At 67.4% G+C, this 54934-nt stretch carries 54 protein-coding genes and 1 tRNA gene (1 of these 55 cut by a window edge); 22 read left to right on the forward strand and 33 right to left on the reverse strand.

Annotation, left to right across the window (positions count from 1 at the left end; all coding sequences use genetic code 11):
• Positions 1–55 precede the first annotated feature (55 nt).
• On the reverse strand, positions 56–388 hold the full coding sequence (locus ACFPOB_RS01400; RefSeq protein ID WP_377795313.1) for a hypothetical protein: 333 nt from the start codon (positions 386–388) through the stop codon (positions 56–58).
• A gap of 293 nt (positions 389–681) precedes the next feature.
• Between ACFPOB_RS01400 and ACFPOB_RS01405 the strand changes: the two genes are divergently transcribed.
• Together ACFPOB_RS01405 and ACFPOB_RS01410 are read left to right on the forward strand one after the other, a co-directional pair.
• On the forward strand, positions 682–1653 hold the full coding sequence (locus ACFPOB_RS01405; RefSeq protein WP_377795314.1) for an AEC family transporter: 972 nt from the start codon (positions 682–684) through the stop codon (positions 1651–1653).
• A gap of 34 nt (positions 1654–1687) precedes the next feature.
• Complete coding sequence (locus ACFPOB_RS01410; protein WP_377795316.1) at positions 1688–2791, forward strand: CaiB/BaiF CoA transferase family protein; 1104 nt, start codon at positions 1688–1690, stop codon at positions 2789–2791.
• A 3-nt stretch (positions 2792–2794) separates the two neighbouring features.
• Here the strand turns inward: ACFPOB_RS01410 and ACFPOB_RS01415 are convergent, their stop codons facing one another.
• On the reverse strand, positions 2795–3967 hold the full coding sequence (locus ACFPOB_RS01415) for a UbiH/UbiF family hydroxylase (RefSeq protein WP_377795318.1): 1173 nt from the start codon (positions 3965–3967) through the stop codon (positions 2795–2797).
• Positions 3968–4145: 178 nt separating this feature from the next.
• Between ACFPOB_RS01415 and ACFPOB_RS01420 the strand changes: the two genes are divergently transcribed.
• The 3 genes from ACFPOB_RS01420 to ACFPOB_RS01430 all read left to right on the forward strand — a co-directional run bounded on the left by ACFPOB_RS01420 (position 4146) and on the right by ACFPOB_RS01430 (position 6608).
• On the forward strand, positions 4146–5117 hold the full coding sequence (locus tag ACFPOB_RS01420) for a quinone oxidoreductase family protein (protein WP_377795320.1): 972 nt from the start codon (positions 4146–4148) through the stop codon (positions 5115–5117).
• An 88-nt stretch (positions 5118–5205) separates the two neighbouring features.
• A complete protein-coding gene (locus ACFPOB_RS01425; protein ID WP_377795322.1) occupies positions 5206–6297 on the forward strand; it encodes a hypothetical protein in 1092 nt (363 codons plus the stop codon).
• A 98-nt stretch (positions 6298–6395) separates the two neighbouring features.
• On the forward strand, positions 6396–6608 hold the full coding sequence (locus ACFPOB_RS01430; protein ID WP_377795323.1) for a hypothetical protein: 213 nt from the start codon (positions 6396–6398) through the stop codon (positions 6606–6608).
• An 11-nt stretch (positions 6609–6619) separates the two neighbouring features.
• Here ACFPOB_RS01430 and rimO read toward each other — a convergent pair whose 3' ends face one another.
• Positions 6620–7939, reverse strand: a complete 1320-nt coding sequence (gene rimO / locus ACFPOB_RS01435; protein ID WP_377795325.1) for a 30S ribosomal protein S12 methylthiotransferase RimO — start codon at positions 7937–7939, stop codon at positions 6620–6622.
• A 268-nt stretch (positions 7940–8207) separates the two neighbouring features.
• Between rimO and ACFPOB_RS01440 the strand changes: the two genes are divergently transcribed.
• Positions 8208–8735: a hypothetical protein gene (locus tag ACFPOB_RS01440; RefSeq protein WP_377795326.1), complete on the forward strand. Its 528-nt coding sequence runs from the start codon at positions 8208–8210 to the stop codon at positions 8733–8735.
• A 33-nt stretch (positions 8736–8768) separates the two neighbouring features.
• On the opposite strand, the gene ACFPOB_RS01445 is transcribed toward ACFPOB_RS01440, so the two are convergent.
• From ACFPOB_RS01445 to ACFPOB_RS01535, 19 genes are all read right to left on the reverse strand, one after another.
• Positions 8769–9632, reverse strand: a complete 864-nt coding sequence (locus ACFPOB_RS01445; protein ID WP_377795328.1) for a sulfurtransferase — start codon at positions 9630–9632, stop codon at positions 8769–8771.
• Positions 9629–10066, reverse strand: a complete 438-nt coding sequence (locus ACFPOB_RS01450; RefSeq protein ID WP_377795329.1) for an OsmC family protein — start codon at positions 10064–10066, stop codon at positions 9629–9631. The genes ACFPOB_RS01445 and ACFPOB_RS01450 overlap by 4 nt, the downstream gene beginning before the upstream one ends.
• A gap of 74 nt (positions 10067–10140) precedes the next feature.
• Positions 10141–11187: a sulfate/molybdate ABC transporter ATP-binding protein gene (locus ACFPOB_RS01455; RefSeq protein WP_377795331.1), complete on the reverse strand. Its 1047-nt coding sequence runs from the start codon at positions 11185–11187 to the stop codon at positions 10141–10143.
• A gap of 12 nt (positions 11188–11199) precedes the next feature.
• A complete protein-coding gene (gene cysW, locus ACFPOB_RS01460) occupies positions 11200–12093 on the reverse strand; it encodes a sulfate ABC transporter permease subunit CysW (RefSeq protein ID WP_377795333.1) in 894 nt (297 codons plus the stop codon).
• Positions 12086–12931: a sulfate ABC transporter permease subunit CysT gene (cysT, locus tag ACFPOB_RS01465; RefSeq protein ID WP_377795335.1), complete on the reverse strand. Its 846-nt coding sequence runs from the start codon at positions 12929–12931 to the stop codon at positions 12086–12088. The genes cysW and cysT overlap by 8 nt, the downstream gene beginning before the upstream one ends.
• A 2-nt stretch (positions 12932–12933) precedes the next feature.
• The gene (locus ACFPOB_RS01470) at positions 12934–13971 is read right to left on the reverse strand and encodes a sulfate ABC transporter substrate-binding protein (protein ID WP_377795337.1); all 1038 of its coding nucleotides are present in this window, start codon (positions 13969–13971) and stop codon (positions 12934–12936) included.
• A gap of 173 nt (positions 13972–14144) precedes the next feature.
• A complete protein-coding gene (gene cysG / locus ACFPOB_RS01475; protein ID WP_377795339.1) occupies positions 14145–15602 on the reverse strand; it encodes a siroheme synthase CysG in 1458 nt (485 codons plus the stop codon).
• Positions 15599–15766 carry a hypothetical protein gene (locus ACFPOB_RS01480; protein WP_377795340.1) on the reverse strand — a complete coding sequence of 56 codons (168 nt, stop codon included), beginning with the start codon at positions 15764–15766 and terminating at the stop codon, positions 15599–15601. The genes cysG and ACFPOB_RS01480 overlap by 4 nt, the downstream gene beginning before the upstream one ends.
• Before the next feature lie 76 nt (positions 15767–15842).
• Positions 15843–16358 (reverse strand): DUF934 domain-containing protein, encoded by a 516-nt coding sequence (locus ACFPOB_RS01485; RefSeq protein WP_377795342.1) that lies wholly within the window; start codon positions 16356–16358, stop codon positions 15843–15845.
• Positions 16348–18015, reverse strand: coding sequence for a nitrite/sulfite reductase (locus ACFPOB_RS01490; RefSeq protein WP_377795344.1), 1668 nt, complete (start codon positions 18013–18015; stop codon positions 16348–16350). Before ACFPOB_RS01490 ends, ACFPOB_RS01485 begins: the two co-directional genes overlap by 11 nt.
• A 3-nt stretch (positions 18016–18018) precedes the next feature.
• A complete protein-coding gene (locus ACFPOB_RS01495; protein ID WP_377795346.1) occupies positions 18019–18372 on the reverse strand; it encodes a DUF2849 domain-containing protein in 354 nt (117 codons plus the stop codon).
• 173 nt (positions 18373–18545) lie between these two features.
• Complete coding sequence (locus ACFPOB_RS01500; RefSeq protein WP_377795348.1) at positions 18546–19001, reverse strand: hypothetical protein; 456 nt, start codon at positions 18999–19001, stop codon at positions 18546–18548.
• 79 nt (positions 19002–19080) lie between these two features.
• Positions 19081–19776 (reverse strand): winged helix-turn-helix domain-containing protein, encoded by a 696-nt coding sequence (locus tag ACFPOB_RS01505; RefSeq protein WP_377795350.1) that lies wholly within the window; start codon positions 19774–19776, stop codon positions 19081–19083.
• Entirely contained in the window at positions 19773–22496 is a 2724-nt protein-coding gene (locus ACFPOB_RS01510) for a DUF4118 domain-containing protein (protein ID WP_377795352.1), read from the reverse strand. Before ACFPOB_RS01510 ends, ACFPOB_RS01505 begins: the two co-directional genes overlap by 4 nt.
• A gap of 5 nt (positions 22497–22501) precedes the next feature.
• Positions 22502–23083, reverse strand: a complete 582-nt coding sequence (gene kdpC / locus ACFPOB_RS01515; RefSeq protein ID WP_377795354.1) for a potassium-transporting ATPase subunit KdpC — start codon at positions 23081–23083, stop codon at positions 22502–22504.
• Between the two features lie 23 nt (positions 23084–23106).
• Positions 23107–25143, reverse strand: a complete 2037-nt coding sequence (gene kdpB / locus ACFPOB_RS01520) for a potassium-transporting ATPase subunit KdpB (protein WP_377795356.1) — start codon at positions 25141–25143, stop codon at positions 23107–23109.
• Positions 25144–25164: 21 nt separating this feature from the next.
• Positions 25165–26874 carry a potassium-transporting ATPase subunit KdpA gene (gene kdpA, locus ACFPOB_RS01525; protein WP_377795358.1) on the reverse strand — a complete coding sequence of 570 codons (1710 nt, stop codon included), beginning with the start codon at positions 26872–26874 and terminating at the stop codon, positions 25165–25167.
• Positions 26875–26900: 26 nt separating this feature from the next.
• Positions 26901–27017: a K(+)-transporting ATPase subunit F gene (gene kdpF / locus ACFPOB_RS01530; RefSeq protein ID WP_377795360.1), complete on the reverse strand. Its 117-nt coding sequence runs from the start codon at positions 27015–27017 to the stop codon at positions 26901–26903.
• 264 nt (positions 27018–27281) lie between these two features.
• Positions 27282–27443 carry a hypothetical protein gene (locus ACFPOB_RS01535; RefSeq protein ID WP_175506622.1) on the reverse strand — a complete coding sequence of 54 codons (162 nt, stop codon included), beginning with the start codon at positions 27441–27443 and terminating at the stop codon, positions 27282–27284.
• A gap of 145 nt (positions 27444–27588) precedes the next feature.
• On the opposite strand from ACFPOB_RS01535, the gene ACFPOB_RS01540 reads away from it, so the two are divergent.
• Entirely contained in the window at positions 27589–28032 is a 444-nt protein-coding gene (locus ACFPOB_RS01540) for a GFA family protein (RefSeq protein ID WP_377795362.1), read from the forward strand.
• A 1-nt stretch (position 28033) separates the two neighbouring features.
• On the opposite strand, the gene ACFPOB_RS01545 is transcribed toward ACFPOB_RS01540, so the two are convergent.
• From ACFPOB_RS01545 to ACFPOB_RS01560, 4 genes are all read right to left on the reverse strand, one after another.
• Entirely contained in the window at positions 28034–28462 is a 429-nt protein-coding gene (locus ACFPOB_RS01545) for an acyl-CoA thioesterase (RefSeq protein ID WP_092153978.1), read from the reverse strand.
• Positions 28463–28533: 71 nt separating this feature from the next.
• The gene (locus ACFPOB_RS01550) at positions 28534–28830 is read right to left on the reverse strand and encodes a GNAT family N-acetyltransferase (protein WP_377795364.1); all 297 of its coding nucleotides are present in this window, start codon (positions 28828–28830) and stop codon (positions 28534–28536) included.
• Between the two features lie 144 nt (positions 28831–28974).
• Complete coding sequence (locus ACFPOB_RS01555; RefSeq protein ID WP_377795366.1) at positions 28975–29193, reverse strand: DUF2934 domain-containing protein; 219 nt, start codon at positions 29191–29193, stop codon at positions 28975–28977.
• 148 nt (positions 29194–29341) lie between these two features.
• Complete coding sequence (locus tag ACFPOB_RS01560; RefSeq protein ID WP_377795368.1) at positions 29342–29701, reverse strand: carboxymuconolactone decarboxylase family protein; 360 nt, start codon at positions 29699–29701, stop codon at positions 29342–29344.
• Positions 29702–29904: 203 nt separating this feature from the next.
• Here ACFPOB_RS01560 and ACFPOB_RS01565 point away from each other — a divergent pair, with 203 nt between their 5' ends.
• The gene (locus tag ACFPOB_RS01565; RefSeq protein WP_377795369.1) at positions 29905–31524 is read left to right on the forward strand and encodes a GMC family oxidoreductase; all 1620 of its coding nucleotides are present in this window, start codon (positions 29905–29907) and stop codon (positions 31522–31524) included.
• 128 nt (positions 31525–31652) lie between these two features.
• On the opposite strand, the gene ACFPOB_RS01570 is transcribed toward ACFPOB_RS01565, so the two are convergent.
• Positions 31653–31742, reverse strand: a tRNA-Ser gene (locus ACFPOB_RS01570).
• 398 nt (positions 31743–32140) lie between these two features.
• Between ACFPOB_RS01570 and ACFPOB_RS01575 the strand changes: the two genes are divergently transcribed.
• The 9 genes from ACFPOB_RS01575 (at position 32141) to ACFPOB_RS01615 (ending at position 41558) form a co-directional block, all read left to right on the forward strand.
• Positions 32141–33256: a septal ring lytic transglycosylase RlpA family protein gene (locus ACFPOB_RS01575; RefSeq protein ID WP_377795371.1), complete on the forward strand. Its 1116-nt coding sequence runs from the start codon at positions 32141–32143 to the stop codon at positions 33254–33256.
• A gap of 73 nt (positions 33257–33329) precedes the next feature.
• On the forward strand, positions 33330–34517 hold the full coding sequence (locus ACFPOB_RS01580) for a D-alanyl-D-alanine carboxypeptidase family protein (RefSeq protein WP_377795373.1): 1188 nt from the start codon (positions 33330–33332) through the stop codon (positions 34515–34517).
• Between the two features lie 2 nt (positions 34518–34519).
• Complete coding sequence (gene tmk, locus ACFPOB_RS01585; protein ID WP_377795376.1) at positions 34520–35197, forward strand: dTMP kinase; 678 nt, start codon at positions 34520–34522, stop codon at positions 35195–35197.
• Complete coding sequence (locus ACFPOB_RS01590) at positions 35194–36264, forward strand: DNA polymerase III subunit delta' (protein ID WP_377795378.1); 1071 nt, start codon at positions 35194–35196, stop codon at positions 36262–36264. Before tmk ends, ACFPOB_RS01590 begins: the two co-directional genes overlap by 4 nt.
• Positions 36265–36287: 23 nt before the next feature.
• Entirely contained in the window at positions 36288–37847 is a 1560-nt protein-coding gene (gene metG / locus ACFPOB_RS01595) for a methionine--tRNA ligase (protein ID WP_377795380.1), read from the forward strand.
• Positions 37847–38647: a TatD family hydrolase gene (locus tag ACFPOB_RS01600; protein WP_377795381.1), complete on the forward strand. Its 801-nt coding sequence runs from the start codon at positions 37847–37849 to the stop codon at positions 38645–38647. Before metG ends, ACFPOB_RS01600 begins: the two co-directional genes overlap by 1 nt.
• Before the next feature lie 15 nt (positions 38648–38662).
• On the forward strand, positions 38663–39487 hold the full coding sequence (locus tag ACFPOB_RS01605; RefSeq protein WP_377795383.1) for an MBL fold metallo-hydrolase: 825 nt from the start codon (positions 38663–38665) through the stop codon (positions 39485–39487).
• A 277-nt stretch (positions 39488–39764) separates the two neighbouring features.
• Positions 39765–40298: a hypothetical protein gene (locus ACFPOB_RS01610; protein ID WP_377795385.1), complete on the forward strand. Its 534-nt coding sequence runs from the start codon at positions 39765–39767 to the stop codon at positions 40296–40298.
• A 279-nt stretch (positions 40299–40577) separates the two neighbouring features.
• Positions 40578–41558 (forward strand): Bug family tripartite tricarboxylate transporter substrate binding protein, encoded by a 981-nt coding sequence (locus ACFPOB_RS01615; RefSeq protein ID WP_377795386.1) that lies wholly within the window; start codon positions 40578–40580, stop codon positions 41556–41558.
• A gap of 6 nt (positions 41559–41564) precedes the next feature.
• Here the strand turns inward: ACFPOB_RS01615 and ACFPOB_RS01620 are convergent, their stop codons facing one another.
• Together ACFPOB_RS01620 and arfB are read right to left on the reverse strand one after the other, a co-directional pair.
• Complete coding sequence (locus ACFPOB_RS01620; RefSeq protein ID WP_377795388.1) at positions 41565–41912, reverse strand: regulatory protein RecX; 348 nt, start codon at positions 41910–41912, stop codon at positions 41565–41567.
• A 205-nt stretch (positions 41913–42117) separates the two neighbouring features.
• On the reverse strand, positions 42118–42537 hold the full coding sequence (gene arfB, locus ACFPOB_RS01625; RefSeq protein ID WP_377795389.1) for an alternative ribosome rescue aminoacyl-tRNA hydrolase ArfB: 420 nt from the start codon (positions 42535–42537) through the stop codon (positions 42118–42120).
• A 37-nt stretch (positions 42538–42574) separates the two neighbouring features.
• Here arfB and mazG point away from each other — a divergent pair, with 37 nt between their 5' ends.
• Entirely contained in the window at positions 42575–43411 is an 837-nt protein-coding gene (mazG, locus tag ACFPOB_RS01630; protein ID WP_377795391.1) for a nucleoside triphosphate pyrophosphohydrolase, read from the forward strand.
• A 57-nt stretch (positions 43412–43468) separates the two neighbouring features.
• On the opposite strand, the gene ACFPOB_RS01635 is transcribed toward mazG, so the two are convergent.
• A complete protein-coding gene (locus ACFPOB_RS01635; protein ID WP_377795393.1) occupies positions 43469–44311 on the reverse strand; it encodes an invasion associated locus B family protein in 843 nt (280 codons plus the stop codon).
• Positions 44312–44549: 238 nt separating this feature from the next.
• Between ACFPOB_RS01635 and ACFPOB_RS01640 the strand changes: the two genes are divergently transcribed.
• Entirely contained in the window at positions 44550–46400 is a 1851-nt protein-coding gene (locus ACFPOB_RS01640) for an ABC transporter substrate-binding protein (RefSeq protein ID WP_377795395.1), read from the forward strand.
• A 14-nt stretch (positions 46401–46414) separates the two neighbouring features.
• Positions 46415–47443 carry an AMP-binding protein gene (locus tag ACFPOB_RS01645; RefSeq protein WP_377795397.1) on the forward strand — a complete coding sequence of 343 codons (1029 nt, stop codon included), beginning with the start codon at positions 46415–46417 and terminating at the stop codon, positions 47441–47443.
• 128 nt (positions 47444–47571) lie between these two features.
• Here the strand turns inward: ACFPOB_RS01645 and mfd are convergent, their stop codons facing one another.
• Positions 47572–51120: a transcription-repair coupling factor gene (mfd, locus tag ACFPOB_RS01650; RefSeq protein ID WP_377795399.1), complete on the reverse strand. Its 3549-nt coding sequence runs from the start codon at positions 51118–51120 to the stop codon at positions 47572–47574.
• A 105-nt stretch (positions 51121–51225) separates the two neighbouring features.
• Positions 51226–51522 carry an FAD assembly factor SdhE gene (locus ACFPOB_RS01655; RefSeq protein ID WP_377795400.1) on the reverse strand — a complete coding sequence of 99 codons (297 nt, stop codon included), beginning with the start codon at positions 51520–51522 and terminating at the stop codon, positions 51226–51228.
• Between the two features lie 192 nt (positions 51523–51714).
• Between ACFPOB_RS01655 and recG the strand changes: the two genes are divergently transcribed.
• Positions 51715–53814, forward strand: coding sequence for an ATP-dependent DNA helicase RecG (recG, locus tag ACFPOB_RS01660; RefSeq protein WP_377795401.1), 2100 nt, complete (start codon positions 51715–51717; stop codon positions 53812–53814).
• Between the two features lie 23 nt (positions 53815–53837).
• On the opposite strand, the gene ACFPOB_RS01665 is transcribed toward recG, so the two are convergent.
• Positions 53838–54248, reverse strand: coding sequence for a RidA family protein (locus ACFPOB_RS01665; RefSeq protein WP_377796036.1), 411 nt, complete (start codon positions 54246–54248; stop codon positions 53838–53840).
• A gap of 132 nt (positions 54249–54380) precedes the next feature.
• Between ACFPOB_RS01665 and ACFPOB_RS01670 the strand changes: the two genes are divergently transcribed.
• Positions 54381–54934, forward strand: partial view of a LysR family transcriptional regulator gene (locus tag ACFPOB_RS01670; RefSeq protein ID WP_377795402.1) — the 5' portion only. 337 nt of this gene lie beyond the right edge of the window; 554 of the gene's 891 nt are visible here — the first part of the coding sequence; it begins with the start codon at positions 54381–54383; the stop codon falls past the right edge of the window.

A 54934-nucleotide genomic window follows, 5' to 3' on the forward strand; every position in this document is an offset into this window, starting at 1 on the left:
GAGTGGCTGGGGTCCACATCGCTCGCTCCAAGATGGCCTGAACAACCCCTTGGAATCACGAGTGCCCCAGTCGCTCAACCCTTTCGGGACGGGCTCTGACGATCAGCACCAAGATCGGCAGCGAGATCGGCACGATCGCCCAGTTTGCGAGGAGAGCGGGCTGCGCCTGCGGGAACACGGCTCTGATCCAGGCGGTGAGGTAGAAGCCGAGCGAGCCGATCGATGTGAAGAAGTCGATGTTCGGAATCTGGCCGAGCTGGATGCGCTGGGCGGCGTCGAGATAGATGTCGGTGTCCCAATAATTCGGCCCCAGGGGCAGGCGCATGGGAAGCGCCAGCCCGAGGATCACCATGACCAGGAACGCCGCGATCCAGAAGGTCGGGGACATTATCGAATTCCGCCAGAGTGTCCCTGACACCGGACCTCCTGCCGCCGCTTGAGAGCTGCTCATCATCGCCTGTTCCGTGAGCTTTTGACCAAGCATGGCATTAATGTGTTACCCGATCGCTTCCATGTTCGACGATTCCTGCAATTTACGGTTGTGTCGAGCATTCAGGCCATCAGTTGCGGGAGATATCCCTCGGTTGGCACCCGGATGTGCGAGCTCTCTGGGTTCTCAGGCCCCTGGGCGCATCCTATAAGGCGACGCCGTCGCTATCGTCGGCCGCCCGAGATCGCCGCATGGCCGACATCGCCAGCCTGTTCAACCTGGTTGCGCCCTTCTTCGGGCTGATCCTGCTCGGCTTCTTGATCGGCCGCTACAAGCGCCTGCCGGGCGAGGGCCTTGCCTGGATGCAGTTCTTCCTGATCTATGTCGCGCTGCCTTGCCTGTTCTACCGGCTGATCGCCGACAAGCCGCTGAGTGAGCTGACGAACTGGCGCTTCGTCGCGGTGACGACGCTCGCGACCTTCTGCGCCTTCGTGCTCTCCTTCGCGCTCGGCTGGCGCCATACCCATGGCGACATGCCGCAGGCGGTGATGCAGGGCGTCGCCGGCTCCTATTCGAACATCGGCTATATGGGCCCGCCGTTGATCATGGCGGCGCTCGGCCCCGCTGCCAGCGCCCCGGTCGTGCTGATCTTCGTCTTCGACAACCTGCTGCTGTTCTCGCTGATCCCGTTCCTGATGGCGCTGGCCGGCGTCGACAAGCGCAGCTTCTCCGCGACCGCCGCCGAGGTGGTGCGGCGGGTCGTCACCCATCCCTTCAACGTCGCGACGGTGGCCGGCGTGCTCGCGGCCTTCTTCAAGCTTGAATTGCCGACCGCGCTCGACAAGATGACGCTCTGGCTCTCGCAGGCAGCGGCGCCCTGCGCGCTCTTCCTGCTCGGTGTCACCGTGGCGCTGCAGCCGATCCGGCAAATGCCCAGCGAGCTACCCTGGCTCGTCGCGATCAAGCTGCTGCTGCACCCGCTCTTGGTCTGGCTGCTGCTCTCCGGCCTCGGCGACTTCTCGGCGCCCTGGGTCTATGCCGCCGTGATCATGGCGGCGCTGCCGCCGGCGCTGAACATCTTTGTGATCTCGACACAGTATCGCGTCGGCATCGAGCGCGCCTCGGCCTGCATCCTCGTCGGCACCATCCTCTCGACCGTGACGCTGACGGGCTTCCTGTGGCTGGTGAAGACGGGCAGGATGCCGGCTGACCTCTTTCCCTGACGGCCCGCACGGGCCAAGCTTGCCCGGCCCATCGATGCAGCCGCTCTCCGACCTCCTCGTCCTCGACTTCTCGACTCTTTTGCCCGGGCCGCTGGCGAGCCTATTCCTCGCCGAGGCCGGTGCGCGCGTGATCCGGATCGAGCGGCCCGACGGCGAGGACATGCGCCGCTTTCCGCCGCGCTTCGGCGAGACCTCCGCGCCCTTCGCCGCGCTCAACCGTGGCAAGCAGAGCCTCGCCATCGACCTCAAGGCGCCGGACGCGCTCGAACGGCTTACGCCGTTGATCATGCAGGCCGACATCGTCATCGAGCAGTTCCGGCCGGGCGTGATGTCCCGTCTCGGCTTCGGCTACGAGGCGCTGAAAGCGCTCAATCCACGGCTGATCTACTGTTCGATCAGCGGCTACGGTCAGGACGGCGCGCGCGCCTCCGAAGCCGGACACGACATCAACTACCAGGCGGTCGGCGGGCTGCTCGGCCAATCGCTCGCGCAGGGCAGGCCGGCGCCGCTGCCGCCGACCCTGGTCGCCGACATTGCCGGCGGCGCCATGCCAGCGGTGATCAACATCCTGCTGGCGCTGCGCGAGCGCGACCGCTCAGGCCGGGGCTGCCATCTCGACATCGCCATGACCGACGCGATGCTCGCTTTCGCCTGGTATGCGCTGGCGCAGGGACAGGCCTCGGGCCGCTATCCCAAAGGCGGGGAGGGGCTGCTGACCGGCGCCAGCCCACGCTACGGCCTCTATGCGACGGCCGATGGCTGGTTCCTCGCCGTCGGCGCGCTCGAGCAGAAATTCTGGGTAAGCTTCTGTGACGGCATTGATCTCGCCGAAGAGCTCCGCGACGACCGGCGCGATCCCGCGGCGACGCAGGCCGCCATCACCGCGATCATCGGTTCCCGGCCGGCCACTCATTGGCGGGCGACCATCGAGCCGCTCGACTGCTGCTGCACCGTGGTCCGCACGCTCGACGAGGCGCTGGCCGATCCGCAGCTGACGGCGCGCGGCCTGCTCGACCGGCAGGTCGAGGAGCCCGGTGGAAAGCGCATGGTGTCGACGCCATTGCCACTCGCGCCTGTCTTCCGCGACGCCGCGCCGGCGCTGCGGCGTAGCCCGCCGGTCGGCGACTACGAGATTTGAGGTTCAGCCCGCCGCAGTGCCGCCGGCCAGCCCCTGGCGCATGACCAGGCGGCGCAAGGGCGCGATCCGCGACAGCGCCAGCAGCCCGGCGCCACGCATCAGGTCGGCTGGCAGCAGGTCGGTCAGCAGGGTCCGGTTGAGCGCATCGACAGCGCCGGTGCGCAGGCGCACATCGGTCTGGCGCGAGCGATCATAGGCTGACAGCGCCGCAAGCTCGCCGGGATCGTCAGCGCCGGCGACGGCATCGCGCAGGGCCGCGACGTCGCGCAGGCCGAGATTGAGCCCCTGCGCCCCGATCGGCGGGAAGACATGCGCGGCTTCGCCGATCAGCGCCATGCGCCCACCCGCGAACCGATCGACCGACAGGCCGCTCATCGGCACGCGCCCGCGCGGGCCTGCAACCGTGAGCGCGCCGAGGATCGAATGGGTCCGGCGTTCGACCGCCCGGGCGAACGCAGCATCGTCGAGCCCGGCAATGCGCTCGGCTTCTGCCGGTTCAAGGAGCCACACCAGCGAGGAGCGCCGGCCGGACATCGGCACCAGCGTGCAAGGGCCGGAGCGGGTATGGAATTCCGTTGAGGCGTCCCGATGCTCGCGGCGGTGGCCCAGGATCGCGGTCAGCGCCACCTGCGGATAGCGCCAGTCGCGCGTCGTGATGCCGGCAGCCTCACGGACCCGCGACTTGCGGCCATCTGCACCAACGACGAGGCGGGCCGCGACAGGCGCGAAACCATCACCGGCCAGACGGACGCTGTCGGTGCCCGCCGTGATCTCCGTCACCGCCTGCGGGATCATGCGGATACGCGGTTCAGCCGCAGCCTTGGCCGCCATCGCCTCGACCAGCGCGGCGTTCTCGATGTTCCAGCCGAAGGCCGGCAGGCCGAGCTCGGCCGCCTTGAACTCGACCGGCGGCTGCCTGAACAGGCTGCCGGTGTCATCGACCATACGCATGACCGCAAGTGGCGCCACGACTGCGTCCAGCGTGTCCGCCAGGCCAAGCGCTTCGAGCAATCGCCAGGAGCCGTCGAGCAAAGCGACCGTGCGGCCGTCGCGCGGCGCGCTGGCCTGCCCGAACAGCACGACCTGCCGCCCGGCGGCGGCGAGCGCGAGCGCTGCCGCGAGCCCGACCGCGCCTGCCCCGACGATGGCGATGTCGCAATGCTGCTGGTCCGTCATGGTCTTTGGGTAGCCGATGCCGGCGCCGCTGGCGAGCGCGCCCTTGCCGCAGGACGGCGGCGCCTATGCAAATTCGCCAGCACCCTCGGCGCTGAATGCCGGTCCCGCATGCGGCGCGGCCGTTGCGCCGATGCGGGGCAAGTCCCTATCGTCGGCCCATCGACATCAGGAGATCGCCATGGCGAAAGCAATCCGCGTACACAAGACCGGTGGGCCCGAGGTTCTGCAGCTGGAGGACGTCGCCCTGCCGGCGCCGGGGCCGGGCGAGATCCTGATCCGCAACCGCGCCATCGGGCTCAACTTCATCGACACCTATTTCCGCACCGGCCTCTACCCGGCGCCGCTGCCGTTCACGCTCGGCAATGAATCGGCCGGCGACGTGGTCGCGGTCGGCCCCGGCGTGACGGAATTCAAGCCGGGCGACCGGATCGCCGTCGTCGCGGCCCACGGCGCCTATGCCGAGGAACGTATCGTTCCGGCCTCGGCGGTGGTCGCCTTGCCGGAGAACGTCTCCTACGAAGCCGGCGCCAGCATGCTGCTGAAGGGGCTGACGGCCGAATACCTGCTCCATCGCACCTATCCGGTGAAGGCCGGCGACACGATCCTGGTCCATGCTGCGGCCGGCGGCACCGGCTCGATCCTGTGCCAATGGGGCAAGGCGCTCGGCGCGACCGTGATCGGCACCGTCGGCAGCAAGGAGAAGGCCGAGCTCGCCATGGCGAACAAGGCCGACCATGTCATCCTCTACCGCGACGAGGACGTTCCGGCGCGGGTCAAGGAGATCACCGGCGGCAAGCTGTGCAATGTTGTCTATGACGGCGTCGGCAAGGACACCTTCATGGGCTCGCTCGACTCGCTGAGGCCTTTCGGCCTGCTGGCGAGCTTCGGCAACGCCTCGGGCGCGGTCGAGGCCTTCAATCTCGGTATCCTCGCCGCGAAGGGCTCGCTCTACGTCACCCGCCCGACGATGAACACGCACACCGCCAACCGTGAGACACTGGTCGCGATGGCGAAGAACCTGTTCGAGGCCGTCGGCTCCGGCAAGGTCGCCGTCGCGATCAACGCGCGTTTCGCATTGAAGGATGCAGCCGAGGCGCACCGCGCGCTCGAAAGCCGCGGCACGACTGGCTCGACGGTGATCGTGCCGTAAACAACGGCGCAATTTCCGCCTGAATCGAACGTTATGCGGATTGCGGTCCGGCCAGGCTGCCGGACCGCTTCCATTTCAGGTGTCCCGCTTGCGCATTGCCACGGTCATCGTCTCGTCGAGCATCATCGTCGCACTCGCAGCAGGCGGCGCCATGATCGCACCGCCGGCCCTGCAGAGCTGGCAGGTTCAGCAAGCACAGGACGATCCGGCCGAGCTGTCGCGGCTTCGCCTTGCCGGCATCGCGACGCAGGATCGCATCGCCGATGAGATCGACAGGGCGGTGGCGGCCGGCGATCTTCCCCTCGCCGAGAGTTTCCTCGCGCTAGCGGCCGAGCGCGGGATCGCCGTCGCACCAGAACGCATCGCGCGGATCGAAGTGTTGCGCGAGACTGCGCTAACGCGGGCTGTCTCCGACTTTGGCCACGGCTTCATTGCCGGTGAACGCGAGAGCGATGCGGCCTTCGCCGGCGCACTCGTCGGGGACATCAGCGGCTTCGGCGATCTGCGCGATCTCGCCCGGGAAGGCCGCAAATACATCGACGGCGAGCGGACCGACGAGACAGTGTTGGCGCTCGCCGCGGTCGGCCTGGCGATCACCGCTGCGACTTGGGTCAGTCTTGGCGGTGGCCTTCCAGCCCGCGGCGGCGTCAGCGCCATCAAGGCCGCGAGCAAAGCGAAGCTGCTTTCCCCGATGCTCAATGCAAATCTCGGCCGCATGGCGGCCGGCGCAGTCGATCGCCCGGCCCTGACCGCTAGCCTCGGCGCAGCAGCCCGCCTGGACCTTGCGGCAGCAAAAACGGCGGCAGGTGGCATCGTCCGGCCCGCAGCGCTGGCGCGCTTCACCGCGCTCGGCCAGGACGCCGGCGCGCTCTATGCGCGGACCGGCCAGCGCGGCTTGCGCCAAGTGCTCGCCGTCGCCGAGGACGCCGGCGATGTCGGCCGGGCCGCGAAGCTCGCGGCGGCCAAGCCGTCGACCGTGCGCGCAACGCTCAGATTACTAGGGCGCTCGGCGTTGGTGCTCGGCGCGCTCAGCCTGCAGGCAGCCGGCTGGATGCTGGCGCTGCTCGGCTACGCACTGGCCATCGCCATGGCGGCGCAGCGCTTCGGCTGGTGGCTGGGACGGCTCGGTCGAAAGCGTCGCGCCATCTCTCGCATGGAGGCGTCCGCGCCAACTCCCTGAGGTAGAGGGAGCAAGAAAACGAAAATTCCGAAACCCGCAAGCGAAAGCGTGCCTGGAGCCAGCAAAGCGGGACCAACACGATCATTGGTCCCTACGTCATGTCCCCGCTTCTTCGCCGCCTCGGTTTCGTACTTGCTTTCGCCACCGTGACGATGGCGCTCCAGACCCAGCTCTCCGCCTGCCCGGGCGTACAGCTCGCGACCGAGATCAGCGATGCGCAGATCGTCTTCGAGAAATCGGCGCGGTCGCGCATCAGCCGCGCCGTCGAACTCCGCCGCTTGCCGCGGCCCGTGGCTGCCACCCTGGCCTGATATTGGCCGGGCTAAACCGCAATCCCGTGCAGGTCATAAGCGTCGGCGCGCTCGATCTTCACCGTGACGATATCGCCAGGCCGGAGCGGCCGCCGGCTCGAGACATAGACATTGCCGTCGATCTCCGGCGCATCCCATTTCGAGCGACCCTTGGCGACGGTCGGGCCGGCCTCGTCGATGATCACCGGAATGCGCTTGCCGACGCGGCCCTTGACGATGCGGGCCGAGACCTCGGCCTGCGTCTTCATGAAGCGGTGCCAGCGCGCTTCCTTCTCGTCCTCCGCGACCAGCGGCAGGCCTAGATCATTGGCGGTCGCGCCCTTGACCGGCTCGTATTTGAAGCAGCCGACGCGCTCCAGCTTCGCTTCCTTCAGCCAGCCGAGCAGGAAGTCGACATCGTCCTCGGTCTCGCCGGGGAAGCCGACGATGAAGGTCGAACGGATGGCGAGGTCGGGGCAGATCTCGCGCCATTTCCGGATGCGCTCCAGCGTCTTCTCGTGATGGGCCGGCCGGCGCATCGCCTTCAGCACGGAGGGCGAGGCATGCTGGAACGGGATGTCGAGATAGGGCAGCACGTTGCCCTCCGCCATCAACGGGATGACCTCGTCGACATGCGGGTAGGGGTAGACATAGTGCATCCGCACCCAGACACCCATTTGCCCAAGCTCGCGCGCCAGCTCGAAGAAGCGGGTGCGGACCTCGCGGTCCTTCCACATCGACGGCGCATACTTGATGTCGAGCCCGTAGGCGCTGGTGTCCTGCGAGATCACCAGCAGTTCCTTGACGCCGGCCTTGACCAGCTTCTCGGCCTCGCGCAGCACGTCGCCGATCGGCCGCGAGACCAGGTCTCCGCGCAGCTTGGGGATGATGCAGAAGCTGCAGCGATTGTTGCAACCCTCTGAAATCTTGAGATAGGCGTAGTGCCGCGGCGTCAGCTTGATGCCCTGGTCAGGCACCAGATCGATGAAGGGATCGTGCTTGGGCGGCACGGCCTGATGCACGGCCGAGACCACGCTCTCATAGGCCTGCGGGCCGGTGATCGCGAGCAGGTTCGGGAAGGCGTCGCGGATCTGCTCGGGCTCGGCGCCCATGCAGCCGGTGACGATGACCTTGCCGTTCTCGGCCATGGCCGAGCCGATCGCCTCGAGCGATTCCTGCTTGGCGCTGTCGAGGAAACCGCAGGTGTTGACGATGACGACATCGGCGCCCGCATGGCTCTTGCTGAGCTCATAGCCCTCGGAGCGCAGCGAGGTGATGATGCGCTCGGAATCGACGAGCGCCTTTGGGCACCCGAGGGAGACGAACGAGATTTTCGGCGCGACGGCGTTCATCGGCGGCGGAACTCTGACAGGGAAAGATGAGGGCGCGGCAAGGCCGGCACGATTGGCGCCTCTTTGATCCTTTTTGGACGAATTTGCAAATGCACAGCTCTCATGCCGGCAGCGCCGCACGCTGGCCAAGGCATGCGAAAAGCGCGGAAACCGCAACAAGCCAGCACTATCCCACCGGCGATGAGGCCGAGCAGGCCGCGCCGATGGAAGCCTAGTGCCCAAGCGCTACGGCACGAGCCGCCGCGCAACCCCTTTCAGGAGGCCGGCTATGGCTACTTTTTCTCGTCGCGTTTCGTGCGCGCTGTCGCTCGCGCTCTGCCTGTCCACATCGCTGGCGCCCGCTTTTGCCGGCGAAGGCGGTGGGGGCGGAGGCGGCGGCGGTGGCGATGATCGCTGGGCCGTGTTCCACAACCAGCCGAATCTGGGCCAAGCTGCGAGCGGCTATGGTCACATCGGCCGGGTCGATCGCGCCGCCGGGCCTCGTGCCGGCGGTGGCGCCATGGGGCATCAGGACGGCGTCGCTTCGGCCGACGCCGTCCTGCCCGACGGCACGCGCATCCGCTCGATCGGCCTCGCCAGCGGCGACCGCTTCGTGACGACGATCACTCCGGATGGCGTAGTCCGTTCAGGCTTTCGCCCGGCCGGACAGCGGGCCGGCCAGCCCCGCGCTGCCAGCCGTACCACCTACAATCCGCGCACCGGCATCACCTCGACCTGGACCACCCAGGCCGACGGCACCCACGTCGGTGTCCATGTCGACCGTCAGGGCAATCGCTCGGTCTCGACCAGCCGATAAGCGAGTGCTCCACCAGCCAGCTGGGGCTGCCGCTCAGGCGGCTCCCGCCGCGACCGGCCGTTCCGGGTCCTGCGTCCAGTCGGTCATCGAGCCGTCATAAAGCGAGACCTCCTCGCGCCCGAGCAACTCCGACATCACGAACCAATTGAACGAGGCGGTGTGGCCGGTATTGCAATAGGAGATCACCGGACCGTTCGGCACCGAGCCGAACAGGGCAGCGAGCTCTTCGACCGGCCGGAAGCGCCCAGTCGCAGGATCGAAGGCAGCCACGTAGTCGCGGGACACGGCGCCAGGAATGTGCCCGGCGCGGGTGGCCTCGGCGGCCTTCTCCTTGCCCTCGAAATAGCTGGCCGAGCGGGCGTCCACGAGCGTCGCGAGCTTGCTGCGCGAGGCGACGAGCGTGGCGTCGGCGGTGCTGCGCAATTTCTGCTGCACCACGACCGGATAGGGAGCCGCTGAATGCGGCTTCGACGGCCCTGTCTCGATCGGCAGGCCCGGAGAGGTCCGCCAGCCCTTGAAACCACCGTCGAGGATCGCCTGCTGGCCGTGGCCGATCAGCTTCAATGTCCAGTAGACGCGGGTCGCTGCGGCAAGGTCGCTGGCGGCGAGCCCGGCCGGGACGATCACGACCTTGCTCGGCGGCGTGATGCCGAGCCGCCCCGCCAGCTCGGCGAGATGGTCGAGCGGCGGCAGCATGCCCGGCGCATTGCCGATCTTGGCGCGCCAGCCATCGGCGGCGTAGTCGCTGTGGACGGCGCCGGGGATATGACCGGCCTCGAAGGCCTGGCGCCCACCTTCGGCGGCAGCGCGAATGTCGATGATGACGAGATCGGGGGAGCCCAGCGCACCGGCCAGGGCTTCGGGAGATACCAGCCCCGAGGTCGGGATATCTGTCATTCCGCGGCCTCCTGTTGCAGTTCGTCGACGACCACCAGTGAGGTGCTCATTTCGGCGGTGGCGCCCAGCATGATCGAAGCGGAGCAATACTTTTCCTTCGACAATGTGACGGCGCGCTCGGCCTTGGCCTGCGACAGGCCGCGACCGCTGACGCGATAGGCGATGTGGATCTTGGTGAAGACCTTGGGGTCCTCGCTGGCGCGCTCGGCCTCGACCTCGACCTCGCAGCCCGTCACCGCCTCGCGGCCCTTCTTCAGGATCTGCACGACATCGAAGCCGGTGCAGCCGGCGAGCCCGATCAGCAGCATCTCCATTGGCCTAATGCCGATATTGCGCCCGCCATATTCCGGCGCGCCGTCCATGATCACGGCGTGGCCGCTGCCGGCCTCGCCCATGAAGGCCATGCCCTCCACCCATTTCGCCCGCGCCTTCATGGCCGTCTCCTGTCGTCAGAACGTGTTCAGGTGACAGGCATAACCCGCCCGCTGCGCGAAAGGCGAGGGGGGCATCAGGCCGCGGCGAAGAGGTTGCCATGCGTGATGCGTAAGCGAATCCGCTCGCCGATCGCCGGCGCGACCTGGCTGGCGAGATCGACGTCGAGCCGCTTCGGCAGGCCGTCGACGGCGACCTCGGCGCGGCGCAGCGGCCCGTTGCGGCGCAGATGCTCGACCACTCCGGGCAAAGCCAACGGTGCGTCGTCGACGATGCGCAGATGCTGCGGGCGGACATAGAGCGAAGCCGGCCCGCTCTGGTTCTGGCGCAGGCCGCCGAGCACCGGCCGATCCAGGAAGAAGGCCTGACTGCCGACGACCTTGACCGGCAGATGGTTGGCGTCGCCGAGGAACTGGCAGACGAAGGGTGTCGCCGGATGGTCGTAGACATCATCAGGCGAGCCGACCTGTTCGAGCCGGCCGTCATGCAGGATCGCGACCCGGTCGGCGAGCTCCAGCGCCTCTTCCTGATCGTGCGTGACGAAGACGGTGGTGTGGCCGGTATGCCGGTGCAACTCACGCAGCCAGGCGCGCAGGTCCTTGCGGACCTTGGCGTCGAGCGCGCCGAAGGGCTCGTCGAGCAGGAGAACGCGCGGTTCGATCGCCAGCGCTCGTGCGAGCGCAATGCGCTGGCGCTGGCCACCGGAGAGCTGGCTCGGATAGCGCTTCTCGAGGCCGGGCAGCTGGATGAGATCCAGGAGATCCGAGACGCGCTTTTTGATCTCGGCCGAACTCGGCCGTTCGGCGCGCGGACGCGACTTCAGGCCGAAGGCGATGTTCTCGGCGACGCTCATCGTCTTGAACAGCGCATAGTGCTGGAAGACGAAGCCGATCCGGCGCTCGCGCAGCGACAGTTCGCGGGTATCGGTCTCGCCAAATAGCACGCGGCCGCGCTCGGCCTGCTCCAGCCCGGCGATGACGCGCAGCAGCGTCGTTTTGCCCGAGCCAGACGGGCCGAGCAGGGCGACGAGCTCGCCCGGCTGGATATCGAGCGAGACGCCGCGCAGAGCGGGGAAATTCTGGAAGCGCTTCTCGACGCTTTCGATGGTGACGGCGACCGACATGGGCTCTTCCACTCAATGACGGCGGCTGGCGGCGATCGCGTCGGCGAAGCGCCATTCCAGGACGGTTTTCAGGACGAGCGTGACGAGGGCCAGGCCCGCCAGCAGCGAGGCGACGGCGAAGGCGGCGGCGCCCATATACTCGTTGTAGAGGATCTCGACATGCAGCGGCATGGTGTTGGTCAGGCCGCGGATCTTGCCGGAGACGACGGCGACGGCGCCGAACTCGCCCATGGCGCGGGCATTGCAGAGCAGCACGCCGTAGAACAAGCTCCATTTCACGTTCGGCAGCGTCACGGCGAAGAAGGTGCGCCAGGGCGAGGCGCCAAGCGTCAGCGCCGTCTCCTCGTCGGCGGAGCCGAGCGACTGCATATGCGGGATCAGTTCGCGTGCCACGAAGGGGAAAGTCACGAAGATCGTCGCCAGCAGGATGCCAGGCACGGCGAAGACGATCTTGAGGTCGTTGGCCGCGAGCCAAGGGCCGAAATAGCCCTGCGCCCCGAACAGCAGCACGAAGACCAGGCCCGAGATCACCGGCGAGACCGAGAAGGGCAGGTCGATGAAGCTGATCAGCAGGCTCTTGCCGCGAAACTCGAACTTGGCGATCGCCCAGGCGGCGGCGATGCCGACGATCACGTTGAACGGCACCGCGATCGCCGCGATGAACAGGGTCAAGCGGATCGCCGCCAATGCGTCGGGTTCGAGGATCGCCTCGCGATAGGCCTGCCAGCCACGCGCGCCGGCTTCGACGAAGACCGAGATCAGCGGCAGGAACAGGAACAGGCAGAGGAAAGTCAGCGAGACGCCGACCAGCGCGAACTGGACCAGACGGGATTCGCCCTTGATGCGCCGCGCGGCGCGGGCAGGCGCGAGGTCCTCGATCTGATAGGGCAGGCTGGCATCAGACATCGCCGAACCTCCGGCGCGCGCTGGCCTGGATCAGGTTGACCAGCAGGATCAGCGCGAAAGAAAGCAGCAGCATGATCGTCGCGACCACGGCCGCGCCGGCATAGTCGAACTGCTCCAGCCGGATCACGATCAGCAGCGGCGCGATTTCCGAGACCATCGGCACATTGCCGGCGATGAAGATGACCGAGCCGTATTCGCCGACGGCGCGGGCGAAGGCGAGGACGAAGCCGGTCAATAGGGCCGGCAGCACCGGCGGCAGCAGCACCGTGAAGACGGTGCGCCAGCGGCTGGCCCCGAGCAGCGCCGCAGCCTCCTCGATATCGGCCGGCAGTTCCTCCAGCACGGGCTGGATCGTGCGCACCACAAAGGGCAAGCCGATGAAGATCAGCGCCACCATCACGCCCAGCGGCGTATAGGCAACCTTGATGTCGTAGGGTGCGAGCAGGCCGCCGATCCAGCCATTGGGCGCATAGATCGCAGCCAGCGCGATGCCGGCGACCGCGGTCGGCAGCGCGAAGGGCAGGTCGACAGCCGCATCGATCAGTCGCCTGCCAGGAAAATCATAGCGGACGAGCACCCAGGCGAGGATCAGTCCGAACACCGCGTTGACCGCCGCCGCGAACAGCGCACCAAGGAAGGAGAGCTTCAGCGCCGCGAGCGTGCGCGGCGAGGTCGCCACCGCCCAGATATCGGCCGGGCCGGCGCTCGCCGCCTTGATGAAAAGCCCCGCGAGCGGGATCAGCACGATCAGTGACAGCGCCGTCACGGTGATGCCCAGCGCCAGGCCGAAGCCGGGCAGGATGCTGGGCTCGCGCCAGCGTGATACCGCCGCAGTCATGCTCAGCGGGCCGGCTTGTAGAGCTGGTCGAAGGTGCCGCCGTCACCGAAATGAGTGGGCTGCGCCTTGGCCCAGCCGCCGAAGCTCTCATCGATGGTGACGAGCTCGACCTTCGGGAAGCGGGCGATGTCCTTCGGATCGGCAGCTTCCGGATTGCGCGGCCGGTAATAATGCTTGGCGATGATCGCCTGGCCCTTCGGGGTGTAGAGGAAGTCGAGATAGGCCTGCGCTTCGGCCCGGGTGCCCTTGGCGTCGACATTGCCGTCGACCACCGCGACCGGCGGCTCGGCCAGGATCGAGAGCGAGGGCACGATGATGTCGAACTTGTCCTCGCCGAACTCCTTTCGCGCCAGGAAGGCCTCGTTCTCCCAGGACAGGAAGACATCGCCGATGCCACGCTGCGTGAAGGTCGTGGTCGCGCCGCGCGCGCCGGTATCGAGCACCGGGACATTGGCCAGCAGCTTGCCGATATAGTCGCGGACCTTGGCCTGGTCCTTGTTGAACGCCTTCTCGGCATAGGCCCAGGCGGCGAGATAGTTCCAGCGGGCGCCGCCCGAGGTTTTCGGGTTCGGCGTGATGATCTGCACGCCCGGCTTCACCAGGTCGCCCCAGTCCTTGATCGCCTTGGGATTGCCCTTGCGGACCAAGAAGACGATGGTCGAGGTATAGGGCGAGGAGTTCTGCGGCAGGCGCTTCTGCCAGTCGAGCGGCAGCTTCTTCGAGCGCTGGGCGACCGCGTCGATGTCGCCGGCGAGCGCCAGCGTCAGCACATCGGCGTTGAGACCGTCGATGACGGTGCGCGCCTGGGCGCCAGAGCCGCCATGCGACTGCCGGATCGTGCTGATCTTCTTGGCGTTTTTGCCGTTCCAGTCGGCGATGAAGGCTGCGTTGATCTCGCGGTAGAGCTCGCGCGTCGGATCATAGGAGACGTTGAGCAGCTCGGTCTGCGCGCGCGCGCCGCTGATCACGCCGAAGCACAGGGCGAAGGCTCCGAGCGTCAGACCGGCTTGCAGCAGGCGGTGAAGTCTCCGTCGCGTCATCTCAGTGCTCCGTGTTGAACAGTTCGGAAAACCGCCGGAACGGCTCGAAACTGTTCTAAAAAACAAACAGAACGTACTGAATTGGCGGTCATCGCTCAACTAGCGAGGGCAGTAGAGCCCTTCCAAACTTTTCGCGCCAGAGAGAAAACGCATCTCCGGCGGTTTGGTTCGCTCTAGCCTCGAGCCGATTTTACACCGGCCACGGCCAGCAGCGCAGCCCCCATGGCATGGCCGATCAGGACGAGAACGGGGCCGTGGCTCGGCAGTTCGCCGAGACGCTCCGGAAGTTCCGCAATCGTGCTGGCGATGCGCGTCTCGGCCGGGGTGGTGGCGCCGAGCATGGCGATCGCCGGCGTCGCCGGATCGAGCCCGGCGGCGAGTGCCTTCTCGCGGAACAGGGGCAGGGTGGCCCGCGCCATGTAGAGCGCCGTGGTCGCGGCCGGATCGGCGAGCGCCTTCCAGTCGAGATCCTGCGGCAGCTTGCCATCGCGGGCATGTCCGGTGACGAATTGCAGGCGGCGGGCATGGTCGCGATGAGTGAGCGAGAGGCCGAGCGAAGCCGCGGCGCCCTGCGCCGCCGAGATGCCGGGCACGATCGCGACCGGGATCCCGGCGCGCTGGCAGGCCTCGATCTCCTCGCCGGCGCGGCCGAAAATGCCGGGGTCGCCGCCCTTCAGCCGAACCACATGCTTGCCCTGACCGGCGAGCGAGACCAGCATCGCATTGATATCGTTCTGCTTGACTGCCGGACCATAGCCCTGCTTGCCGACCAGCATGCGCTTGGCCTCGCGCCGGGCGAGCTCGAGCACGCCGGCCGAGACCAGGTCGTCGTAGAGGATGATGTCGGCGCTCTGCAGCGCCCGGATCGCCTTCAGCGTCAGAAGCTCCGGATCGCCGGGGCCGGCGCCGACCAGCGTGACACGGCCGTTCGGCGTGCCGCCACGCTCGATCTCGTCGAGCACGGCGGAGAGATCCTTCCGATCGTTCTCGTCGGGGCGGCGCTGCGGCTCGGCTAGCGCACGGCTGGTGAAGCGCTCCCAGAAGTCGCGGCGCAGAGGAAAGGCGAGATCGCGCGCCTTGACAATCGGGCGCCAGTCATGCGCGGCCTGCGCCCAGGCCTTGAGACCGGCGGGAAGCAGCGCCTCGATCTTGGCCCGGATCGCCTGGCCGAAGACCGGAGCGGCGCCATCGGTCGAGATCGCGACCACCAGAGGCGAGCGGTTGACCAGCGAGCCGAAGGCGAAATCGCAGAATTCGGGCTTGTCGACCAAGTTGACCGGCACGCCAGACTGCCGGGCCGCCGCTGCAAAGGCCCTGGCCTCGTCGAGCGATTCGACATCGGCAATGGCGAGCGCCGCGCCGTAGAGGTCGTCAGCCTGCCAGGCACGCGCCAGCACCGTCACCGAACCGGCTGGCGGATCATTCGCGAGCCCGGCATAGAGCTCCGGGTTATCACCCGCGAGGATCAGCAGCTCGCCGCCCGCTGCCGCAAGCAATTCGGCCTTCCAGAGCGCACCCTCGCTCGCGCCTGCGAGCACGACTTTGCGCCCCGCCAGCTTGTGGAACAGCGGCAGGGTTGCGAGCCGTTCGATCCGGCGCGGGGCGATTGTCTCCGGGCGTCTTGCGCTCATCTTTGGGTCGCTGCGGCCTTCACATCGGGGGGCAATCGGCTGTCGCCGGCAGGTGGCACGAACAGCCACAGACCGGCAAGCACCAGGATGATAAGCCGGAAGCAAAGATCGAACCAGCGCTCGCACGGGCCGGGAGCGGACTGGATCAAGGCGTCGTTCAGCATGGCCTCCTCCCACTCGTCATCGCTATGGCGATCGGCCGGCCGGCGCAGGCTGGTTTGGGCCGATCCATGCATCGTCTCAGCCCGCTGCGGCATGTTTCAGCCGGGCCGAGCGGCGCCGGTCGAGAATGTTGCCGCTGTCGCCATAGCCGCGCTGATAGCCATGGCTGATCTGGCCGAGTGCGCGGGTCCATTGCTCGACCGGCTGGCGCACGGCGCTCGCCTCCGGCAACTCGACCTCGTCGAAGCCGCAGGCGAGGGCATAGGCGAATTGATCGACGATCAGCGGACCGCTCGCACGCAAGGTGCCGGTGAAGCCGTGATTGCGGATTAATCGCGCCAGGCTGAAGCCACGCCCATCGCCGAAGGACGGGAAGCTGATCGCGATCAGCGAGAGCTGGCGGATCACCAGCTTCAGCTCGGGAATGCGGACGGTGTTGGGGATGACGACGCCGATGCGCTGGTCGCGCGTCTTCTGCGCCAGCGCCTCCGGCAGCGCCGCCCAATCGACCAGCGCATGCGAGAGATTGGCGATCGCTGCGCCTTCGCTGCGCGTCCAGATCTCGGCCTTGGCGCCGTGACGATCAAGCAACATGGCTGACCTCCTGGAAAGCCGCCTTGAACGGCGCGAGGCCGATACGGCGGACATTGTCGATGAAGCTCTCGCCGGTCTGGCGCTGGGCCAGGTAGACCGAGACGATGCGCTCGATCGCGTCCGGCACGTCCTCGGCGGCGAGGCCGGGGCCGAGGATCTCGCCGATCGCCGCATTCTCGGTCGCGTCGCCGCCAAGCGTGATCTGATAGGATTCGATGCCGCGCTTCTCGAGGCCGAGAATGCCGATATGGCCGACATGGTGATGGCCGCAGGCATTGATGCAGCCGGAGATCTTGATGTTGAGCGCACCGATCTCCTTCTGCCGGACGGGGTCGGCGAAGCGCTGCGCCAGCGCCTGGGCGATCGGGATCGAGCGGGCCGTCGCCAGCGCGCAGTAATCGAGGCCGGGGCAGGCGATGATGTCGGTGATCAAACCGGCATTCGCCGTCGCCAGCTCAGCCTCGCCGAGGCGCTGCCAGATCGCGAACAGGTCCGACAGCTTCACATGCGGCAGGACGAGGTTCTGGGCGTGGGTGACGCGGATTTCGGAGAAGGAGAATTCCTCCGCCAGATCGGCGACGACGCGCATCTGCTCGCTGGTGGCGTCGCCCGGAGGCGCGCCGATCGGCTTCAGCGAGATGGTCAGCGCGGCATAGCCGGGTTGCCGGTGCGGCGTCAGATTGGTCTCGACCCAGCGGGCAAAATCGGGATTGCCGGCCCTGGCTGCCTCGAAGGCACCGCTGGTCGCCGGCAGCGTCTCATAGGCCGGCGGCGCGAAATAGGCGGCGATGCGCGCGACTTCGGCCGGATCGGCATTGACCGAGGGGCCGTCGAGCCGGGCGAACTCCTCCTCGACGCGGCGGGAGAATTCCTCGGTGCCGATCTCGTGGACGAGGATCTTGACCCTGGCCTTGTACTTGTTGTCGCGCCGGCCCTCGAGATTGTAGACCCGCATGATCGCCTCGAGATAGGCGAGCAGGTCAGCCTTGGGCAGGAACTCGCGCACGACCTTGCCGATCATCGGGGTACGGCCAAGGCCGCCTCCGACGAGGACCTCGTAGCCGATCTCGTGCGTGTCGGGATGGCGCAGGATGCGCAGGCCGATATCGTGCGCCTTGATCACGGCGCGGTCGTGCTCTGCGCCGGTGACCGCGATCTTGAACTTGCGCGGCAGGTAATCGAACTCGGGATGCAGGCTCGACCATTGCCGGATCAATTCGGCGGTCGGGCGCGGGTCCTCGACCTCGTCCTGGGCGACGCCGGCAAAATGGTCGGCGGTGACGTTGCGGATGCAGTTTCCCGACGTCTGGATCGCATGCATCTCGACATCGGCGAGCAAATCGAGAATATCAGGGATGTCGCGCAGCTTGGGCCAGTTGAACTGGAGATTCGTGCGCGTGGTGAAATGGCCGTAGCCGCGGTCATAGCGCTCGCCGATCAGCGCGAGCTGGCGCATCTGCTTCGACGAGAGCGTGCCATAGGGCACGGCGATCCGCAGCATATAGGCGTGCAGCTGCAGATAGACGCCGTTCTTCAGGCGCAGCGGCTTGAACTCGTCCTCCGTCAGCGAACCGCTGAGCCGGCGGCCGACCTGGTCGCGGAATTGCGCGACCCGCTCGCGGACAAAGCGTTCGTCGAATTCATCGTAGCGATACATGCGTCAGGCTCTCAGGAAAGCTGGGGCAAGCGGCAGTTCGGCCTGCTTGCCGAGATCGCGCCGGATGCTGGGGCCGGTCGTCTTCATCCGCTCGCGGTAATGGCGCGGCACCGGCACGCCGTCCTCGATCGCGACATCGACCAGATAGGCATCGACGACATGCTGGTTGCCGAGTTCGGCGGCGGCGAAGGCATCGAGCCGATCAGCGGTCGCATCGTCATCGCCGACCAGCGCGGCGCCGGGATCACGCGACCAGTGCAGGCCGTTCGCATCACCCGCCGCGAAGACGACATCGCCGTCGAGCAGGTCGTTGGCCAGCAGGATAACCGGCAGGGCAGGGCGCTTGGCGGCAGCCATGAATGATGCTCGCTACGTTCGCTATTCCGAACGTTTTACATAAGGCACGGGCCTTCGAGCATCAATTCACGTCAGGTAGTGTGATTTTTCTTATTCCCGTTCGAAAAGAGGAAATCTCTCTTCGCAGCTATTCGACTACCGAAATCCGGGGAAGCATTTTCTCCGGGGAACCGTCAGCCCCGGCTGCAGGCCTGACTGAGTTTTCGCAAGGCCGGGCCGATTCCCCTGAGCGGGATCACGTCATAGCCCTTCTTGATGCCTTCCTGGCGGATACGCAGCGAGCGGCCGGCGGACAGCATCGAGAGCATCTCGCCATCCGCACCAACGACGCGATAGGCGCCTCCGAACGGCCCTGACGTGTCCTTGAGACTGAGCGGAAAGTCGCGACCGTCGATCGCCAGGGTGATCGGCCCTTCCGAAAGCACGCCGGGAATATCGAGATAGAGGCCGAGCTGCTTGTCCGCTTCGCAGCGGATGAAGGCGCAGGACCAGGCATCGTCGGTCATCGTCGGGGAGCAGCCCTGGATGGCGCGCTTGCTCTCACCGTCGAAGATGCTCGGCCTCCAGTCGGCTGGCGCTTCGCCCGTCGCGGCAAGACCAAGCAGCATGCTCAGGATCACAACCCGCATCATTGCCTCGCATGGGTTCGCTGCGAAACGGTAGGGACCGGACACTGCCGCGACAAGACCGCTGCGGAATCGCCGGCCTTTAGACCAGTCCGCCCAGCCGATAACCGACGCCCGGCTCGGTCTCGATCAGCTTCGGCTCGGCCGGATCGTCCTCGAGCTTCTGCCGGAGCTGGCCGACGAAGACGCGCAGGTACTGCACGTCGTGCTCATGGGCCGGGCCCCACACCGCGGTGAGGATCTGCTTATGGGTCAGCACGCGGCCATTGCCCTGCGCCAGACAGGCGAAGAGGTCGTATTCCTTGGGCGAGAGCTTCACGGCCGCGCCGCCCTTGCTGATCCGCCGATTGACGAGATCGATCTCGACATCGCCGACCTGCAGCGCCGGCTCCGAACCCTGGCGTTCGAGGCGATGGCGCAGCGCGACGCGCAGGCGCGCCAGCAGTTCGCCGACACCGAAGGGTTTCTCGACATAGTCGTCGGCGCCGGCGTCGAGCGCGTCGATCTTCTCGGTCTCGCGATCGCGGGCCGAGAGGATGATCACCGGCCCGTCATAGAAGGCGCGCGCCTTGGCGAGCGCCTCCTTGCCGTCCATGTCGGGCAGGCCGAGATCGAGCACGACGGCGTCCGGGGGCTTGCGGGCGATCTCGCGCAGGCCGCTGGCGGCGTCGTCGGCGCGGATCGGCTCGTAGCCGGCGGCATCGAGCGCCGGGCCGAGGAAGCGATGGATCTGCGGCTCGTCGTCGATGACGAGGATGCGCGGGCGAAAGGCGGTCATGATTTGGTCTCTCCGCCCGCGACGTCCTTGCGCAGGCTGATCAGGATGCGGGTGCCGCCCTTGCTGCCGTCGGGACGGTCATGGATCGGGCTGGCGGCGGCGATACGCCCGCCCATCGCCTCGACGAAGCCCTTGGCGATAGCGAGGCCCAGGCCGGCACCTTTGCCGCGCTCGCCGCCGCGGTCGATCGATTCCTCCAGCCGCCGGAACTTCTCGAAGACGCGCTCCAATTCGGCGGTCGGGATGCCGCGGCCCTCGTCCTCGATCGAGATCACGACATTACCGCGGTCCTCATAGGCCGCCGCCTCGATCAGCGCGCCATCATCGCTATAGGCGATGGCGTTTTCGAGGATGTTGACAAGCACCTGCTCCAGCAGCCCGGGATCGGCCCTGACGAGCGAGAGCTCCGCTGGAAAATCCCGGTGGACGCGACGCTGGCCGAGCCGACGCGAGACTCGCGAGAGCGCCGCGGCGATCACGTCGCGGACATCGATCCAGTCGCGCCGCGCCACCAGCGCCCCGCCTTCAAGCCTCGTCATGTCGAGCAGGTCGCCGACATAGCGGTTGAGCCGCTCGGCCTCCTCGCGGATCGAGAGCAGCAAATCGTCCCGCACCGCCGGCTTCATGCCGTCGCCATAGTCGATCAGCGTCGTCGCCGAGCCGAGCACGGTGGCGAGCGGTGTGCGCAGATCATGGCTGACCGAGTTGAGCAGCGCCGAGCGCAGGCGGTCGCTGCGGCGCAGCGCTTCGGCGTCGACGGCGGCGGCGGCAAGCTCGGCCCGCTCGATCGCGATCGCGCCCTGGTCGAGCAGCGCCAGGGCGAAGCGCTCGTTCTCCGCGGTCGCAAGCGCCTTCGGCTCGAAGCCGACCACGCCGGAGCGGGCCCGCACGCCTTGCAAAGGCCGGAAGCTCCAGGCGGCGTTAGGGAGGGTGCCAGTACCGGCGCCGGCGGGCTCGCCGCGATTCCAGGTCCAGCGCGCGGCGGTCATGTCCGCGGTCGAAAGCGCCTCCAGCTCCGGCGCGCCGGCGGCCGGGGCGATCTCGCCGTCCACCGGCAGCAGCACCACAATCTTGCCGGAGGTTGCCGCCGAGACCTGCTCGGCCAGAATGGACGCGACGTCCTCGCGCCGCGCCGCGGCCGAGAGCCGGCGGCTGGCGGCGAGCAGGGCGGTGATCGCCGACGCCCTCCGTGCCGTCGCCCTGGCCTGGTCGCGGATGCGTCCGGTCAGGCCGCCCGTCGTCAGCGCGACCGCGAAGAAGACGAGGAAGGTCAGTACGTCGGCCGGGTGGCCGATCCACACCGTCAGACGCGGCTCGAGGAAGAAGAAATTGTAGGCGAAGGCGGCGAGCGCCGCGGCCGTCACCGCCGGCCAGAGGCCAAAGGCGAGGCCGGCGCCGAGAACGCTGACCAGGAACAGCATGGCGAGGTTGACGTTTTCGACCCGCCTGTCGATCAGTTCGGCCAGACCGATTGCGGCCCCGACCATGGCTAGCGCGCCGAGATGCCCGAGCCAGCCCGCTCTCCGTTGCGGCGAAGCGCGCAGGGCCGGCTGCACCGGCCCGCTTGCGACCTCGGTGATGATGTGCAGCGCCGCACCATTCTGCGCCTTGAGCAATTCGGGCGCGAGAGAGGGCCTGAACCAGGAGCGCCAGCCCTTGCGATGCGATTTGCCGACGACGATCTGGGTGACGTTGTTGCGCCGGGCATAGTCGAGCACAGCGCCGACGAGATCGTCGCCATTCAGCACGACGCTGGCGCCGCCGAGCTGTTCGGCGAGCCTCAAAGCTTCGGCGAGATGGGCGCCGCGGGCCGCATCCGGCTCCACTCCGCTGGGCCGCTCGACATGGGCGACCGTCCAAGGCGCATCCATCATCATGTCCGACAGGCGCCGCCCGGCCCGGACCAGCGAGCCGGCCATGGCATCGGGGCCGATCAGCACGAGGATGCGCTCGCCCGCCGCCCAAGGCCCCTCGACCCCGGCGCGCTTCATCGCCTGGTTCAGATGGTCGTCGACCGTCTGGGCCGCGCGGCGCAGCGCCAGCTCGCGCAGCGCCGTCAGGTTCTCCGGCTTGAAGAAGTTGCCGGCGGCGAGCCGCGCCGTCTCGGGGACGTAGACCTTGCCTTCCTCCATGCGCTGGCGCAGCTCGGTCGGCGTGATGTCGATCAATTCGATCTCGTCGGCGCGGCTGAGCGCACTGTCCGGCACGGTCTCGCGCTGGCGCACTCCGGTGATCTTCCAGACCACGTCGACCAGGCTTTCGAGATGCTGGACGTTGAGCGTCGTCCAGACGTCGATGCCCGCCTGCAACAACTCCTCGACATCCTGCCAGCGCTTGGGATGGCGGCTGCCGGGCGCGTTGGAGTGGGCGTATTCGTCAACCAGCAGCAGCTTTGGCTTGAGGGCGAGGGCCGCGTCGAGGTCGAACTCCATCATCAGCCGGCCGCGATGCTCCAGCGGCCGGCGCGCCATCACCTCAAGCCCGTCGAGCAGCTCTTCCGTCTCGCGCCGGCCATGCGTCTCGACCACGCCGACGAGCACCTCGCCATGCTCCTCTTGCGCGCGCCTAGCCTGCGTCAGCATCTCGTAGGTCTTGCCGACGCCCGGCGCCATGCCGAGAAAGATCTTCAGCCGGCCACGCTTGCCGCGGCCGGCTGAAGCGAGCAGGGCGTCGGGGTCGGGCCGCCCTGCCTCTCTGAATTGGGATTCGTCTGTTGCCATCGAACCTAACGTTGAGCGCGCGGCCAGCGCGCGTCGAGTGCCAAATTGACTCCGAGCACATTGACGCGAGGCTCGCCGAGCAGGCCGAAGGTCGAGCCCTCGGTGTTGGCGGCGATCACTGCCAGCACGTCGGCAGGCTGGGCCTTGCGGGCCGCGGCGATGCGCGCGACCTGCCGCGCCGCATTGGCCGGCGAGACATGCGGGTCGAGGCCGGAGCCCGAAGTCGTGACGGCGTCGACCGGGATCGGGGCCGGGCTCTCGGCGCGCAGGGCCTCGGCGTCGGTCTTGATGCGGGCGGCGAGATCCTCGTTCAGCGGCCCGAGATTGGAGCCGGACGAGCCCGAGGCGTCATAGCCGTCCTTGCCGGCGGCCGAGGGGCGGGGACGCAAGTAGGCTTCGTCCTTGAAGTTTTGGCCGACGAAGCGCGAGCCGACGATCTCGCCGGAGGCGTTGCGGATCAGCGAGCCGCCGGCCTGGGCCGGGAACAGTGCCTGTGCCAGCCCGGTGACGCCAAGCGGGTAGGCGAGGCCGAGCAGGGCGGTGAAAAGGACCATCGAGACGACGGCGGGGCGAAGATTGGCGATCATAATACGGCTCTCCTGTCAGGCCGTCAGACGAGCTTGAGGGCGGCGAGGGCGAGATCGATCAGCTTGATGCCGACGAAGGGCGCGATGATGCCGCCGATGCCGTAGACTGTGAGGTTGCGCGAAAGCAGCTTGGCCGCGCCGATGGCCCGGTAGCGCACGCCCTTCAGGGCGAGCGGGATCAGCGCGACGATCACCAGCGCGTTGAAGATCACCGCCGAGAGGATCGCGCTCTGCGGGCTCGCCAGACCCATGATGTTGAGCGCGCCGAGCGCCGGCAGCGAGACGACGAAGAGCGCCGGGATGATGGCGAAGTATTTCGCAACGTCGTTGGCGATCGAGAAGGTGGTGAGCGCGCCGCGGGTGATCAGCAGCTGCTTGCCGACCTCGACGATCTCCAGGACCTTGGTCGGGTCGCTGTCGAGATCGACCATGTTGCCGGCCTCGCGCGCCGCCTGCGCGCCGGTCTGCATGGCGACGCCGACATCGGCCTGGGCGAGGGCCGGGGCGTCGTTGGCGCCGTCGCCGCACATGGCGACGAGGCGGCCCTTGGCCTGCTCGGTGCGGATGATCCGCAGCTTGTCCTCGGGCGTCGCCTCGGCGAGGAAGTCGTCGACGCCGGCCTCGGACGCGATCGCCGCGGCGGTGACCGGGTTGTCGCCGGTGATCATCACCGTGCGCACGCCCATGCGGCGGAGATCCGCGAAGCGTTCCTTCACGCCGGGCTTGACCACGTCCTTGAGGTGGATGACGCCGACCAGCGCGCCGTTCTCGCTGACGGCGAGTGGCGTGCCGCCCGAGCGGGCGATGCCATCGACCGCCTGACGCAATTCCGCCGGCACCTGGCTCTCGCCGAGGTCGAGCGTCTTGATGACGGCGTCGACCGCGCCCTTGCGCCAGGATTTGCCATCGAGGTCCAAGCCCGACTGGCGCGTGGTGGCGCTGAACGGGATCGCGGTCGCACCGGCCGGAATCTCGGCGGCGACGCCCTGATTGCGGGCTAGCTCGACGATCGAACGGCCTTCCGGCGTCTCGTCGGCAAGCGAGGCCATCAGCGCGGCCCGCAGCGCCGCGTCGGGGCGCACGCCCGGGACGGGGATCACTTCGACCGCCATGCGGTTGCCGAAGGTGATGGTGCCGGTCTTGTCGAGCAGGAGCGTATCGACGTCGCCGGCGGCCTCGACCGCCCGGCCCGAGGTCGCCAGGACATTCACTTTCAGAAGCCGGTCCATGCCGGCGATGCCGACGGCGCTGAGCAGGCCGCCGATCGTGGTCGGGATCAGCGTGACGAAGAGCGCGCCGAGCACCATCGGGTCGAGCGAGACGCTGGAGAAGGCGCCGAGCCCGGTCAGTGTGACGACCGCGATCAGGAAGACCAGGGTCAGGCCGGCGAGCAGCACGGCGAGCGCCAGCTCGTTCGGGGTCTTGCGCCGGTCGGCGCCTTCGACCATCGCGATCATGCGATCGAGAAAGGACGAGCCCGGCCGCGAGGTGACCTTCACCTTGATCCAGTCGGAGACGACCGTGGTGCCGCCGGTGACGGCGGAGCGGTCGCCGCCGCTCTCGCGGATGACGGGGGCGGATTCGCCAGTGATAGCGGCTTCGTTGACCGAGGCGACGCCCTCGATGATCTCGCCATCGGCGGGAATGACGTCGCCGGCCTCGACCAGGACGACATCGCCGGGCGCGAGTTCGTGAGCCGGCGTCGGGATCATCGCATTGCGCTCGGCGTCGATGATCAGCTTGGCCTTGGTGGTGACGCGGGTGGCGCGCAGCGAATCCGCCGCCGCCTTGCCGCGCCCCTCGGCGATCGCCTCGGCGAAGTTGGCGAAGACCACGGTGAGCCAGAGCCAGATTGCGATCTGGATCGGGAAGGCCGCAGCCTGGCCGTTGGCAATCGCCACGATGGCCGAGACGGTGGCGAGCGCCGCTACGACCTCGGTAGCGAGTATGACCGGGTTGCCGGCCAGCTTGCGCGGGTCGAGCTTGCTGAAAGCGCTCTTCAGGGCCGTCAGGATGACGGCCTGGTTGAAGGCGCTGGACTTGGCGAGTGAGACACTCATCTAACGAGTTCCTTTGTCGGCTCAGCGAGCGGCCGCAAGCACCTGGAAGTGCTCGACGATCGGCCCGAGCGCGAGCGCGGGGAAGAATTGCAGGCCGCCCAGGATCAGGATGATGCCGATGAGCAGGCCGACGAAGAGCGGGCTATCGCTCGGCAGAGTGCCGGCGGTCGGCGCGAGCTTCGGCTTGGCGGCGATGGCGCCGGCCATGGCGAGCACCGGGACCATGTAGGCGAAGCGGCCGAGCAGCATGGCGATGCCGAGCGTCGTGTTCCACCAGGGTGCGTTTGCGGTAAGCCCCGCGAAGGCCGAACCATTGTTCCCCGCCGCCGAGGAATAGGCGTAGAGGATTTCGGAGAGACCGCGCGGCCCCTTGTTCAGCAAGCCCTCGAGCGCAACCGGCAGCGCCGCGGCGATGGCCGAGAAGCCGAGGATGGCGAGCGGCAAGATCAGCACCGCCAGCATGGCGAACTTGATCTCGCGGCTCTCGACCTTCTTGCCGAGATATTCCGGCGTGCGCCCGACCATCAGCCCGGCGACGAAGACCGCGAGCAGCGCCATCACCACCATGCCGTAGAGGCCTGAGCCGACGCCGCCAGGCAGGATCTCGCCGAGCTGGATCAGGAACATCGCGATACCGCCGCCAAGCGGCATGTAGCTGGCATGCATCGAGTTGACCGAGCCGTTCGAGGCGCCGGTTGTCATCGCCGCCCAGAGCGCGGAGGCGGCGGCGCCGAAGCGCACTTCCTTGCCTTCCATGTTGGCCGGCGCATCGGTGATGCCGGCGGCGATCATGGCGGGCTGCGGCGTCAGCGTCTCGGCGGAGTAGATCGCCGCGGCGCCGAGGCCGACCAGGATCACCATCGCGGCGAGCAGGGCGCGGGCCTCCTTGCGGGCGCCGGCGGCGCGACCGAACGCGATGACCGTGCCGAAGGCGAGCGCGTTCAGCGCGACGACCTCGATCAGATTGGTCAGCGGCGTCGGGTTCTCGAGTGGGTGGGCCGAGTTGACGTTGAACAGGCCGCCGCCATTGGTGCCCCACTGCTTGATCGCTTCCTGGCTGGCGACCGGGAACAGGGCGATGATCTGGTCGGCGCCCTCCAGCGTCCTGGCGGTGACATTGGCGAGCAGGCTCTGCGGCACGCCGGCCGCGACGAGCGCCAGCGCGGTGACGATCGAGACCGGCAGGAGCACGTAGAGGACCGAGCGGGTCAGGTCGACCCAGAAATTCCCTAATGTCTCGCCGCGATCGGCGGCGAAGGCGCGTGCCACGGCAGCCGCGACGGCGAGGCCGGCACCGGCCGAGACGAAATTCTGCACGGTGAGGCCCGCCATCTGGCTGAAGCTGCTCAGCGTCGTCTCGCCGCCATAAGACTGCCAGTTTGTGTTGGTGACGAAGCTGACGGCGGTGTTGAAGGCGAGATGCGGCGACAGTCCGCCGAAGCCCTGCGGGTTCAGCGGCAGCAGTCCCTGCAATCGCAGCAGGCCGTAGAGCAGCACGAAGCCGGCCGCGCTGAAGGCGAGCACGGCGCCGGCATAGCCGAGCCAGGTCTGCCCCTTGTTCCGGTCGATGCCGAGAGCGGCGTAGAAGCCGGCCTCGACCGGCCGCAGCACCAGGTCGAATGGGGTTTTCTCGCGCGCCCAGACGCGCGCCATATAGATGCCGAGCGGCCAGCCCACGGCTACCGTCAGCGCGATCGTGAAGACGATCTCGGCCCAGCCCCGCCAGTCCATGCGAGGTCTCCTTTTTTATCGTTGGTTCAGAAACGATCGGGGCGCAGCAGCGCAGCGACCATGTAGATCGCGAGCCCGAGGGCCGCGGCGGCATAGAGCAAGGTCAGGCCCATGGGGTCAGACCTTGCGCAGCAGCGCGGCATACCAGCCGAAGAGCGCGAAGGCCCCGGCTCCGAGCGCGAGAAAGACGATGTCGGCCATGACGGATCTCCAGCCTGGTTTCAGACAGGAGATGTGGTGCCGTCCCTGCTAAGCGGTCGAGTGGGAAGGGCAGGCGGGGGCATAAACGATGCGTAAAGACGCAGAGGCATGTCGAGCGCCGGCCGGTCGAGCTGACAATCAACGCTTGCCGCCGGGCACCGCGGGCGGGTTCGGCAGATAAGCGAAGGAGGTAGGCCGACCAGCAATCAGCTCGCCGCTTCAAGGCCCACGATGGCAAGGAAGCCCGACAGCGCCAGGCTCGCCCAGAAGATCTCGTTGAGCACGCCTTGCAAGGGCACTGCCCCCATGGTCACGCTCGACAAACCGCCGGCCAGGAACAGCGCCGAGGCCGCAACAAGGCTGTTCATGATGTCCTCCCGCATTTCGGCTTCGAACGCGGCGGGAGTGATTCCGTTCCCCCGATTCGATACGGTATCCAATCACTTGTTTTGATCGGACGATCGCATCTCCATAATTGCCGTGATGTGGCAGCGTGCGGGAGGAAAAGCCAGCATGACGCATCGCTTGAACGGTGGCTGCCATTGCGGCGCGATCGCCCTCGAACTGACACTGCCGCGGCCACCGGAGGAGGAGATCGTCGGAGCCTGCCAATGCTCCTTCTGTCGCAAGCACAACGCCCGGACGGTTTCCGATCCCAGGGCACGGGTCCGACTTGTCTTACGCGAACCGGCCGAGTTGCAGCGCTACCGTTTCGGGCTCGCCGCGTCCGAAGTGGTTCTTTGCCGGCGCTGCGGCGTTTATGTCGCCATGCTGATGGTCGAGGACGGCAGAGCCTGGACGACGATCAATATCGACGCGCTCGATGAGCGCGCCCGCTTCACCAGGCCGGCCGAGTCGCGTGATTTCAGCGGCGAAGCATTGGACGGCCGGCTCGGGCGCCGAAAAGCGCGCTGGACCCCGACCGAGCTGGTCGGCTGGCCGGAGGAGGGCGGATAGATCAGCTTGTCGGCGCCACCAGCTGCGCCAGCTGCTCGCGCACCGCCTCCGAGAACGGCCGCGCCTTGCGCGTCGCCTCGTCGGTCTGGACGATCACCGAAACGCCGCTGGCGACACAGCGCTCGCCCTGGAAGATCGCCTGTTCGAGCCGGACCGAGCTGCGGCCGATCGAGGCGACACGCGTGCCGATCTCGACCTCGCCGGGCCAGAGCAGCTCTGCCCGGAAATCCAGCTCCAGCCGAGCGAGGACGAAGGAGGCCCCCGGCTCGACCAGACGACCGGCCTGACCGTAGATCAGCTCGACGCGACCGGTTTCCAGGAGGCTCGAGAACACCGCATTGTTGACGTGGCCCTGGCGGTCGGTGTCGCCATAGCGGAGCTTGTCATGCGCCCGCAGCGGAAAGTCGGTGATGGCGAGATCGTCCGGCATGGCAGGCCCCGTTTCGTGACGAAGCCTTCAAACGCGATCGGCCGGCGCGAGGCAAGATGTAGCGGGGCGGCTCAGGCCAGCACATCCGCGTAGTCGGGATGGCGATGCGCCCACGCCGCGACGAAGGAGCAGCGCGGCACGACGCGTCGTCCGCTAGCTCGCGCGATCTGGAAGATGCCCTCGGCCAGTTGCGAGCCGATGCCGCGGCCGTTGAAGGACGGCGGTACTTCAGTATGGGTGACGATGATCCGGTCACCATCGCTGCGATAGAGGGCAAAGGCCTGCCCACCGGGGAAGTCGAGCTCGAAGCGCCCGCTTTCCGGCCGTTCGACGACGGCGATCCGGCCGGATTCGACATGCTGGGTCATGACTTCTCTCCGCTGGAGCCGACACGCCAACGCCGGCACTGCTTCAGCCACAATGTGGGCGCGGCCCGATCGCTTGTCGTCGGTTGCGATCATGCAGAGAGCGAATGGCAGGGCTGCGGCGGATCGCAGCCCTGCGAGCGGCAATCAGGACAGCCATTCCTGCTCGCGTCGGCGGGTGCGCTCGCCCTTGAGCTCGTCCTCCGCGCCGTGGTCGACAATGTCCTCGCTGCGGTTGCGGAAGGTCCAGATCGCCTTGGCCGCTTCCCAATGCTCGTAGTCGCGGCCTTCCGGCTGCCCTTCCTCCATCCAGAGCGCATAGGCGATCTTGCGGATCTCGCGCTCGGCCTTCCCAGTCTGACTCATCTCGTCCTCCTGGTTCCGTTGCGGTCGACGAGGAAACGACGGAGCGCCATCAGGCGTTCCGCGCCTCCGGATCAACCTGCCATGGCAATGTGGCGCTCAGATGAGCCCTTCGGAGGCAGATGACGGCTCCTTCGGAGAAGAGCCGGCCTTATTCCGCAACAGCCGGGACGGGTGCCGTCATTTGTTCGAAACAGTCGAGCGTCCGGGCCGAGTAGACCAGCGCCGCACCGGCGTTCATCGCAATCGCCACCCCGAGCGCTTCTGCGATCTCCTCGCGGCTGAGCCCGGCCTTGATCGCCGCATCGACATGGGAGGTGATGCAACCGTCGCAGCGCGTCGTGACGGCGACGGCGAGCGAGATCAGTTCGCGGGTACGGGCATCGAGATGCGTCGTCTTCGCCGCCCCGCCGGCGAGCGCGGCATAGCCTCGAAGCGCCTCGGGGGCAGCCTTGCCGAAATCGCCGACGCGCCCCTTCAGCTCCGTGCGATAAGTGCTCCAGTCCAGCATGGGGATGTCCTCCAGGTGATCGGCGCGGTGCTTGGCCGGCGACGATTGTTAGGCAGAGGTTCGCTCCGACGCCAGAAGCGGAAGCGAGGATGTGATGCGGGACGTGTCGCCGTGCCAATGCGCCTTTGCGCCGTGGCGCGCGTTGCCGCCATGCGGTCCCCGCTCTATCCCTGATCGGGGAAGCGCAACGGAACAGGGCGGCCATGGCGGGCGAGATCGACATCGGCACTTTCGACTACGTCGTCATCGGAGCGGGCTCGGCCGGCTGCGTGCTGGCGAACCGGCTCTCGGCCGATCGCCGTCGCAAGGTCCTGATCGTCGAGGCCGGCGGCAAGGATTACTGGATCTGGTTCCACATCCCGGTCGGCTATCTCTACGCGATCGGCAATCCCCGGGCCGACTGGCTGTTTCAGACCGAGGTCGAGGCAGGGCTGGGCGGGCGTGTCCTCGCCTATCCGCGCGGCAAGGTCGTCGGCGGCTGCTCGGCGATCAACGCGATGATCTACATGCGCGGACAGAGTGCCGATTATGATGGCTGGCGCCAGCAGGGGCTGACCGGCTGGGGCTGGGACGACGTCCTGCCGCTCTTCATGAAGCACGAGGACCATATCGCGCCCGATGGCCGCTTCCATCGCTCTGGCGGCGAGATGCGCGTCGAACATCCGCGCGTGCGCTGGGACATCCTGGACGCCGTGCGAGACGCGGCCGAGGCGGCCGGCATCCGCAAGATCGACGACTTCAACACCGGCGACAATGAGGGGTCGTCCTATTTCCAGGTCACCCAGAAGCGCGGTCGGCGCTTCAGCGCGGCGCGCGCCTTCCTGGAGCCGGCGCTCGATCGCGACAATCTTCGGGTCGAACTCGGCTGCCTGGTCGAGCGCATCGTCGTCGAGGATGGCCGCGCCACCGGCATCGTCCTGACGCGTGGCGGCGAGCGGCACCTGGCGCGGGTCTCCGGCGAGGTGCTGCTCAGCGCCGGCGCCGTCGGCTCGCCCGCGATTCTCGAACGCTCCGGCATCGGCGATGGCGAGCGCCTGCGCGGGCTCGGCATCGAGACCGTCCATCACGCTCCCGGAGTCGGCGAGAACCTCCAGGACCATCTGCAGCTGCGGCCGATCTACAAGGTCGAGGGCGTGAAGACGCTCAACACCGACTATGCCAAGCTCTGGCGCAGGCCGTTGATGGCGCTGGAATATGCGGCTCGCCGCACCGGCCCCCTGACCATGGCGCCCTCGCAGATGGGCGCCTTCGCCAGATCGGCGCCGCATTACGCCACCGCCAATCTCGAGTTCCATTTCCAGCCGCTCTCGCTCGACAAATGGGGCGACGGCCTGCACCCGTTCGGCGCCTTCACGGCGAGCGTCTGCAATCTGCGGCCATCGAGCCGCGGCAGCGTCCATATCAAATCGGCCGACCCGGCCGCGGCGCCGGCGATCGCGCCGAACTATCTCTCGACGGACGAAGACCGTCAGGTCGCGGTCGACGCCTTGAAGCTCGCCCGCCGCATCGTGGCGCAACCGCCGCTCGCCCGCTTCAACCCGCAGGAGTACCTGCCGGGGCCAGGCTACGAGACGGACGAGGCGCTGGTCGAGGCCGCCGGCCGCATAGGCACGACGATCTTCCACCCTGTCGGCACGGCGAAGATGGGCCGCGACGACGACGCCATGGCGGTGCTCGATGAGCGCCTGCGGGTGCGCGGCGTCGCGGGTCTTCGCGTTGTCGACGCCTCGGTGATGCCGGCGATCACCTCGGGTAACACGGCCGCGCCCAGCATGATGATCGGCGAGAAGGGCGCGCAGATGGTGCAGGAGGATGCGCGGTAGAAGGCGCGCGCCGGCAACCGGTGCGAGGCGGGCGCGCAGATTCTGCGAACTGGCTCCGCGTTCGGACGCAAGTTCGACATCGGAGCCCGCGCGATGGGTTGGTGGGCGGCATCGCGCCATGCAAAAAATGGCGGAAGGGGTGGGATTCGAACCCACGGTGGGCTTGCACCCACGGCGGTTTTCAAGACCGCTGCCTTAAACCACTCGGCCACCCTTCCAGCGCGCTCGTCATTGCCGCCCCCGACGGATTTTTGCAAGCGGCCTGCGGAACATTCGCAGGCCTCTTTGGTCGCAGCAGCAGAAATATACGCATTCTCAACGATTTGAGGCGACGCTTCGGTCTCTCGGTCGAGCCGCGCAGCCGCATGGTTTCAAGCGTTGCAGGCGTGTCACGCTCCCCCGAAAAATGGCGCCGGGAAGGTGGCGGATTGACAGCTGCCGCATTTTCGACACCTTTGTGCCCGCCCAAAGGCCGGGCTGGGCTTCCGTTGACGGCGGTGCGTACGCGCTTCCATCGCTTAACGATCCCTTAATGAAATTGGTCGAAAACTGCGACCTTGCCACGATGGTGGCTTGGGCGGCGCAACGTTTTCGGCGCGACGAACGGGAATGCGGCATGATGCGAGGCTCGAGCGCACCGGCGGTGATCACCTCTCCAGCCGATTCCGGCGACGCACCTTGCGCTTCTTCCTCGCTGTCCACCGCAACCCGCCTCGGCTGCGTCGTATTGGCCGGCCTGTTCCTGGCGAACTGCGCCAACGACCAGGTCACCCGCCGCGGCAAGTCGAAAGAGATCGGCGCCTTCCCGTCTTCGAAATACGGTCCGGCCAGCGCCCGCGTCGTCGAAGAAGGGCAGCCGGTGCCGAAGGGCGGCGGCCGCGAACTGATCGGTCGCAGCTACACCGTCGCCGGCAAGCGCTACACCCCTTACGAGAAACCGGTCGGCTACACTGCGGTCGGCACCGCGTCCTGGTATGGCGAAGCCTTCCATGGCCGCCGCACTGCCAATGGCGAGGTCTATGATCGCATGAGCATCAGCGCGGCTCATCCGACCATGCCGCTGCCGGCCTATGCCCGCGTCACCAACATCACCAACAGCCGCTCGATCATCGTGCGCGTCAACGATCGCGGCCCGTTCCATGGCGGCCGTGTCATGGACGTCTCGCAGAAGACTGCGGATGCACTCGCCTTCCGGCATCTCGGCACGGCGCGCGTCAAGATCGAGTATCTCGGCCAGGCCTCGCTCGCCGGCTCCGACGACAACATGCTGCTCGCCTCGCTGCGCACCGACGGTTCGCCGGCCTCGATTCCGGGCCAGAGCAGCCGGACTATGATCGCGAGCGCCGCATCGCAGGTCGATCTCGGCCGTTCGGCCGGCCCGGATATCGACGATGAGGCCGCCCGGCCGGCGCCCGCTCCCGTTCGGGCCGAACCGGCTCCGGCGCCTGTCCAGGCCCAGCCCGTCGTCCAGGCCTATGCGCCCGAGCAGCCGCGCACGATTGCAATCCAGAGCCCGATCGTCGCCAGCGTCTCAGCGGCCCCGACCGCCGGCGTGCCGGTCCATGGCGTGCGCCTGCCGCCGTCGCGCCCGTTCGATCTCGACACCATCGCCAATGCAGGCAAGCCGGTCCCGGTGCTGCGTCCGGCCGCGGTCAGCGCGCCGCTGCCGGTGCCGCGCGCCAGCTTCAGCAGCATGAAGGCGCAGACCCTGCAGCCGCTGGCGCGGAATTGAGTCTGCTCCGGGCTTGACCGCCCGGACCTGCGCATCATCTGATCTTGATATGACGCAAGGTCGATCAGGGATGATGCGCGCCTATCTTCCGATTTGGAGCAGGGTGATCGCCGCCTGCGTGGCTTTGCTGCTGTTGACGCCGGGCCTTGCTCGCGCGCAGGCGTTCCAGTCGGCCGCGCCCTATGCGCTCCTGCTCGATTCCGCCAGCGGCGCCGTGCTCTACGAGAAAGCTGCCGACGAGCTGATGGTGCCCGCGAGCATGGTGAAGCTCGCGACTGCGCTCGTCGCCTTCCAGGAGATCGCCGCCGGCAAGATGACGCTGGAGACAGAGATCTCGATCTCGGAGAACGCTTGGCGCAAGGGCGGCGGCGTCTCCGGCGGCTCGACCATGTTCGCGATCGTCAACAGCCGCGTGAAGCTCGGCGACATTCTGCAGGGCCTGATCGTCCAGTCCGGCAACGACGCGGCGATCGCCCTGGCCGAGGCGGTGGCAGGCGACGAGGCCAGCTTCGCCAGGGTCATGACCGAGCGCGTCCACGCGCTCGGCCTGCCGAAGTCGCAGTTCCGCAACGCGACCGGCTTGGCTGATCCGCAGCAGAAGGTGACGGCGCGCGAGCTCGCTCTGCTCGCCGACCACATCATCAAGACCTATCCGGAACTCTACAAGATTTTCGGCCAGCGCGACTTCACCTGGAACAAGATCAAGCAGAGCAACCGCAATCCGCTCCTGACCATGGATATCGGCGCCGATGGACTCAAGACCGGCAACATCGACGAGACGGGCTATGGGCTCGTCGGCTCGGCCGTACAGAAGGGTCAGCGGCTGATCGTCGTGGTCAATGGGCTGAAGAATGCACGCGATCGCGCCAGCGAGGCGCGCAAGCTGCTCGAATGGGGCTTCCGCTCCTTCGAGCAGAAACAGGTCTTCGCCGAAGGCGAGAGCGTCGGCGAAGCCAGCGTATTCGGGGGCGAAAAAGGCCGGGTCGCGCTGAAGGCCAAGGGAGCGGTCAACCTGCTGGTGCCGCGCGGCAGCAGCGAGCGTCTCGCCGCTCGCATCGTCTATCGAGGCCCGCTGCAGGCGCCGGTGGCGGAAGGGACCGAGGTTGGCCGCCTGCTGGTCACGCGCGGCGAGGTCAAGACGCTCGACATCCCGCTCTATGCGGCGGAGAGCGTTGCGGTCGGCAGCCTGCAGCAGCGGGCGCTCGACGCGCTGATGGAGGCCGCGACCGGCTGGGTCCGCAAGGCCCTGAAGCGGAGCTGAGCGTGGCCAGAGCAAAGGCGCGGCCCGCGGCTGGGCATTTCATCACGCTCGAAGGCGGGGAGGGGGCCGGCAAGTCGACTCTCGCCAAGGCGCTGGCAACCCGGCTGGAAGCGCATCGCCTTACCGTCGAGCTGACCCGCGAGCCCGGCGGCTCGCCCAAGGCCGAGCGCATCCGTGAAGCCCTGCTCGCCGGGCGGATCAAGCCCTATGGCGCCTTCGCCGAGGCGCTGATGTTCCAGGCCGCCCGCATCGACCATGTCGACAGCCGCATCAGGCCAGCGCTCAAGCGCGGCGCCTGGGTGATCTGCGACCGCTTCATCGATTCGACCCGCGTCTATCAGGGCACGCTCGGCGAGATCGCTGCGGACAAGCTCGCGGCGCTGGAGGCCGTTGCGGTCGCCGGCCTGATGCCCGAGCTGACCTTCATCCTCGACCTCGCGCCCGAGACCGGCCTCGCCCGCGCCGCCCGCCGTCGCCAGCCGGGCGAGGCGACAGACCGTTTCGAAAGCGAAACGATCAGCTTCCATCGCCGCCTGCGCCAGGGCTTCCTCGACATCGCTTCCGCCGAGCCGCAGCGCTGCGTCGTGCTCGACGCCAGCCTTGCGCCGGAATTGCTGGCGGAGACAGCCTGGGAAGCGCTTTCCACCCGGCTGCCCTTGCCGCAGATTGCGCCGGCATGATCGAATCGAGCAACGAACCCGACCGCCTGCCGAACGCCCCGCATCCGCGCGAGACGCTGGCGCTCATCGGCCACCAGCGCCAGGAGGAAGCGGTCCTGGCGGCGCTGCGCTCCGGCCGCATGCATCATGCCTGGCTGCTCGGCGGGCCGGAGGGCGTCGGCAAGGCGAGCTTCGCCTATCGCGCCGCCCGCTTCATGCTGGCCGAGGGCGATCCGCTGCGCCGCGCGGAGGCCGCGCGCGATCTCGCCATGCCGGAAGCGGACGGCGCCACCCGCAAGATCGCGGCGCAATCGCATCCCGACCTGCACCTGCTGCGCCGTATCGCCAAGCCGGACGGCAAGAGCTTCACCAGCAATATCCCGGTCGATCTGGTGCGGCGCATCATCGACCGCTTCGGCTCCAGCGCGGGCGAGGGCGGCTGGCGGGTCGCGATTGTCGATTCAGCCGAGGACCTCGACCGGCCCGGCGCCAATGCCCTGCTGAAGCTGCTGGAGGAGCCGCCGCCGCGCTGCCTCTTCCTCATCGTCGCCCATGCACCCGGCCGGGTGCTGCCGACGATCCGCTCGCGCTGCCGGCTGCTCTCTTTCGACCCCTTGGGCGAGGACGACGTCGCCCAGGCCGGCGCGATTGCGCTGGAGCGCATGCGCCTGCCCTATGACGCCTCGGCGCTCGGGCGCGCCGCGGCCCTGTCCGAGGGCTCGGTCAAGCGGGCGCTGACCTATGTCGATCCGGAGACGCTGGCGCTGGTCGAAGCGGTGAGGGCGCGGCTCGACGCGTTGCCCTCGATCGACCTGACCGCGTTGCTGGCGCTCGGCGAGGATGTCGCGGGCAGGGCAGGCGAGGCCGATTTCCGCGTGATGATCGAAACTGTACAGGGCTGGCTTGGCGCGCACTTGCATGCGCATGCCGCCGCCGGCCCGGCCCGGCTTGCGCCCCTCGCGGAGGTGTGGGAGAGACTTGCACGCGCCGCGAACGAGGTCGAAACCTACAATCTCGATCGCCGCCCCCTCGTCATGTCGCTGTTTCACGATCTGTCGGAGGCGGTTTCCCGTTCGCGCGCGGCCTGACAACGACACGAAACCGGACTGCCATGGCCTCGGCCCCGACCTTCTACATCTCGACCGCGATCTCCTATCCGAACGGCGCGCCGCATATTGGCCACGCCTACGAAGTCGTGGCGGCCGACGCGATCGCCCGTTTCAAGCGGCTCGACGGCTTCGACGTCTATTTCCAGACCGGCACCGACGATCACGGCCTGAAGATCTTCCAGGCGGCCGCCAAGGAAGGCCTGACGCCGAAGGAGCTGGTCGACCGGACCGCGCCGCGCTTCAAGGCGATGGCCGACGTGCTGAACTGCGCCTATGACCGCTTCATCCGCACGGTCGATGCCGACCATCTGCCGTCGACCCAGGAGCTCTGGCGGCGGATGGAGGCCAATGGCGACATCTATCTCGACCGCTATGCCGGCTGGTACTCGGTGCGCGACGAGGCCTATTACGGCGAGGAGGAAACCCATCTCAACGCCGATGGCGTGCGCATCGGCCCGCAAGGCACGCCAGTCGAGTGGACCGAGGAGGAGAGCTATTTCTTCCGCCTCTCGGCCTATCAAGACCGGCTGCTCGCGCACTACGAAGCCAATCCGTCCTTCATCGGGCCGGACACGCGCCGCAACGAGATCGTCTCCTTCGTCAAGGGCGGGCTGCAGGACCTCTCGATCAGCCGCACCACCTTCGATTGGGGGCTGCCGGTTCCGGGCGATCCGAAGCATGTGATGTATGTCTGGGTCGACGCGCTCAACAATTACGTTACCGGCTGCGGTTTCCCGGATGAGAGCGATCCGCGCTGGCGCTTCTGGCCGGCCGATGTGCACATCATCGGCAAGGACATCACCCGCTTCCACTCGGTCTACTGGCCGGCCTTCCTGATGTCGGCGGGGCTGCAGCCGCCCAAGCGCGTCTTCGGCCACGGCTTCCTGCTCTCGAAGGGCGAGAAGATGTCGAAATCGGTCGGCAATGTCGTCGACCCGTTCGATCTGACCGAGGCCTATGGCGTCGACCAGCTGCGCTATTTCTTCCTGCGCGAGGTCTCCTTCGGCCAGGACGGCAATTACAGCCACGAGGCGATCGTCGGGCGCATCAACGCCGACCTCGCCAACGACCTCGGCAATCTGGCGCAGCGCTCGCTGTCGATGATCGCCAAGAACTGCGAGGGCAGGGTGCCGCCGGCCGGCGCGCTGACGGAGGCTGACAAGGCCATGCTGGCGCAGGCCGACGGGCTGCTGGCGAAGACGCGCGCGGCCATGCAGGATTTCGCCCTTCACGTCGTGCTGGCGGACATCTGGGCCGTGGTCGCCGAGGCCAACCGCTATTTCGCCAACAACGAGCCGTGGAAGCTCTCCAAGAGCGACCCGGCCCGGCGCGACACGGTGCTCTACGTCACGATCGAGACGATCCGGCAGGTCGCGATCCTGACCCAACCGGTGATGCCGCAATCGATGGCCAGGCTGCTCGATCTGCTCGCGGTCCCGGCGGAGGCGCGCGACTTCGCCGCGCTCGGCGAGGCCGGCCGCCTCACCTCGGACACGGTGCTGCCGGCGCCGAGCGCGGTCTTCCCGCGCTATGTAGAGCCGGAAGACGGGCAGGCCGCCTGATGCTGATCGATACGCATTGCCATCTCGATTTCCCGGATTTCGCCGAGGATATCGGAGCCTATGTCGGCCGTGCCGAAGCGGCCGGCGTCGGCCGGATGGTGACGATCTCCACCCGCGTTGCTCGCTTTGACACCTATGCGGCGCTGGCCGAGCGTTTCCCGTCGGTCTGGTGCACGGTCGGCACGCATCCGCATGGCGCGCATGAAGAGCTCGACGTCACCGCCGGGCAGCTCGTCGCATTGTCGCGCCATCCGCGTTGTGTCGCCATCGGCGAGGCCGGGCTCGACTACCATTATGACAAGAGCCCGCGCGCGGCGCAGGAGCAGGGCCTGCGCACCCATATCGCTGCCGCCCGCGAGACCCAGCTGCCGCTGGTGATCCATTCGCGCGAGGCTGACGAGGATATGGCGGCGATCCTGCGCGAGGAGATGGGGAAGGGCGCCTTCCCCGCCATCCTGCACTGCTTCACCGCGGGCGAGATGCTGGCCCGCACCGGCGTCGAGCTCGGGCTCTATGTCTCGTTCTCCGGCATCCTGACCTTCAAGACCTCGCAGGCACTGCGCGATATCGCCCGCGACATCCCGCTGGAACACCTGCTGGTCGAGACCGATGCGCCCTATCTTGCCCCGACGCCCTATCGCGGCAAGCGCAACGAACCGTCCTATGTCGTTGAAACCGCGAAGGTTCTGGCCGAGGTCAAGGGCGTGTCCTTCGACGAGATCGCGAGGGTCACCACCGCGAACGCCAGGCGCTGCTACTGGAAGATGGATCACGCCGCGCCCGTGGCGCGGGTGGCCTGAGACCTGCGCTGCCGCATGAGCCTGACCGTCACCATCCTCGGCTGCGGCTCATCCGGCGGCGTGCCGCGGCCGGGCTCCGGCTGGGGCGCCTGTGATCCCACGGAGCCGAAGAACCGGCGCCGCCGCTGCTCGATCCTGGTCGAGCGCCAGGGCCCGGGCGGCACGACGAGCGTGCTGGTCGACACGACGCCCGACCTGCGCGAGCAATTGCTGTCGGCTAAGATCAATCGGCTCGACGCGACGCTGTTCAGCCACGACCATGCCGACCACACCCACGGCATCGACGACCTGCGCGCGCTTGTCCTACATATGCGCAAGCGCATCCCGGTCCATGCCGACGCCGTGACCGGCGCGACGCTGCGCCAGCGCTTCGCCTATCTGTTCGAGACGCCGCCAAGCAGCCTCTATCCGCCGATCCTCGATCTCGAACCGCTGGCAGCCGGCGAGCCGCTGACGATCGACGGCGCCGGCGGGCCGATCGAGGCTCTGCCGTTCAGGCTTGAGCACGGCCCGAATTATGACGCGCTCGGCTTTCGCTTCGGCTCCCTCGGCTATGCGCCCGATGTCAGCGCGATCCCGCCGGAATCGCTGGCGGCGATGAGCGGGCTCGACACGCTCATCCTCGATTGCCTGCGCGAGGCGCCGCATCCGAGCCACTTCAATCTGGAGCAGTCGCTGGAGGCGATCGCACAGCTCAAGCCGCGCCGCGCGATCCTGACCAACCTCCATGTCGATCTCGATTATGCTAGCCTGTTCAAGCGCTTGCCGGCTGACATTGAACCGGCGTTCGATGGCATGAAGCTGACAATCGAGGGACAGGCCAGTGCCGGGGGCGCATAGTCGGGCATCAATTTAAGTTCCATAATATGTCTTATGCGAATGGAGCCGCGAGGTCTGGCCGCTCTCCACCACCACGGGCGTGCTTCCACCTCCGATCTCTCCTCAGCCTGTTCGCGGCCACCGCCGGCAGCAGGCCTGCTCCGGGGCCGACAGCCTCACTGCATTGCTCCGTCGCGCGAGAGCCACTGCTCGATGGTCGCCACAACGAGGCCGTGATAGCATCCGCCCGCCTGGTTTTCGGACGCTTGCTGACTTCAATGGCAACGAGGTCGTATTCATGGCTGACCCGCCCCAGAAACTCGTTCGTCTCAGCCCCAACTCTGTCGGACTCAACGGCCCGCGGATCGTGAACCAGACGAAAGCGACCCGAAATTTTTTCTTCCCCTACGGCACGAGCAATGCCGACATTGTCGCGAAGCTGAAGGACGGTGATCGGCATGTCATCTTCAACTGCCACGGCCATCCGACAAAGCCGGAATATCCAGCCCATCTCGAAATCGGGCAAACCTTCAAGGAGGACAATGTCCAGGTCTGCGAGCCCTGGATGCGAATCTCGTCGCTTCGCGTGATCTGGCTGTCTGCATGCAACATCGGCGGCAGTGGCCGGCCGTTCTGCGCAAAACTGGCGAAAATAACCGGATGTTTCGTTGTAACACAGACGTTCGCGGCTTTGGACAGAGCCGTGAAACCTGGAACCGTCGAATATTGCTACTATGGGATGCCCGCTGTCATAGCACCATCCGGCGATCCCATCGGTATCGATGACTTCAAGAAAAAGGGAAAAGAGCTCTCCTTCACATTTCCCGATTAGCGCATCGTCGAGCGGAGCGGATGCCGGTTCGCGCGCGGACAATGCGACAAGCCAAAGGCTCGGAGCATTTCCGCGATTCGAGGAAACACGGAAGTACCCTAGCCACTCGACAGCGACGACTGCCCCTGTCCCGATCCTCCGAGCTCATGCGACCACGACCTTGGTCGGGTTGCCATTCTAGGATCGCGATGCGCTAATCTGCGCAGCGCTCGGCATTTCGCCTGACGCGCAGTCGTAAGGACCGTGAAGAGTCCGCAAATCTCCAGGGAGGTCAAATCGATGTCGAAGTCCGGCTGGCTCGGCGCACTGGCGCTCGCCACCTTTGCTCAGCTTGTCCCGGCCGCGCCGGCGATCGCTCAAGCCTGGCCGCAGAAGCCCGTCAGCTTCATCGTGCCGTTCCCGGCAGGCGGCGGCACCGACGCCTTCGCCCGTCCCCTCGCCGCCCAGCTCGAACAACAGCTCGGCCAGCGCATCCTGATCGACAACCGCGGCGGTGCCGGCGGCACGGTCGGCGCCTCGGCCGCGTCCAAGGCTGCGCCCGACGGCTACACCTTCTTCATTGGCGCCGCGCACCACGCCATCGCGCCGGCGCTCTACCCCAAGCTCGACTACAACATCCAGACCGACTTCATCCCGATCGGCGTGATCGCCCAGCCGCCACAGGTCGTGGTCGTCCATCCCGGCAAGGTCCAGGCCAAGACGCTGGCGGAGCTGATCGATTTCGCCAAGAAGAACCCGGACAAGCTGAATTACGGCTCGGCCGGCAACGGCACGACACATCATCTCGCCGGCGAACTGTTCAAGCTCACCACCAAGGTCAACCTGACCCATGTCCCCTATCGCGGCGCCGGGCCGCTGATGCAGGATCTCGTCGCCGGTCAGGTCGACCTCGCTTTCGACGGTCTCGGCTCGTCCGCCGCGCAGATCTCCAGCGGCACGCTCCGTGCGCTGGCCGTCGCGGCGCCGAAGCGCGCCAGCGCATTCCCCGATGTGCCTACGACGGCAGAGGCGGGTGTGCCGGGCTACGAGGTCTCGACCTGGTATGCGATGTGGGCGCCGAAGAACACGCCGCCGGAAATCGTCGCCAAGATGACGGCCGAGGTGCAGAAGGCACTGGCCTCGCCGACGGTGAGCGAGGCCTGGAAGCGGAACGGCTCGGAAATCCCCAACCTCTACGGCCCTGCCTTCGGCGACTTCGTCAAGGCCGAGGTCGCGCGCTGGGGAAAGGTCGTGACCGAGGCCAACGTCAAGCCCGATTGAGTAGGTTTAGCTGCCTTCGCCCGCACCGTCGATCACGGCGCGGGCGATCGCGAGGCTGAAACCGGCGCGCGCCAGCGCGGCGATATGTTTCTGGCGTAGTTCCGTCCGATCGCCTCGGCTCCATGGGCCGAGGCGTTTGCGTTTGGCAGCGACGCGCGCAGCGTCCAGCTCGGCGTCATCGTCGGCCACAACCACCTCGGTAACGAGATCGCGGTCCACGCCCTTGACAGCGAGCCCAGCCGCCACGGCTCGCGCCGAGCGTCCCTTGCGACGCAGGCTCTGCGCCCTCGCCTCCGCGAAACGGCGATCGTCGACCAGGCCGGACGCGACGAAAGACGCGATGATGTCGTCCACCGCACTCCGGAATGCCTGCGGGTCCTGCCCATGATGCCGGCAGCTGCGCTCGACCCTGCGCAGCAGGACGCGCTGCAACTGCGCTGCCGGCACCGAATAGCGTTCGAGATAGTGGAGGGCCGCCCGCCGCAGATAGGCCGCATCGATGCGCTTTGGCGCGGGTTTCCGTGTCCGCGCCGCTTCGCCATCCCGCATCGACCTCACGCTAATCGAACCTCGGCTTGCCGCGGGTCGACTTGACCGAGGAGCGCTTCTCCTTCGAGGCCAGGCGCCGCTCCTTGGAAGCCTTGGTCGGCTTGGTCGCCCGTCTGACCTTCGGCCGTACCTCCGCCTGCCGGATCAGCTCGATCAGTCGCGCCAGCGCTTCCTCGCGGTTACGGTTCTGGCTGCGATGCTCCTGCGCAGTGATGACGACGACGCCGTCCTGTGTCAGCCGGCTGCCGGCAAGCTTCATCAGGCGGATCGCCACATCATTGGGCAAGGAGAGCGAGCGGCGGACGTCGAACCGGAGCTCGACGGCGGTCGAGACCTTGTTGACGTTCTGCCCGCCCGGACCGGAGGCGCGCACGAAGCTCTCCTCGATCTCGCTTTCGTCGATCGCAATGGACGGGCTGACTTGAATCATGGGAGGACGCTAGCCCAAACCGAGAAGGATTGCAGCGATGAAGCCCTCGCGTGACATCGAACGCCTGATCGAGATCATGGCGGCCCTGCGCACGCCGGGCACGGGCTGCCCTTGGGATCTCGAGCAGGACTTCGCCTCGATCGCCCCCTACACGATCGAGGAGGCCTATGAGGTCGCGGATGCCATTGCGCGGGGCGATCTCGTCGATCTCAAGGACGAGCTCGGCGACCTGCTGCTGCAAGTCGTGTTTCATGCCCGGATGGCGCAGGAGCAGGGCAGCTTCGCCTTTCCGGACGTCGTCGAGGCGATCACCACCAAGCTGATCCGAAGGCATCCGCATGTGTTCGGCGACGCTCGCGATTTGTCACCGGCCGAGGTCAAGGCGCTGTGGGGGCAGATCAAGGCGCAAGAGAAGGCCGACAAGGCGCGGGCCAGAGCCGAGGCCGGCCTGCCGGAGCCGCCCGAGGCCAGAGGTGTCCTTGCCGGCGTGCCGACCACCCTGCCCGCGCTGACCCGGGCCTGGAAGCTCCAGGCCAAGGCCTCGACCGTCGGCTTCGACTGGAACGACGCCCGGCTGGTGCTGGACAAGATCCGCGAGGAGACTGCCGAGATCGACGAGGCGCTCGCCAGTGGCGACAAGGCCGCGATCAAGGAGGAGATCGGCGACCTGCTCTTCGTGATCGCCAACCTTGCCCGCCATGTCGACACCGACCCCGAGGCCTGCCTGACGGCAGCCAACGCCAAGTTCGAGCGCCGCTTCGCCGGCATCGAGGCGGCGCTGGAACAGGACGGGCGAAAGCCGGCCGATGCTTCGCTCGACGAGATGGAAGCGCTCTGGCAGCGGGTCAAGCGCGCCGAGCGCATCGCGCCCTGAAACGAAAACGCCGGGCGCGAGGCCCGGCGTCGATATAGGTTTTGTCTGGTCGGCCGATCAGGGCTTCGGAGCGGGCGTTGCGCCCGGCGCCGGAGCCGCACCGGGAGCCGCCGGGGTGCCCGGGGCCGGCGCCGCGCCCGGCGTGGCATCGGCCGCACCGCCGCCCAGGCGCTTGCGCAGCTCCTCCTGGCGCTTGGCCAGCTCGTCCTGAAGCTGTTTCTGCTGCTCTTCCAGCACCTTCGGGTCGATCGGCGCGCCGTCGAAGCCCTTGGCGAAGTCCGTGAGCGGAATGTTGAAGGAAACCTCGCGCGCCGCCTGGTTCTGCACGCTGATGTTGAGGTTGGTGCCCTTCTTCAAGGCATTGATGAAGTCGTCCTTGACCTGCGCCTCGGCAAAGCAGCCATTCGGGAAGCAGACCGCATAGCGACCCGGCTGCGGCTGCGCCGTGTCGACGCCGAAGCGGATGCCGGGCTGCAGCAGCAGGCCGAGCGGCATCAGGAAACGGACGATCTTGTTCGGGTCGCCCTTGACGTCATAGACCGCAACGGCGAGCACCGGTTGGCCTTGATCCGAGACGAAGTCGCGGGTGGTGTAGCAGATTTCCTTGTTGGCGGCCTGGTCCTTGCCGCAGACCTTGGTCCAGGTCGTCTGCGACGGCTCGGGCTTGACCTGGACCACGGTCGGGCCGGTCTGCGCGGCCTGGCCACCCTGGGCCGGCGGCTGTGCGGGGGCCGGCGCGGGCTGCGCCGGACGGCTCGCCGGACGCTGCGGCTGCGCCTGCTGCGCGCTGGCGGCGAGAGGAGCAAGAGCGACGGCGGCGCCCAGCACGAGCGCGAGGCCGCGGACCGTGCTCTTCGCGGTGGCGCCCTGGCTCTTGGACAGGCGGGTCGAAGCTGACATCTGCGTTTCCTTGACCATGAAACTTGTTCGGCTGCCGTAACCGGCGGCGTGCATCACCCGAGACTCAACCGGCAAGGTGCCGGGGCCGGTGGCGGCGTGAGCACATCAAGCGCGATTGAGGCGTTTGAATGACGCCCGGCCTGCGTTTAACGAGTTCCGTCGCAGGTTTCCAGCCCGAAGAGCGCGGCGCGACAAGTTTGATCGCATGTTATCCTGCGGCAGGGAATCAGTTTCGAGCATGCATCGGCAAATCAGCGCATCTGCGCGTCCCGCTTGGTTTTTCGGGCTCATCCTAGCGAGCCTGGCGGCCGTCTGGCCGATCGGGAGCCTGTGCGCCGTTGCGGCCGAGAACGACAGCGCGATCGCCATGCATGGCGAGCCGGAGCTGCCCAAGGGGTTTGAGCACCTTCCCTATGCCGATCCCAAGGCGCCAAAGGGCGGGCGAATCATCTTCGGCCAGCAGGGCACCTTCGACAGCCTCAACCCGCTGGTTGTGCTCGGCGTCGCTCCCGACGCGGTGCCGCGTTACGTCCAGCAGAGCCTGCTCTTCCGCTCCGCCGACGAGCCGTTCACCGCCTATGGGCTTTTGGCGAGCAAGGTCGAGCTCAATCCGGAGCGCACCCGCCTCGCCTTCCAGATCGACCCGCGCGCCCGCTTCTCCGACGGCAAGCCGGTAACGGCGGAGGATGTGGTCTTCACCTTCGAGATGCTGAAGACCAAGGGCAAGCCGTTCCACCGTTCTAGCCTGGCGCGGGTGACCAAGGTCGAGGCCCCCTCGCCCGACCGCGTCGTCTTCGAGCTCGGCGACGGTTCCAATCGCGAATTGCCGCTGGTGATCGGCGCCATGCCGATCTTCGCCAAGCATGCGACGGACGCCGAGAAGTTCGGCGACACCAGCTTCAAGCCGGCGCTCGGCTCCGGCCCCTACCTCGTCGAGGAGGTCAAGCCCGGCGAGATGCTGCGGCTGAAGCGCCGCAAGGATTTCTGGGCCGAGGACCATCCCCTCACCCGCGGGCTCTTCAACGCCGACGAGATTCGCTACGATTTCTATCGTGATTCCAATGCCTTGTTCGAAGCTTTCAAGGCGGGACTTTACGATTTTCGCCTGGAAAGCGACCCGACGCGCTGGATGACCGGCTATGACGTGCCGGCCGTGCGCGACGGCCGGATCGTCCGCGACACCTTCCGGTTCCAGACCCCCAAGGGCATGACGGGGCTGGTCTTCAACACGCGCCGCCCGCAATTCGCCGATATCCGCGTCCGCGAGGCGCTGGCGATGCTGTTCGATTTCGAATGGGCCAATCGTAACCTGTTCCACGGCGTCTATCGCCGCGCCGGCAGCTTCTTCGCCGACAGCGAGCTCTCGGCCCTGGGGGTGCCGGCCGATCAGCGCGAGAAGGCGCTGCTCGCCGCCTTTCCCGGCGCCGTGCGCAACGACATCCTTGCCGGAACATGGGCTCCGGCCGCCACCGACGGCTCCGGCCGCGACCGCGACCAGGCCCGCCGCGCGCTCGATCTGCTGGAGGCTGCCGGCTACCGGCTGCGTGACGGGCAGCTGCGCAAGGACGGCCAGGAGGAGGTCTTCGGCTTCGAGATCACCGTCACCAACCGGCCGCAGGAGCGGCTGGCGCTGAACTATGCGACCTCGCTCGCAAGGCTCGGCATCGCCGTCACAGTCCGACTGATCGACGACGTCCAGTACTGGCGCCGGCTCTCGACTTTCGATTTCGACATGATCCAGTGGACCTGGCCGGCCTCGGCCTCGCCTGGCAATGAGCAGATCGGGCGCTGGGGCTCGGCCAACGCCGAGCGCAAGGGCGCGCTCAATTATGCCGGTGTGCGCTCGCCGGCGATTGACGCGACGCTGCAGGCGCTGCTGGCGGCGCGCTCGCGCGAGGATTTCGTCGCGACGGTGCGCACGCTCGACCGTTTGCTGCTCTCCGGCTTCTACGTCGTGCCGCTCTATTATCTGCCCGAAACCTGGCTGGCGCGCTCGCGCGAGATCGCCCTGCCCCCGCGGCAGCCGAAATACTTCTTCTCCACCGAGACGCTGGCGCGGTCCCCCTCGCCGCCGGCGCCGGCCAACTAGGTCCGGCGATGCACATGGGCTCCGACGAAATCTCCATCGGCGCGCTGGTCGAGGGGCTCGATTTCGACAGCCTGCTCAAGGCGCTCGCTGCCCGCCGCGGCTATGAGCCGGCCTTCCGCGATCCTCCGGGCCGGCGCGACTGGAGCGACTTCGCCCCCAACGCGTTTGGGTTCGCCGAACTCGACAGCCGCGTCGACCGGCTCGCCAACCTGCTGCTGTTGGCCAAGCCCCAGCCTGGTGCCTGCGTCGCGATCCTGGCGCCGCTCGGTCCGGAGGCATTGGTCTCAATGCTCGCCAGCCTGCGGGCCGGCCTGTCGCCGATGCTCCTGCCGGCCCATGCCAAGGAAACCGAACTGCTTCCCTTGATCGAGCGCTCGGGCGCAGTGATGGCTCTCGGCGTGCCGCGGATCGGCGAATTGCAGCCCCTTCATCTGCTGAGGGATGTCGCCGCCCGCTCTTTCGGCATGCGCTTCATCGGCGGCTTCGGGGCGCGCGTGCCCGACGGCGTCGCCGCGCTCGAACCGCTGCTAGGCCATGGCGCCACCCCCTCGGCGCTGCCGCCAGCTGCGATCCGGGCGCCGATCCGGGTCGTCGACGGCCACAGCCTCGCCGGCCCCTTCCCGGTCAGCGAGAAGGAGGTGCTGGTCAAGGCGCTCGAGATCTCGCGCGTGCTGAAGCCGCTCGCCTCGTCGCGGATCATCACCACGCTGGTCGGCGGCGATCTCGCCGCGCTCGCCGCCGGCCCGGGCATCGCTCTGCTCACCGGTGTCGAATTGCTACCGCTCGGCCTGTTCGTGCTGGACGATTTGCGCGCCTGCCTGGAAGGCGGACGCATGGTCCATCTCGTCATCCCCGCGGCGCTGGAGCCCGCGCTGGCACGCTCGCGGCTCGGCGGCCACAAGGCCCTGACCAGTCTCGTCGTCACCCGCCGCGCTGGGGAGGATGACGGTTTGCCGCGCCTCGACCGGCCCGACCTCGCCATCGTCGACGTGATCACGCATGAGCCGGAGCGCGTCGAGGTCAGGCGGCGCAATCCAGGCTGAGCCGGAAGGCCGTCATGCTCGGGCTTGTCCCGAGCACCTCAGGCCGGAAGAGGCACTGGCCGGCGCCTTCTCGTCATGAGATTCTCGGGTCTACGCTTCGCTCCGCCCGAGAATGACGGCCTTTCCAACTAAGCCGCCTTCTTCCGCTCGGCGATGCGTGCGAGATCGGTCAGCAGCCGGCGCGTACCCTTCAGGCGCTGCTCGGCCGTCTCGAAATCGTCGATGAAGACGACGCGCATATCGGGGCGGACCTTGGCCAGCGTGCCCTGCTTGGCGACATAGGAGACGAGCCCTTCCGGATTGGCGAACTCGTTGTCGCGGAAGGCGACGATGATGCCCTTCGGCCCGGCCTCGACCTTCTCGACATTGGCGCGCTTGCAGAGCGCCTTGATCGCGACGATCTCCAGCAGCTGCTTGACCTCCTCCGGCAGCGGGCCGAAGCGGTCGACCAACTCGGCACCGAACGACTGCAGTTCGGCGTCGTCGTCCATGGTCGAGAGCCGCTTGTAGAGCGTCAGCCGGAGCGTCAGATCGCCGATATAGTGCTCGGGAATCATCACCGGCGCGCCGATCTGGATGGTCGGCGACCAGTGGGCATCGGTCTCGATCTCGATGCCGGCCTTGAGCGCCGCCACCGCCTCCTCCAGCATCTGCTGGTAGAGCTCGTAGCCGACCTCCTTGATATGGCCGGACTGCTCGTCGCCGAGCAGGTTGCCGGCGCCCCTGATGTCGAGGTCGTGGCTCGCGAGCTGGAAGCCGGCCCCCAGCGTATCGAGCGATTGCAGAACCTTCAGGCGCCGGTCGGCCTGCTCGGTCAGCTTGCGGTTGGCCGGCACGGTGAAGAGCGCATAGGCACGCACCTTCGAGCGGCCGACGCGGCCCCTGAGCTGGTAGAGCTGGGCCAAGCCGAACATATCGGCGCGGTGGATGATCAGCGTGTTGGCAGTCGGGATGTCCAGGCCGGATTCGACGATCGTGGTCGAGAGCAGGATGTCGTACTGGCCCTCATAGAAGGCCGTCATCACGTCTTCCAGCGTGCCCGCAGCCATCTGGCCATGGGCGATGCCGACCTTGCACTCCGGGACCTGCTTGTCGAGGAAGTCCTTGACGTCGGCGATGTCCTCGATGCGCGGCACGACATAGAACGAGCGCCCGCCGCGATAGCGTTCGCGCAGCAGCGCCTCGCGCACGATCAGAGGATCGAAGGGCGTGACGAAGGTGCGCACCGCCAGGCGGTCGACCGGCGGTGTCGCGATGATCGAGAGCTCGCGCACCCCGGTCATGGCGAGCTGCAGCGTGCGCGGGATCGGCGTCGCGGTCAGCGTCAGCATGTGGACCTCGGCGCGCATCTCCTTCAGCCGCTCCTTGTGGGCGACGCCGAAATGCTGCTCCTCGTCGACGATGACGAGGCCGAGATCCTTGAAGTCGACGCCCTTGCCGAGCAGCGCATGGGTGCCGACGGTGATGTCCATCGTCCCGTCGCTGATGCCCTGCTTGACCGCCTTGAGCTCGGCCGAGGGCACGAAGCGCGAGGCCTGGCCGACCTTGACCGGCAGGCCGGCGAAGCGCTCGGCGAAATTGCGGTAGTGCTGGCGCGCCAGCAGCGTCGTCGGCACCACGACCGCCACCTGCTTGCCGGCGAGCGCGGCGGTGAAGGCGGCGCGCAGCGCCACTTCGGTCTTGCCGAAGCCGACGTCGCCGCAGACCAGCCGGTCCATCGGCCGGCCGGCCGCGAGATCCTCCAGCACGGCATCGATCGTGTTCTGCTGGTCCTCGGTCTCCTCATAGGGGAAGCGGGCGCAGAACTCGTCGTAGAGCCCGTCCTGCGGGATCAGGCGCGGCGCTTCCTTGAGGGCGCGGGCGGCGGCGATCTGGATCAGCTTGCCCGCCATCTCGCGGATGCGCTGCTTCAGCTTGGCTTTGCGCGCCTGCCAGCCGCCACCGCCGAGCCGGTCGAGCACGACCTCGGTGTCCTCCGAGCCGTAGCGCGAGAGCAGCTCGATATTCTCCGCCGGCAGGAACAGCTTGGCATCGCCGGCATAATGGATTTCGAGGCAGTCATGCGGCGCGCCGGCCGCCGTGATCGACTGCAGGCCGACGAAGCGACCGATGCCGTGGTCGACATGGACGACGATGTCGCCAGGCGTCAGCGACGACAGCTCGTTGATGAAGTCCTGCGGCCGGCGCGCCTTCTTGCGCGGCCGCACCAGGCGGTCGCCCAGAATGTCCTGCTCGCCGATGACGGCAAGCTTGCCAGCCTCGAAGCCAGTCTCGAAGCCCCAGACGGCGAGCGCGGTCGTCCCGGGCTTGAGGTCGAAGGCCGCCCGGAGCGAACCGGTCATCTGCACGGTCTTGAGGCCGTGATCGGCCAGCACATGGGCGAGGCGCTCTCGTGAGCCCTCCGACCAGGCGGCGAGGATGACGCGCCGCCCGTCCGCCTCCAGGGCCTTCACATGCGCCACCGCCGCGTCGAAGACGCTGCCGGAATTGTCGGCGCGCTCGGCGGCAAAGCTGCGCCCCTGCTTGCCGCCGAGATCGACGACGAGCTTGCCTTCGCTCTGCGGCAACTGGAACGGCGTCAGCGACGCGACACCCGCCTCGCCGATGATGCCGCGCCAATCGGCCGGCGAGAGATAGAGCGCCTCCGGCGGCAGCGGCTTATAGGGGATGGAGCCCGGCGCGGGCTGGTCGAGCGCGCTCTTGCGGGCGTCGTAATAATCCCTGATGAGGCTGATCCGTTCGCCGACCGCATCATCGGCGTGATGGTCGAGGACGATCGGGACATCGGGCAGATAGGTGAAGAGCGTGTCGAGCTTCTCCGCCAGCAGCGGCAGCCAGTGCTCCAGGCCCGCAGGACGACGGCCTTCGCTCACCGCCTCGTAGAGCGTGTCGTCGCGACCGGGCGTGCCGAAGGTCGCGATATAGGACTGGCGGAAGCGACGGATCGAGTCGCTGGTCATCTGCGCTTCGGACATCGGCACGAGGTCGAGCCCGCGCAATTGCCCGGTGGTGCGCTGCGTCTCCGGATCGAAGGTCCGGATCGATTCCAGCGTGTCGCCGAAGAAGTCGAGCCGGATCGGCGCCGGCATGCCCGGTGGGTAGAGGTCGACGATGCCGCCGCGCACGGCGAACTCGCCGGTCTCGCGCACCGTCGAGGTCCGCAGGTAGCCGTTGACGTCGAGCCAACGCGCCAGCTCCTCGGTGTCGACCATGTTGCCCGGCGCGGCCGAGAAGCTCTCCGACGCCACCTTGCCGAAGGCCGGCACGCGCTGGAGCGCCGCGTTGACGGTGGTCAGCAGCAGGCGCGGCTGGTCGCCGGACTTGGTCCTAGCGAGGCGCGACAAAGTCGTCATCCGGTGCGCCACGATCGAGGGCGCCGGCGAGACGCGGTCATAGGGCTGGCAGTCCCAGGCCGGGAAGCTCATCACCTCGAGGTCGGGCGCGACGAATTGCAGCGCGTTCTCCAGCACCTGCAGGCGCTGACCGTCGCGGGCTATGAAGACGATCAGCGCCGGCCCTTCCGATTTCTTCGCCCGGGCCCGCGTCAGATCGGCGAGCACAACGGCGTCGAAACCATCGGGCACGCCGGAGAGCGTCGGCTTGTCGCCGCGGTTCAGCGCATCGAGGACGCGCTCGAGCTGCGGCTTGGCGATCTGGGTGGGAGGCGGAATGCTCATCGGGCAATTTTCTCAGGCGTCATTCTCGGGCTTGTCCTGAGAATCTCAGGACCAGAGCCCACTGGTTTCCGAGATGGTCGGGTCAAGCCCGACCATGACGGCGGTTCACACATGGATCGGCTTGTCGTGCTGGTGGAAGGCCTTCAGCTGCCGGAAGACGTCGCTGTCGTAGTTCTCCGGTACCTGCGCCTCCCCCGTCACCCAGCTCAAGAGGTCACGGTCGAGTACTTCGATCAGCCGCTCGAACTCATCGAGATCGGCCTCGCTCAAGGTTCCAATGTGCGCATCGGCGAAGCGGCCCATGATCAGGTCCATCTCGCGCATGCCGCGATGCCAGGCGCGGAACAGGATCTTGCGCCGGCGCGGGTCGAGATCGGCGCTGCTACGGGTCGAGCCACTCATCATCGGCCTCGCGAAATGGAAATAGGGCCGGCCCCGTCGCGGAGCCTGCCTCTGATTGAGAGCAGGATTCCCGCGAAAAACCGGTTTCCACTTTTTCGCATCCTGCTCTGGCGAGCTATATAGCGATGCCATCTCGCGAAGTCAGCGGCAGGAATGCCGCTGGGCTCGCACTCCTGACATGCCGTGAAGCCATTGCGTCCATCCGTCCTCGATCCGCTCTTCGCACCGGCCACCGCCCTCTCCGGCGTCGGCCCCAAGCTCGCCAAGGCGCTCAACAAGCTGCTGGGCGACGAGACGCATGCCGCTCGCGTCATCGACCTGATGTTCCATCTGCCGACCGGCGCGATCGACCGGCGGCCGAGCGAGAGCATCGCCGAGGCGCCGATCGGCGAGGTCGCGACCTTCTCGGCGCAGGTCACCGAGCATCGCCCTGCCCCGCCGACCAAGGCGAAGGCGCCCTATCGCGTCATCGTCGAGGACGAGACCGGCGACGTCACGCTGGTCTTCTTCCACGCCGATGTCCGCCATCTCCTGCAGACCCTGCCGATCGGCGCCTACCGCATCATCTCGGGCAAGCTCGAACTCTGGGACGGCATGCGTCAGATGGTGCATCCCGACCGCATCCTCGATCCCAAGCTCGCCGCCACCCTGCCCTCGGTCGAGCCGGTCTACGGGCTGACCGAAGGCATAGGCGGGCGCGTCATGGCCCGCATCGCCGCCGGAGCGGCCGAGCGCTGTCCCGAGCTGCCGGAATGGCAGGATCCGGGCTTCCTGACACGGCACGATTTCGTGCCCTTCCGCAACGCCATCCACGCTCTGCATCACCCGGTCGATCTCAAGGCCGCGACAGGGGAAACGGTCGCCCGCCGGCGCATCGCCTATGACGAATTGCTGGCGAGCCAGATCGCGCTCGCACTCGTGCGCCGCCAGCAGAAGGCGGCCGGCCGCGCCACCGCCGGCGACGGCGCCTTGCGCCACGCCATCGAAACCGCCCTGCCCTTCACGCTGACCGACGGCCAGCGCAAGGCGATCGCCGACATCCATGACGACATGGAGAAACCCGAGCGCATGCTGCGCCTGCTCCAGGGCGATGTCGGCTCGGGCAAGACCGTGGTCGCGCTGATGGCGATGGCGGCCGCAGCCGAAGCCAGAAGACAATCGGTGCTGATGGCGCCGACCGAGATCCTCGCCCGCCAGCATGCCGAGCGCTTGGCGCCTCTCGCCGACAAGGCCGGCCTCAAGCTCGCTCTGCTCACCGGCCGCGAGAAGGGCGCCGGCCGCCGGCAGGTGCTGGAAGGCCTGGCGAATGGCGAGATCGACATTGTCGTCGGCACCCATGCACTGTTCCAGGAGGGCGTTGCCTTTCACGACCTTGCGCTCGCCGTCGTCGACGAGCAGCACCGCTTCGGCGTGCACCAGCGACTGCTGCTCGGCGCCAAGGGCGAGGCGGTCGACATTCTCGTCATGACAGCGACGCCGATCCCGCGCACGCTGGCGCTGACCTGGTTCGGCGACATGGACGTCTCGATCCTCTCGGAGAAACCGGCCGGCCGGAAGCCGATCACCACGCGGGCGATCTCGCTTGAGCGCTATGACGAAGTCGTCGGCGCGGTCGGGCGCGCACTCGACGCCGGTGCGCAGGTCTACTGGGTCTGCCCGCTGGTGCAGGAATCCGACACGCTCGATGTCGCGGCGGCGCAGGAACGCTTCGAGGCGCTGCAGGCCATCTTTGGCGACAAGGTCGGCCTGCTGCACGGCCAGAGGCCGGGACGCGACAAGGATGCCGCCATGGCCACCTTCTCCGGTGGCCAGACGCGGGTGCTGGTTTCGACCACGGTGATCGAGGTCGGCGTCGACGTGCCCAATGCCTCGGTGATGGTGATCGAGCATGCCGAGCGCTTCGGCCTGGCCCAGCTCCACCAATTGCGCGGGCGGATCGGCCGAGGCAGCGCTGCCTCGACCTGCCTGCTGCTCTACAAAGGCCCGCTCGGCCAGGTGGCGGAAGCGCGCCTCACCATCATGCGCGAGAGCGAGGACGGCTTCCGCATCGCCGAGGAAGACTTACGGCTGCGCGGCGAAGGCGAGGTGCTCGGCACGCGCCAGTCCGGATCGCCCGACTGGCGCATCGCCCGGCCGGAGATCGACGGCGATCTCCTCGCCGCCGCGTGCGACGATGCCCGCCTGCTGATCGAGCGCGATCCGCAACTGGAGACGCCACGCGGCCAGGCAATCCGGACGCTGCTCTATCTGTTCGAGCGCGACGTCGCGATCCGCCTGCTGCGGGCCGGCTGAGATGATACTCAGCCCTGCGCGAACTAGGCGTTTTCGGTAGCCTTGGACGGAATCCGGGCGACGACCTTAAGTTCGAAATCGAAGCCGGCGAGCCAGGTCACGCCGATTGCGGTCCAGGTCGGGTAGGGCGGTTCGCCGATTTCCTCGGCGCGGATTGCCATCATTGTCTCGAACTGCGTCTGCGGCTCGGTGTGGAAGGAGATGACGTCGATCACATCGTCGAACGTTGCGCCCGCCGCGGCCAGAACCGCGCGCAGATTGGCGAAGGCCCGCCGGACCTGATCCTCGAACACCGGTTCGGGCGAACCATCTTCGCGGCTGCCGACCTGGCCCGAGACGAAGAGCAGGTCGCCATGCCGGATCGCGGCCGAATACTGATGCAGATCGTACAGTGCGTGCCGATCGGCGGGGAAAATCGCATCGCGTTTAGCCATGTCGGTTCCTTTCATGGACTGCGAACGAAGCGGCCTCTCCGCCTGGTTCGCTTTAGTCGACAGGAAATAGCGGGCGACCATTGTTCGGATTAGCCGTTGAAGTTGGTACGAGCTGATGCAAAATCACCAGCAATGACTCGCCCTTCGCTGAACGACCTGACCGCCTTCGTCACTGTCGCGACCCGTCGCAGCTTCCGGCGCGCGGCGGACGAACTCGGCACGGCGCCCTCCACCTTGAGCCACGCGATGCGCGCTCTCGAGGAACGTATGGGCGTGCGCCTGCTCAACCGCACGACACGCAGCGTCTCGCCGACGGAAGCCGGCTTCGAATTGCTCGATCGCCTTGGGCCGGCGCTCGCCACGCTGGATGAGGCGCTCGACAGCGTTGCCGCCTTCCGCGGCAGTGTCGCCGGAACGGTCCGGATCAATGCGCCGCGGCTGGCGGCCGTCATGCTCATGCGCGAGATCCTGCCGGCGATGTCCGAACGCTTTCCCGAGGTCGTCGTCGATCTCGTCGTCGAGGGCAAGCTGATCGACATCGTCGCGGGCGGTTTCGATGCCGGGGTACGCCTCGTCGACTCGATCCCGAAGGACATGATCGCGGTCCCCTTCGCCGGTGCGGTCAGCTTCGTCTGCGTCGCCTCGCCGGCCTATCTCGACCGCTTCGGCGAGCCTGGGACACCTGA

It is taken from the genome of Allobosea eneae (assembly GCF_042657265.1).
In the GTDB taxonomy this organism is placed as follows: Bacteria; Pseudomonadota; Alphaproteobacteria; order Rhizobiales; family Beijerinckiaceae; genus Allobosea; species Allobosea eneae.

What these genes read in the sequence shown, in the direction of transcription:
- ACFPOB_RS01560 (WP_377795368.1), bottom strand. Translation starts at nt 29,701, where the DNA reads ATGCTGGACTGGAGCACTTATCGCACGGAGCTGAAGGGGCGCGTCGGC.
- ACFPOB_RS01495 (WP_377795346.1), bottom strand. Translation starts at nt 18,372, where the DNA reads ATGGCTGCCGCCAAGCGCCCTGCCCTGCCGGTTATCCTGCTGGCCAAC.
- ACFPOB_RS01505 (WP_377795350.1), bottom strand. Translation starts at nt 19,776, where the DNA reads ATGACCGCCTTTCGCCCGCGCATCCTCGTCATCGACGACGAGCCGCAG.
- ACFPOB_RS01485 (WP_377795342.1), bottom strand. Translation starts at nt 16,358, where the DNA reads ATGTTGCTTGATCGTCACGGCGCCAAGGCCGAGATCTGGACGCGCAGC.
- kdpC (WP_377795354.1), bottom strand. Translation starts at nt 23,083, where the DNA reads ATGATCGCCAATCTTCGCCCCGCCGTCGTCTCGATGGTCCTTTTCACC.
- cysT (WP_377795335.1), bottom strand. Translation starts at nt 12,931, where the DNA reads ATGACTGCGGCGGTATCACGCTGGCGCGAGCCCAGCATCCTGCCCGGC.
- ACFPOB_RS01635 (WP_377795393.1), bottom strand. Translation starts at nt 44,311, where the DNA reads ATGTCAGCTTCGACCCGCCTGTCCAAGAGCCAGGGCGCCACCGCGAAG.
- ACFPOB_RS01510 (WP_377795352.1), bottom strand. Translation starts at nt 22,496, where the DNA reads ATGGCAACAGACGAATCCCAATTCAGAGAGGCAGGGCGGCCCGACCCC.
- mazG (WP_377795391.1), top strand. Translation starts at nt 42,575, where the DNA reads ATGAAGCCCTCGCGTGACATCGAACGCCTGATCGAGATCATGGCGGCC.
- ACFPOB_RS01640 (WP_377795395.1), top strand. Translation starts at nt 44,550, where the DNA reads ATGCATCGGCAAATCAGCGCATCTGCGCGTCCCGCTTGGTTTTTCGGG.
- ACFPOB_RS01655 (WP_377795400.1), bottom strand. Translation starts at nt 51,522, where the DNA reads ATGAGTGGCTCGACCCGTAGCAGCGCCGATCTCGACCCGCGCCGGCGC.
- ACFPOB_RS01405 (WP_377795314.1), top strand. Translation starts at nt 682, where the DNA reads ATGGCCGACATCGCCAGCCTGTTCAACCTGGTTGCGCCCTTCTTCGGG.
- kdpB (WP_377795356.1), bottom strand. Translation starts at nt 25,143, where the DNA reads ATGAGTGTCTCACTCGCCAAGTCCAGCGCCTTCAACCAGGCCGTCATC.
- kdpF (WP_377795360.1), bottom strand. Translation starts at nt 27,017, where the DNA reads ATGCCGCGCTGCTGCGCAAGGTCTGACCCCATGGGCCTGACCTTGCTC.
- ACFPOB_RS01445 (WP_377795328.1), bottom strand. Translation starts at nt 9,632, where the DNA reads ATGACAGATATCCCGACCTCGGGGCTGGTATCTCCCGAAGCCCTGGCC.
- ACFPOB_RS01450 (WP_377795329.1), bottom strand. Translation starts at nt 10,066, where the DNA reads ATGAAGGCGCGGGCGAAATGGGTGGAGGGCATGGCCTTCATGGGCGAG.
- ACFPOB_RS01600 (WP_377795381.1), top strand. Translation starts at nt 37,847, where the DNA reads ATGCTGATCGATACGCATTGCCATCTCGATTTCCCGGATTTCGCCGAG.
- ACFPOB_RS01430 (WP_377795323.1), top strand. Translation starts at nt 6,396, where the DNA reads ATGTCCCCGCTTCTTCGCCGCCTCGGTTTCGTACTTGCTTTCGCCACC.
- ACFPOB_RS01440 (WP_377795326.1), top strand. Translation starts at nt 8,208, where the DNA reads ATGGCTACTTTTTCTCGTCGCGTTTCGTGCGCGCTGTCGCTCGCGCTC.
- ACFPOB_RS01590 (WP_377795378.1), top strand. Translation starts at nt 35,194, where the DNA reads ATGATCGAATCGAGCAACGAACCCGACCGCCTGCCGAACGCCCCGCAT.
- arfB (WP_377795389.1), bottom strand. Translation starts at nt 42,537, where the DNA reads ATGATTCAAGTCAGCCCGTCCATTGCGATCGACGAAAGCGAGATCGAG.
- ACFPOB_RS01565 (WP_377795369.1), top strand. Translation starts at nt 29,905, where the DNA reads ATGGCGGGCGAGATCGACATCGGCACTTTCGACTACGTCGTCATCGGA.
- metG (WP_377795380.1), top strand. Translation starts at nt 36,288, where the DNA reads ATGGCCTCGGCCCCGACCTTCTACATCTCGACCGCGATCTCCTATCCG.
- cysG (WP_377795339.1), bottom strand. Translation starts at nt 15,602, where the DNA reads ATGAGCGCAAGACGCCCGGAGACAATCGCCCCGCGCCGGATCGAACGG.
- ACFPOB_RS01645 (WP_377795397.1), top strand. Translation starts at nt 46,415, where the DNA reads ATGGGCTCCGACGAAATCTCCATCGGCGCGCTGGTCGAGGGGCTCGAT.
- ACFPOB_RS01580 (WP_377795373.1), top strand. Translation starts at nt 33,330, where the DNA reads ATGCGCGCCTATCTTCCGATTTGGAGCAGGGTGATCGCCGCCTGCGTG.
- ACFPOB_RS01400 (WP_377795313.1), bottom strand. Translation starts at nt 388, where the DNA reads ATGTCCCCGACCTTCTGGATCGCGGCGTTCCTGGTCATGGTGATCCTC.
- ACFPOB_RS01500 (WP_377795348.1), bottom strand. Translation starts at nt 19,001, where the DNA reads ATGCGGGTTGTGATCCTGAGCATGCTGCTTGGTCTTGCCGCGACGGGC.
- ACFPOB_RS01610 (WP_377795385.1), top strand. Translation starts at nt 39,765, where the DNA reads ATGGCTGACCCGCCCCAGAAACTCGTTCGTCTCAGCCCCAACTCTGTC.
- ACFPOB_RS01555 (WP_377795366.1), bottom strand. Translation starts at nt 29,193, where the DNA reads ATGAGTCAGACTGGGAAGGCCGAGCGCGAGATCCGCAAGATCGCCTAT.
- rimO (WP_377795325.1), bottom strand. Translation starts at nt 7,939, where the DNA reads ATGAACGCCGTCGCGCCGAAAATCTCGTTCGTCTCCCTCGGGTGCCCA.
- ACFPOB_RS01615 (WP_377795386.1), top strand. Translation starts at nt 40,578, where the DNA reads ATGTCGAAGTCCGGCTGGCTCGGCGCACTGGCGCTCGCCACCTTTGCT.
- ACFPOB_RS01480 (WP_377795340.1), bottom strand. Translation starts at nt 15,766, where the DNA reads ATGCTGAACGACGCCTTGATCCAGTCCGCTCCCGGCCCGTGCGAGCGC.
- ACFPOB_RS01470 (WP_377795337.1), bottom strand. Translation starts at nt 13,971, where the DNA reads ATGACGCGACGGAGACTTCACCGCCTGCTGCAAGCCGGTCTGACGCTC.
- ACFPOB_RS01490 (WP_377795344.1), bottom strand. Translation starts at nt 18,015, where the DNA reads ATGTATCGCTACGATGAATTCGACGAACGCTTTGTCCGCGAGCGGGTC.
- ACFPOB_RS01455 (WP_377795331.1), bottom strand. Translation starts at nt 11,187, where the DNA reads ATGTCGGTCGCCGTCACCATCGAAAGCGTCGAGAAGCGCTTCCAGAAT.
- ACFPOB_RS01575 (WP_377795371.1), top strand. Translation starts at nt 32,141, where the DNA reads ATGATGCGAGGCTCGAGCGCACCGGCGGTGATCACCTCTCCAGCCGAT.
- ACFPOB_RS01605 (WP_377795383.1), top strand. Translation starts at nt 38,663, where the DNA reads ATGAGCCTGACCGTCACCATCCTCGGCTGCGGCTCATCCGGCGGCGTG.
- ACFPOB_RS01535 (WP_175506622.1), bottom strand. Translation starts at nt 27,443, where the DNA reads ATGAACAGCCTTGTTGCGGCCTCGGCGCTGTTCCTGGCCGGCGGTTTG.
- ACFPOB_RS01545 (WP_092153978.1), bottom strand. Translation starts at nt 28,462, where the DNA reads ATGCCGGACGATCTCGCCATCACCGACTTTCCGCTGCGGGCGCATGAC.
- ACFPOB_RS01540 (WP_377795362.1), top strand. Translation starts at nt 27,589, where the DNA reads ATGACGCATCGCTTGAACGGTGGCTGCCATTGCGGCGCGATCGCCCTC.
- cysW (WP_377795333.1), bottom strand. Translation starts at nt 12,093, where the DNA reads ATGTCTGATGCCAGCCTGCCCTATCAGATCGAGGACCTCGCGCCTGCC.
- kdpA (WP_377795358.1), bottom strand. Translation starts at nt 26,874, where the DNA reads ATGGACTGGCGGGGCTGGGCCGAGATCGTCTTCACGATCGCGCTGACG.
- ACFPOB_RS01410 (WP_377795316.1), top strand. Translation starts at nt 1,688, where the DNA reads ATGCAGCCGCTCTCCGACCTCCTCGTCCTCGACTTCTCGACTCTTTTG.
- ACFPOB_RS01415 (WP_377795318.1), bottom strand. Translation starts at nt 3,967, where the DNA reads ATGACGGACCAGCAGCATTGCGACATCGCCATCGTCGGGGCAGGCGCG.
- ACFPOB_RS01420 (WP_377795320.1), top strand. Translation starts at nt 4,146, where the DNA reads ATGGCGAAAGCAATCCGCGTACACAAGACCGGTGGGCCCGAGGTTCTG.
- mfd (WP_377795399.1), bottom strand. Translation starts at nt 51,120, where the DNA reads ATGAGCATTCCGCCTCCCACCCAGATCGCCAAGCCGCAGCTCGAGCGC.
- ACFPOB_RS01665 (WP_377796036.1), bottom strand. Translation starts at nt 54,248, where the DNA reads ATGGCTAAACGCGATGCGATTTTCCCCGCCGATCGGCACGCACTGTAC.
- ACFPOB_RS01550 (WP_377795364.1), bottom strand. Translation starts at nt 28,830, where the DNA reads ATGACCCAGCATGTCGAATCCGGCCGGATCGCCGTCGTCGAACGGCCG.